A 53,456-nucleotide genomic window follows, 5' to 3' on the forward strand; every position below is an offset into this window, starting at 1 on the left:
CACCACGATGATCTTGTCCACCGAGTTGAGCACCGCATCCGCGATGAGTCCCTCGTCGAGACGGAGCTTGCCGTGCTCGTCGATGCGGCCGCGCAGGGTGTCGGCGACCGCGGTCGGCTGGTCGTGGATCTCCTTGTCCATGAAGGTCGAGAACCCGCCCTTCTGGGCGGCCTCGGAGTCCCACTCGACGCGATAGGGCTCGCGCTCGACCGGGTTGCCCGCGTAGTCGGTGACCTCGACCCCCTCGGGAGTGATCTCGACGACCTCGTCCTGGCCGAGCTCGAGCGCGGTGCGCGTGTGCTCGATGAACGCGACCACGTCGGAGCCCAGGAAGTTCTCGCCCTCGCCCAGGCCGATCACGAGCGGCGAGTTGCGGCGGGCACCCACGACGACGTGCGGCTCGGTCGAGTCCACCGCGAGCAGCGTGAAGGCGCCCTCGAGCCGGGCCGCGACGAGCCGCATCGCCTCGACGAGGCTGTGCCCGTCGAGCACCTCCTTGGCGAGCAGGTGGCCGACCACCTCGGTGTCGGTGTCCGACAGGAAGCGCACGCCCTCGGTGCGCAGCTCGGCGCGCAGGGGTCCGTAGTTCTCGATGATGCCGTTGTGGATGATCGCGATGCGCCCGTCCGCAGCGATGTGCGGATGCGCGTTCGCGTCGGTGGGCGCGCCGTGGGTCGCCCACCGGGTGTGCCCGATCGCCGCGGTTCCCGGGCGCAGCGGGTGCTCCGCGATCCACTTGCCGAGATTCACGAGCTTGCCGGCCTTCTTCGCCATGTCCACATGGCTCGGATCCTCGGTCACGACGGCAATGCCCGCGGAGTCGTAGCCCCGGTACTCGAGCCGAGCCAGGCCAGCCATCACGACCCCCTCGGGCCGCGCGCTGGGCGCACCGGATCCGACATAGCCCACGATTCCGCACATGCCGTCAGTGTAGGCGGCACCAGGGGGCAGACCCGTATGCGGCCCCGTATGGGCCAGAATGGTGCCGTGGCCAGCACAGAGACGTCCTCGAGCACCCCGTTCGTCACGCTCACCCGTGACGAGTGGGCGGCCCTCGCCGACTCCACACCGCTGCCCCTCACCGAGGAGGACGTGCGACGCGTGCGAGGTGTCGCCGACCCGATCTCGCTCGAGGAGGTCGACACTGTCTACCGGCCGCTGTCGCGCCTCCTTGACCTGTACTCGCAGTCGACGGGCGGCCTGCACCGCGCCACGAGCGAGTTCCTCGGCGAGCGTGCGAGCCGGACACCCTTCGTCATCGGCGTCGCGGGATCCGTCGCGGTCGGCAAGTCCACGACCGCGCGCGTGCTGCGCGAGCTCATGGCGCGCTGGCCCGCCTCGCCGCGCGTCGAGCTCGTCACCACCGATGGCTTCCTGCTGCCCAACGCCGAGCTCGAGAAGCGCGGGCTCATGGCACGCAAGGGCTTCCCCGAGTCGTATGACAGGCGCGCGCTGCGCCGCTTCGTCGCCGACGTGAAGTCGGGCCTGCCCGAGGTGACGGCTCCCGTGTACTCCCACGTGACGTACGACATCGTCCCCGACGAGCGCGTCGTCGTCCGCCAGCCGGACGTGCTGATCGTCGAGGGCCTCAACGTGCTCGCGCCGCCCGTGCTGCGGGAGCCGGGGGCTCCGGCCTTCGCGCTGTCCGACTACTTCGATGCCTCGATCTACGTCGATGCCCGTCCGTCGGACGTGCGCCGGTGGTACATCGACCGCTTCCTCACGCTGCGCAGCACCGCGTTCTCACGCCCCGACTCGTACTTCCACACGTACGCGGGACTGAGCGACGACGAGGCCGTCGAGCGCGCGGGATACATCTGGGACACGATCAACGCCCCCAACCTGGTGCACAACATCGCACCGACCCGCGCACGCGCCACGATCATCCTGCGCAAGGGCGCGGACCACAGCATCGAGTCGGTCCGGCTGCGGAAGCTGTAGGGAGGCGCTGCCAGGGACGATGCGGCAGTCGCCGGGGCGCCCGACGCGCCTCGCGCGCGGTTGCGGTTCAGGCCGGGCGACGCGCCACGATCGTGAAGGTGCACGGCACGATGTCCGCCTCGGCGCCGGGCCATGCGTAGTCACCGTCGGGCAGCTCGATCATGCGCTCCGCGAAGCGCCACGGCAGCGTGCGCCCCTCATGCATCGCCTCGATCGCCAACCCCGCGTCGAGCAGCACCGTGACGATCTCCGAGAGCGGATGCGACCACTCGTAGGTCCGCGTCGCGCTCACCGTGCCCTCTCCCACATAGGTCGCGGCCTCGTCCCACTGGAGTGCACGACCGTCGGAGAAGTAGCGATAGCGGCCCACGAGCTCGTCGCGGGTCTCGTCGAGGGTGCCCAGCATCGGGTGCCCGTCGCGGATGTAGAACACCCCGCCCGGACGCAGCAGCGCGGCGATCTGCCTCGCCCACGCGCCGAGGTCGTCGAGCCACCCGATCGTGCCGATGCTCGTGTAGACGACGTCGAAGTCGCGGTCGGCGCCGAGCGCCTCGTCGACGAGCACCCTGGCCTCGAGGACATCCCCTTCGACCCACTCGGCGTCGAGCCCCAGCACGCTTGCCAGCCGCGCCGCGGCCTCGAGCGCGGGCGCCGAGAAGTCGACGCCCACGACGCGCGCCCCTGCGCGCGCGAGTGACACCGTGTCCGTCCCGATGTGGCACTGCAGGTGGCACACGTCCAGTCCCGCGAGGGTACCTCCGGAGAGGTGGCGCTCCAGCACTGGCAGGTCCGTGCGGACCACACCGGAGAGGTGCTCCGGGTCGTCCACGTACGTGTCCAGTCCATAGGCCTCGACGTGCAGGGGCACACGGTCGTCCCAGTTGGCGAGATTCGCTGCCCGCGCCGCCTCCCAGGAGACGTCGACGCCGTCAACAGGCTCCTGGTCCGGGGCTCCCATCAGTCCTCTGCTTCGTCGTGAGGGTGCGTGCCGTGCCTCTCCGCGCGGCGCTCGCGGATCGTCGGACGCACCTCGATCTGGCCGGTCACGAGGCGCTCCTCGATGTCAGCCGCGAGGTCGGGCAGCTCAGGCTTGGTGAAGCCGAGCAGCGCGAGGATCTTGTCCACGAAGAAGCCGAGGACGACGCCCGCGACGACGCCCGCGACGATCGAGAAGAAGAGGTTGTCCTCGGGGAAGATCGAGCCCGCGACAGTGCCCAGGAGGATGCCCCACCCCGCCCAGATCGTGACGGCGACGGCGTCGACTCCCATGAAGCGGCGGTGCGGGTAGCGCAGCGCGCCCGCCATGAGGTTCACGGCGACGCGCCCCATCGGGATGAACCTCGCGGCGATGATGAAGGTCGTGCCGCGACGCTCGAGCTGATGCTCCGCCCAGTCCAACGCCCGTCGGGGCTTGTCGCGGGTGAGCATCCCCCAGTTGCGGGGGTCGAAGCGCGCGCCGACGAGGTACGCGATCTGATCCCCGCACCAGGCACCGATCGCGCCCGCGAGGAAGATGAGGATGAGGATCGGGGTCCCGGTCTGCGCGGACGCAGTCGACGTCGCGATGATGATCGACTCCGACGGGACGACGGGGAAGATCGCATCGATCAGCGACATCAGGAACGTCAGCGGATAGATCCACAGCGACTCCGCGAAGAGCAGGATCCACTCGTTGAGCCGGTCGCTCGTGTGCAGGATCCAGTCGAGGGTGTCGTTCACCCCGTCAGTCTTCCAGGCTCGAACCGGACCGGCATCGGGTGGTCCCCCCATTCCGCGCTCGGCGGAAGGATGATTCGCGGCGGTTCAGCAGGAGTCTGACGGAGCGAGCACGATGCGCAGCCTCGAGAACACCGTGTGGACGTGACCGCCCGAGCGGTAGGTGATCGCGATCTCGTCGATGCGCGCCTTGCTCGACGCGTCCTCAGGGGTGATCGCGACCAGCAGTGTCCCGAAGGCGCCGGGAGCGACGACGGCGTCCTCGCCGGGCGCCACCGCGTCGGCCATCGCATTCGCGGCGAAGGGCTCGTCGGAGGGCCACTCGAGCGACATGACAGGCTCGGCGTCCTGGACGAGAAGGTCGACTTCCGCAACGTTCCTGGCGCTCGTCGCACGGACCTTGAGGATCACCGCGGCGTCCGCGTTGCCCTGGTTGTCCAGCGACGTGCCGAAGTACTTCACTGCCCCCTCAGTGGTGACGTAGCCACAGATCGCGTTCCCGTCGTCGACCCCGAGCGGCCCGTCACCGAGGACCGCGCAGCCGGACAGCATCGTCGCTACGAGCGCGACGACTGACGCGGCGACGAGCGCGCGTGAGAACGGCCCTGTCATGAATCCCCCTGATGCCCCCACGCACCCATGCGGGCGTGCGGTGATCAGAGCATAGTGGCACCGAGAGGCGCCAGTGCGGGATCTGTGGAACGCGCGCAAGCGCAGGTGCCCCGCCGACGCGCGCCGGGCTCAGAGCGCGAGCCGCTCCTTGACGACGCTCGCGAGCGTGTCGGCGTGGTGACGCGCGTCCTCGGACGTCGCGGCCTCGACCATGACGCGGACGAGCGGCTCCGTGCCGGACGGGCGCAGCAGCACGCGTCCCGAGTCCCCGAGCTCCTCGCGTGCGGTGGCGACGGCCTCCGCGAGCGCGGTGTCGGTGTGGACGCGGCTGCGGTCGACCCCGGCGACGTTGATGAGGACCTGCGGCAGGGTCGCGATCGCGGCGCACTGCTCGCGCAACGGCCCGTCCGAGGCGACACGGGCCCCGAGCATGAGCGCGGTGAGCACCCCGTCGCCTGTGGTCGCGAACTTGGAGAGGATGATGTGGCCCGACTGCTCGCCGCCGAGGACGTAGCCGTTCTCGCGCATCGCCTCGAGCACGTAGCGGTCGCCCACCGCGGTCTCGACGATCTCGATCCCCGCCTCGCGCATCGCGTGGTGCAGGCCGAGGTTGCTCATGACGGTCGCGACCAGGGTGTCGCGGTAGAGGACGCCCAGGCGCTTCGCGGCGATCGCCAGCAGGCCCATGATCCGGTCGCCGTCCACGACCTCGCCGGTGTGATCCACCGCGAGGCAGCGATCGGCGTCGCCGTCGAAGGCGACCCCCATGTCGGCGCCGTGCTCGACGACGGCGGCCTTCAGCGGACCGAGGTGGGTCGAGCCGACGCCGTCGTTGATGTTGAGGCCGTCCGGCTCGGCGTTGATGACGATCACGTCGGCTCCCGCGGCACGCAGCGCCTCGGGACCGACGAGGCTCGCGGCGCCATGCGCGGCGTCCACGACGAGCCTCACCCCGGCAAGCGGGGTCTCGAGCCCGGTGAACTGACGCACCGCGCCGACCACGTGGTCGACGTACTCGGACGCGAGATCCTGCGCGCGCACGAGGCGGCCGACGGCGGCACCGAGGGGCCGCTCCCAGTCCTCTCCCAGACGCGCCTCGATGGCCTCCTCGACGGCGTCGTCGAGCTTGTGGCCTCCGCGCGCGAAGAACTTGATGCCGTTGTCCGGCATGGCGTTGTGGGAGGCGGACACCACGACGCCCAGGTCCGCCCCCGTGGACGCGGTGAGGAAGGCGACCGCGGGAGTCGGCACGACGTCCACGTTCAGGACGTCCACCCCCGCGGAAGCAAGACCGGCCGCGACCGCCGCGCTCAGGAACTCGCCTGAGGCGCGGGGGTCGCGGCCGATGACGGCACGGGGACGGTGTCCGGAGAACTCGCCCCGCTCGGCCAGCACGTGGGCTGCGGCGACCGCGAGGTCCACCGCCAACTCCGCCGTGAGGTCGCGGTTGGCAAGTCCACGGACACCGTCCGTGCCGAAGAGTCGAGGCATATGCCCGACTGTATCGTTTAGCGCTTCGAGTACTGCGGGGCGCGACGGGCCTTCTTGAGGCCGGCCTTCTTGCGCTCCACCGCACGGGCGTCACGGGTCAGGAAGCCCGCCTTCTTGAGCGCCGGGCGGTTGGTCTCGATGTCGATCTCGTTGAGGGCACGGGCCACGCCGAGGCGCAGCGCACCGGCCTGACCCGAGGGGCCGCCACCGTGGATACGGGCGTGCACGTCGAACTTGCCCTCGATGTCGAGGAGCGCGAACGGCTCGTTGACGAGCTGCTGGTGCACCTTGTTCGGGAAGTAGTTCTCGAGGTCGCGGCCGTTGAGGACCCACTTGCCGGTGCCGGGCACCAGGCGAACGCGGGCGACGGCCTCCTTGCGGCGGCCGAGGCCGGCGCCGGGGGCGATCTCCGAGGTGCCCTTGCCGCGCTCGACGGCGGTCTCGGTCGTGTACTCGGTGGGGGTCTCGTTATCGACGTCGGTCGTCACATCTGCCATGATTCTTCGTTCCTTCAGGACTACTGCGCGACCTGCGCGATGGTGAACGGCTTGGGCTGCTGCGCGGCGTGGGGGTGCTCGGCACCCGCGTACACCTTGAGCTTGGAGATCTGGTCACGGCCCAGCTTGTTGTGGGGGAGCATGCCCTTGACGGCGTTCTCGATCACGCGCTCGGGCTGCTGCTCGAGGAGCTCGCCGATCGCCTTGGTCTTGAGGCCGCCCGGGTAACCGGAGTGACGGTAGACCATCTTGTCGGTGAGCTTCTTGCCGGTGAGGGCAACCTTCTCAGCGTTGATGACGATCACGAAGTCGCCGGAGTCGACGTGGGGGGCAAAGGTCGCCTTGTGCTTGCCGCGAAGCAGCTGAGCAGCCTGCGAGGCAAGACGACCGAGAACCACGTCCGTCGCGTCGATGACGTACCAGTCCTTGGTGACGTCACCCGCCTTGGGAGAATACGTACGCACTGTGAAGCCTTAACTTTCGGAGTTCTGAGCGCGGGCAAGTTGCCCGCAAAGGGTTCGGTCGGCGTACCTGCGAAGGGCGAGTGGGAGGCACCATCCACGGGGAGCGCACAACGACGACCAAGTTTACCGGCGTGTCGGTACCTCGGTCAAACCGTAGGGCGTGGCAAGGGGAACGAGACGCCCACGGACACCCTCAGCGTACCTCTCCGGGGTCACGCCGACCCCTGGTCTGGGACGCGCGCGCGGCCATCGCATCGTCCGCGGGATAGTCCACATGCTCGAGCGTGAGGCCGTGCGCGGGGGCGACCGCGATGGCCTGGGAGCGCTCCGGGTGTGCGGCGACGTCGCCGAGCCACGCGAGGTCGCGGCGCCCCTCCCCCACCGCAAGGACGGCGCCCACGAGGCCACGGACCATCGAGTGGCAGAAAGCGTCCGCGCGCACGGTCGCGACCACGAGACCCTCGTCAGGGCCATCCGCGGGACGCGCCCACGAGAACTCGACGAGCTCCCTGATGGTCGTCGCGCCCTCCCTGGCCTTGCAGAAGGCGGCGAAGTCGCGCAGCCCGGTCAGGGTGGACGATGCGGAGTCGAGGGCCGCGACGTCGAGCGCACGGGGGTGGTGGACGACGTGGGCGCGACGGAGAGGGTCGCGGCGCGCGGGGTCGTCGCACAGCCGGTACGCGTAGCGACGCTCCAGGGCGGAGAACCGCGCGTCGAAGCCCTCCGGGGCGACCGAGACCTCCCGGACGACGATGTCGTGCGGCAGAACGCCCGTGAGGCGCGCCCTGAGGGCATCGTGCGGGGCGCGGTCCGAGCGCCCCGGCAGCCGCTCCCACGCGTCCGCGGGGAGGTCGACGTGAGCGACCTGCCCCCGCGAGTGCACTCCCGCGTCGGTGCGGCCGGCCACCGTGAGCCGCAGCGGGGCCGCCGCCGAGCCGTCGCCGCGGCGGACGACGCGCATGAGCGCGCTCTCGAGCTCGTCCTGGACCGTCCTCAGACCGGGCTGCGCGGCCCAGCCGTGGAAGTCGGTGCCGTCGTAGGAGAAATCGAGACGGGCCCGCACGACGTCACTGCTGAGCAGCTCGGTCATGCGGGCCCGTCCCGGTGTTCATCCACCCCCGAGGGGGTGAGAGTCGACTTACTTGTCGTCGCCCTCGGCGGGAGCGTCGGCGGCCTCGGGGGCCTCCTCGACGGTCTCCTCGGTCTCGACGGTCTCCTCGGCGGGAGCCTCCTCGACCTTCTCAGCCTTCGGCGCAGCCTTCTTGGTGGCCTTCTCCGCCTCGGCCTTGACCGCCTTCTTGGCCGGCGCGCCGAACTCGACGAGCTCGATCACGGCCATGGGGGCGTTGTCACCCTTGCGGTTGCCGACCTTGGTGATGCGGGTGTAGCCGCCGTCGCGCTCCGCGAAGCCCGGGCCGATCTCGGTGAACAGGGTGTGCACGACGCCCTTGTCCGAGATGATGCCGAGCACGCGACGACGCGAGGCGAGGTCGCCGCGCTTCGCGAAGGTGATGAGGCGCTCGGCGTAGGGACGCAGGCGCTTCGCCTTGGTGACGGTGGTGGTGATGCGACCGTTCTCGAAGAGGCTCTGGGCCAGGTTCGCCAGGATCTGGCGCTCGTGGGCCGGGCCGCCGCCGAGGCGGGCTCCCTTGGTGGGGGTAGGCATAGGGGTTGTTCCTTACTCGTCGTTGCCGGAGAAGTAGACGCCGGCGGCCGCGCCACCGTCGTACTCGATGCCGGAGTCCTTGAGGGAGAAGCCGAGCTCCTGCAGCTTCTCCTTGACCTCGGTGATCGACTTCTGGCCGAAGTTGCGAATGTCCATCAGGTCCGTCTCGCTGCGCGCCGTGAGCTCACCCACGGTGTGGATGCCCTCGCGCTTGAGGCAGTTGTACGAACGCTGCGTGAGGTTCAGCTCCTCGATGGGCTGGTTGTAGTCCTCCTCGAGCGCCTCGTCGGTGTCCGACGGGCCGATCTCGATGCCCTCAGCGTCCTCGTTCAGCGCCTTCGCGAGCGAGAACAGCTCGACGAGGGTCGAGCCCGCCGAGGCGAGCGCGTCACGCGGGGAGATGGACGACTTGGTCTCGACATCGATGACGAGCTCGTCGAAGTCGGTGCGCTGGGCGACACGGGTCGCGTCGACCTTGTAGGTCACCTTGAGCACCGGCGAGTAGATCGAGTCGACGGGGATCTGGCCGATCTCCGCGTCGTAGACCTTGTTGAGCGAGGCGGGCACGTAGCCGCGGCCGCGCTCGACGGTCAGCTCGACCTCGAACTTCGCCTTCGAGTTGAGCGTCGCGATGTGGAGGTCCGGGTTGTGGATCTCGACACCGGCCGGCGGGGCGATGTCGGCACCGGTGACGGCGCCGGCGCCCGACTTGCGCAGGTACATCACGACGGGCTCGTCGTGCTCCGACGAGACCACGAGGTTCTTGAGGTTCAGGAGGATCTCGGTGACATCCTCCTTGACGCCCTCGATCGTGGTGAACTCGTGCAGGACGCCCTCGAAGCGGACCGACGTGATCGCGGCGCCCGGGATGGACGACAGCAGGGTGCGGCGCATGGAGTTGCCCAGCGTGTAGCCGAAGCCCGGCTCCAGCGGCTTGAGCGAGAACTGCGAACGGTTCTCCGAGATGACCTTCTCGGTGAGGGTGGGACGCTGTGCGATGAGCACGGTTGTTTCCTTTCCGAGCACCCGCTATTTGATGCTCGCAAACCTGAGGCCCGTCTGAGGCCTCAGGGTCAGCGTAGGGAAGTGAGAGTGACGGCGCGCGGCGACCGCCGGGACCCGTGGGGTCCCGGCGGTGACGCTGCTAGCCGCGGCGGCGCTTCGGCGGGCGGCAGCCGTTGTGCGCCTGCGGGGTGACGTCCTTGATGGAGGTCACCTCGAGGCCGGCGGCGGTCAGCGAGCGGACGGCCGTGTCGCGACCGGAGCCCGGGCCCTTGACGAAGACGTCAACCTTGCTCATGCCGGCGTCCTGGGCACGGCGCGCGGCGGCCTCGGCGGCCATCTGCGCGGCGTAGGGGGTCGACTTGCGCGAACCCTTGAAGCCCACCTGGCCCGACGACGACCACGACACCACGGCGCCCGAGGGGTCCGTGATGGAGATGATCGTGTTGTTGAAGGTCGACTTGATGTGAGCCTGACCGTGCGCGACGGTCTTCTTGATCTTCTTGCGCGGCTTGCGTGCGGGAGCTGCCATGGCTTACTTCTTCTTTCCGGCGACGGTCTTCTTGCGGCCCTTGCGGGTACGCGCGTTGGTCTTGGTGCGCTGTCCGCGGACAGGCATGCCTCGACGGTGACGCAGACCCTGGTAGTTGCCGATCTCCACCTTGCGGCGGATGTCGGCCTGCACCTCGCGGCGCAGGTCGCCCTCGACGGTGAAGTTGGCCTCGATGTACTCACGGATCGCGACGAGGGTGGCCTCGTCGGCGTCCTTGACGCGAACGTCGCCGCTCACACCGGTGGCGGCGAGGATCTCGAGAGCGCGGGTGCGCCCGATTCCATAGATGTAGGTGAGTGCGATCTCCATGCGCTTCTCGCGCGGGAGGTCCACTCCGACAATGCGTGCCATGTAACTGCTACTCCATCAGTAGTCGGAGGTCTGACGCTCGGGCTTCCCGCGGTGGTCTTGTGCGGGCCTCGGCCTCCGAGCCGAGGGTTCCGGTCTCCCGGTGCCTGAACGAGGTATGACTTCTTGTCTAGCCCTGACGCTGCTTGTGGCGCAGGTTGTCGCAGATGACCATCACGCGGCCACCCCGTCGAATAACCTTGCACTTGTCGCAGATCGGCTTGACGCTGGGCTTAACCTTCATGGTTCTTTCCTTCGCCGAAGGCCCCCACCGGGACCGGCGGCGACGTTCACTTGTAGCGGTAGACGATCCGGCCGCGGGACAGGTCATACGGGCTCAGCTCCACCACCACACGGTCCTCGGGGAGGATTCGGATGTAGTGCTGGCGCATCTTGCCTGAGATGTGGGCGAGGACGAGGTGACCGTTCGTCAGTTCCACACGGAACGACGCGTTGGGCAATGCCTCGACCACGGTGCCTTCGACCTCGATGACGCCGTCTTTCTTAGCCATGGACTCCGCTAACTTTGGTGGACAGGATATGTTCGGGCGCACAGAAATGGCCCGACGGACGAGTATAGTCCCGCGACGGCCGGCGCACAAGCCGGCGGATGCTACCGGAACTCGTTGCGCAGCCGCTGGACCGCCAGATCGGCGATTCGCGGGTCGCGGTGGTCCGCGAGGAAGCGGACGGTCGACGCGGGCACGCGCACGTTCCTGAGCAGCGCGGCGAGGACGTCGGTGGAGTGGTCACGGCTGAGGAAGATCACGACCGTGGCCGGAAGGTCGGGGCGTGCGGCGACGGCGGCCCTGACCGAGGCCTTGCGATGCGTCGCGAGAGCCATCAGCTCCTGCCCCGCGGTGGCCGGGTCCGCAGCCTTGGCGAGCTCGTCACCCTTCTCAGCGGTCTTCTCCGCGGTGGCCTGGCTCGTCGGTGTGGGCGCCGAGGCGGCCGACGCGATCGTGCGGGGGCGGATGATCTCGCCACCGTGCAGCAGGACCGGCTCGTCGAGCACGATCGCGCTGACGTCGATGGTCTCCGGGGCGGGGCGCGTGTCCACGGGAGCGTCGGGCTGCTGCGGAGCCGCGGCCTCAGCCTCGGCGACCTGCTGGTCCGTTGCGCCGCTCTCCCCCGAGGCGGCCGGCGCCTCCTCGGTGGGGCCCGGCTGCTGCGGCGCCGCCGGCGGGGTGGTCTTGGCGGTGACCGCCGCAAAGGCTTCGAATCCCTCGGCGAAGGCCGAGACACCGTGGTCAGCGGAGGCGCCGCCGAGGCGCGAAGCGCGGGCACGGCGCGAAGCAGGGCGAGCCGTGGGGGTGTCCTCGGGCGCGGCGGACGGAGCGCTGCTCTCGGCCCCCTCAGGATCGGCGGATCCCGATGCAGCGGATTCGGGCGCGTGGGAGTCGCGCGGAGCCTCGCCTTCGTCCTGCGCCTCGAGCTGCGGCTCCACCTCCTCGACCGGCCCGGTCGGCGCCTGGACCGGCGCGGCGTCGACAGGCTTCTGGTCGGTGGGATCGATGGTCGCAACCGCGGGAGACGTCGTGGACTCTGCGGCCTGCTGAGCGATGGCTCCCGTGGAGGGAACGTCATCGTGCGACGAACCGCTGTTGTCGAGGGAGGCGCTCGCCGCGTCGTCCGAGGAGCCGTCGTGGGGCGTGGCCGTGCTGGGGGCCGACGCCTTGTCGTGGGCGGGCTGCTCAGCGGGGACCTGCGTGGTCGCAACGGGCTCCGCGGAGGAGAGCGCCGTTGCGGAGGCGGCCTGCGGGGCAGCGGCGGGAGCATTCGGGCCCACGGCCGTGGAGCTGAGAGCTGACGGCGCATGACCGCTCGCGGGCGCCGGGGCGCTGAGTGCGGACGGTGCCGAGGCTCCACCGCGCATCGGCGAAGGAACGTCGAGCGCGGGGACGTCGATCACGGGCCGAGGCGCAGCAGGAACCTCCGGCGGCTCGGCGACCGAGACGTCCATCGGGGTGTCGGCCGCCGCGATCGAGGACGCGGCCCTGGCCGAGACCTGGGGGAGCTCGCTCGTGGGAGCGGAGGCCGCCGACTTCCCCGCGCGCGCCTCGCGGACGGCAGCGACGTCCAGGAGCGCGACGCCCCGGTCCGAGCGCGTTGCCGCAGGCTGTCGCGAGAAGCCCCTGAACGGCTCTCTCAACTGCGTCATCTCACGCCCCCAAAGCAGGTCTCGCGGCCCACGGACAGGCCCGATGCGCCTCATCGTACTGACCCCCGGCCATTCGTGGCCAGGTTTGTGAAGAATGCGACATCCGACCCTCGATGCCGCTTCTGCCTGGTCACATGCGGTCACCGGCGCTGCGGCGTGCTCGGAGGGGTCAGCTCCGCGCCTGGAAGACGTATCCCCACTCGGGCTGTGCGGGAGAGCCTGGCGCAAGGGGCTGCGGCTGATACGCCTGCGAAGGCACCGCGCCTTGGCCCTGCGGGGGTAGCGGCGCGGCGACCTGCTGCGGGTGAGCCTCGGCGACGGGACCGGAGGACACGGGAGGGGACGGCCGGGAGGGGACCGCGGGACGCGGCGCATGGAAGCGCTGCTCACTGTGGGCATGGGAGGGGCTCGTCCTCGCCTCCGCGGGCCTCCATCTGTCACGCAGCTCGGGCGGCACGGCGGCATCCGCCGCGGCTCTCGCGGGGAACGCCACGACTGCCTCAGACCCGTCCTGGTCGCGAGACTCGCGCGCGTCAAGCGCCTTGCGCGCCAGTCGCTTGACCTCGGAGCGGCGGTGCCCCGCGAGCGTGCGCAACGTCGCCCCGTCGGTCGCGGCGTTGCGCGCGAGGGTCTTGAGGACCTCCTGATCGCGGTCCGTCGCGAGCTCCGCGGCGATGGCGCTCGCGATCCTCGGGCTCGCCGCAACAGCGCGCCGAACGCCGCGGTCGCCGTCGAAGGCCAGCGTCGCGAGCACTCCCATCGGACAGTCGGGCCTCAGCGCGATGGTCTCCCTGATCCGCGCGTCGCGATGGGACGCGAACTCCATGAGTCGCGATCGCGCGAGTTCTGCCGAGCCTGCCTCGAGCCAGTCCTGGCTCGGCCCTGAAGCACGGTCGTCGTGATCGAGCGCGACGCCGGTGCTGACGACCAGCGCACGCGACCAGGCCCTCTCCTCCTGGGACACGGTTGCTCACTTCCCCTCAGCGGTCCCGCCGGCAGAGACGGGATCCTGCGAGGGACGCTAGTGAGCGGCGGTGAACTCGAGGTGACGAGAAGGTGAAGGATCGATGGGGTGTGACCTAGGTCACACCGTCCCGAGGCGTCTGCGCGCCTCCGACCGGATGGCTCCGCGACGGGAATCGGCGAGCATCTGGAGCACGGTCTCGCTCGCCGACGCATTGTGGACGAGCGCCTCGAGAACGCCACCGTCTTTGTCCTGGGCCAGCACGAGCATCGTGGCCATCGGGCAGTCCGCGCGTGACGCGACCGCGACCCGGACCGCATCGCTCTTGTGCATCGCGAGCGTCACCAGGTCCGCGGGGACGGTGCTCGGGTCCTGAGCGCGCGCGAGGTCCTCGCCCTTGGAACGGGCGAACGAGATTGCCATGGGTGTCGGGTCCTTCTTCGAGGCGGCGTCCGGGTTCCGGGCGCCGGGGTGAGTATGTGGTCAGCCGCGCGTCAGGGCGACGGCTCGGGAACTGTCATCGACGGTACATCGCCTTGCGCGGCCGTCGGAACACTGGGTGACGGCGCGGCGGATCCTGAGAGGGCGGGGCCGCCGCCACGCGACTCCCCTGCGCGGATCGCGTCCTCGGCAGCGCTGCGCACGTCAGACCGTCGGTGCTGCGAGAGCCGCTCGAGCAGCGCCGCCGGCACGCGGGGGTTGCCGGCGAGCGCGATCAGCACTGCACGCTGCTTGTCGGCGGCGAGCTCCTCAAGGATCGCCTCCGACACGGACGCGTTGCCGGCAAGCGCGAGGCGCACATCGGTCACCGAGTCGTGCACGAGGGTCACGGCCACCCCGAGGGGAAGGTCAGCGCGCTCCGCGAGGCGCTCCCGCACCACGGGGTTGCGCGACGATGCGAACTCGACGATCTGCTCCCTGTCGAGATCCGCCTCCTGCACGCGCGTCGCGTCCGCACTCGATCCGGCTGCGTAGTTGAAACCCCTGGCCATCGGTGTCCCTCCCGAACGGGGCCGCACTCCGCCACAGGCCACCTCGCGCGGCGGGGTCCGGCACGTAGTGGACAACCGTACGGCTGTGAGACGCCGACGACAAGAGGCTGCGCCACAGGCGTGCGAGCGCAGCGGCTCACAGTCAATGGGCACGAGGGGTGAGGCGGGGAGCGAGAGGTCCGTCACGGACGGACCGGGATGATCCCGAAAGGCGCGAGGTCTGCCGCACCACCGTCGCTCGAGGTGAGCACCCAGATGCCATCCTCGTGGACCGCGATGGAGTGCTCCCAGTGCGCGGCGCGCGAGCCGTCGGCGGAGACGACCGTCCAGTCGTCCTCGAGCACGGCGCTGTCGGGCGTGCCGATCACGAACATCGGCTCGATCGCCACGCACATGCCGGGCTTGACCTTGGGATGGCGGCCACGCGTGCGGTAGTTGAGCACATCGGGCGCCTGGTGCATGGCGGTGCCGATGCCATGGCCGACGTACCCCTCGATCGGGTGCACTCCGGCGTCGATGGCAACGTCCTCGATCGCGGCGGAGACCTCATCCAGGCGCGTGGCGGTAGCGAGCGCGGCGATCCCCGCCCACAGCGCCTTGCGCGTCGCGGCGATCAGGGCCGCATCCTGGTCGGCCGCGGGCTTCCCCACCGAGAAGCTCAGCGCCGAATCGCCGTGCCAGCCATCGATGATCGCGCCGCAGTCGATCGAGACCAGATCGCCCTCCTCGAGCACCCGGTCCCCCGGGATGCCGTGGACCACCTCGTCGTTGACGGACACGCAGCTCGACGCGGGGAACCCGTAGTAGCCCAGGAAGTTCGACGTCGCACCGCCCGCCGCGATCGCGGCAGCGGCGGCGGCGTCGACGTCACGGGTGCGAGCACCCGGCACGGCCGCGGCCTTCGCCGCGGCAAGGGCCGACTCGACCACGAGACCCGCACGCGCCATGACGCGCATCTGCTCGCGCGTCTTGTACTCGATCTTGTCGGCCATGCGTGCAGGTGGGACTCGGGCGGCTCAGTGAGCCTCGACGGCGCCCACGATGCGCGAGGTCACCTCGGCGACCTCGCCGATACCGTCCACCTGCACGAGCAGGCCGCGGCCCGCGTAGAACGCGGTCAGCGGAGCGGTCGACGTCGCGTAGACCTCGAGGCGCTTGCGGATGACGGGCTCGGTATCGTCGGCGCGGCCCTCGATCTCGGCACGCTTCAGCAGGCGCTCGATCACGAGCTCCGCGTCGGCGGTGATCTCGATCGCGGAGTCGAGCTCCACCCCGAGGTCGGACAGCATCGAGTCGAGCTCGACCGCCTGATCGGGGTTGCGAGGGTAGCCGTCGAGCAGGAAGCCGTTCGCCACGTCGTCCTGCGCGAGGCGGTCCCTCACCATCGCGTTGGTGATCTCGTCGGGGACGAGCGCACCGGCGTTCATGTACTCCTGCGCCTTGCGGCCGAGCTCGGTCTGACCCTTCACGTTCGCACGGAAGATGTCGCCGGTGGAGATCGCGGGGATCTGCCACTGCTCGGCCAGGCGCGCCGCCTGGGTGCCCTTGCCTGCTCCGGGAGGACCGAGAAGCACTGCACGCATCACTTGAGGAACCCTTCGTAGTGTCGCTGCTCCAGCTGGGACTCGATGCGCTTGACGGTGTCGAGTCCGACGCCGACGAGGATCAGCACCGAGGTGCCGCCCAGCGGGATGCTCTGGCTGAGTCCGAGGACCGCGAACATCACGGTCGGCACCAGCGCCACGATCGCGAGGTACAGCGAGCCCGCGGCGGTGATGCGCGAGAGGACGTAGTCGAGGAAGTCGGCGGTCGGCTTGCCGGGGCGGATGCCGGGGATGAAGCCGCCGTACTTCTTCATGTTGTCCGCGACCTCCTCGGGGTTGAACGTGATCGCCGTGTAGAAGTACGCGAAGAACACGATCATGAGGATGTACAGCGCGATGTGCCACGGCGACGTCGCGTCCGCGAGGTTGTTCTGCATCCAGACGATCCACTCGGCCGGATCGTCGCCCGCGAACTGCGTGATGACGGTCGGGAGCGCCAGCAGGGATGCCGCGAAGATCACGGGGATCACGCCCGCCATGTTGATCTTCAGCGGGATGTAGGTCGACGAGCCGCCGAGAGTGCGGCGACCGACGACGCGCTTCGCGTACTGGACCGGGATGCGGCGCTGCGACTGCTCGACGTAGACGACACCCGCGATCACCGCGAGGGTCACGAGCATGAACACGAACAGCGTGCCCCAGCCCGCCGCGTACACCGTGGTGGCGACCGTCGGGAAGCCCGCGGCGATCGAGGTGAAGATCAGCAGCGACATGCCGTTGCCGACGCCGCGCTCGGTGATGCGCTCGCCGAGCCACATGATGAACACGGTGCCCGCGGTCATCGTGAGGATCATCATCGTGATCATGACCCACGAGTCGTCCGGGATGATGTCGTAGGCGCAGTTCGGGTAGAACTGGCCGGTGCGTGCCAGCGTCACGTACGACGCGGACTGCAGGACGGCGAAGCCGATCGTGATGTAGCGCGTGTACTGCGTGAGCTTCGCCTGCCCCTCCGCGCCTTCGCGGTACAGGGTCTCGAAGCGCGGGATCAGCACCCGCAGCAGCTGCACGATGATCGACGCGGTGATGTAGGGCATGATGCCCAGCGCGAAGATCGAAAGATTCTGGAGCGCGCCGCCCGTGAACAGGTTGAGGATCGCGAAGGCACCCTCGGTGCCTCCGGTGTCCGCGATGCACTGCTGGACGTTGCCGTAGTCCACGCCAGGGGTCGGCACGGCGACGCCGAGCCGGTAGACGGCGATCATGCCGAGAGTGAAGAGCAGCTTCTTGCGCAGGTCTGGCGTGCGGAACGCACTCATGAAGCCGGACAGCATTTGTCCTCCGTTGGGTGACGTCAGATGCAAGGGGTCAGGGCACGGCGCGGGCCCGCTTCACGTGGAGCGGGCCCGCGCACGAGTCTAGCCCTGGGCGACCGAGCCGCCGGCGGCCTCGATCTTGGCCTTCGCGGACTCGGAGACCTTGTCCGCGTCCACCAGCGTCACCTTGACGGCGATGTCGCCGTTGCCCAGCACCTTGACGGGCTGGTTCTTGCGGACTGCACCCTTGGCGACGAGGTCAGCCTTGCTGACGTCTCCACCCTTGGGGAACAGCTCCGCGATCTGCGACACGTTCACGACCTGGTAGGTGATCTTGAACGGGCTCTTGAAGCCACGCAGCTTCGGGATGCGCATGTGGAGCGGGGTCTGGCCGCCCTCGAACGCCTCGGGAACCTGGTAACGGGCACCCGTTCCCTTGGTTCCACGACCCGCGGTCTTACCCTTGGACGCCTCACCACGACCCACACGGGTCTTCTTGGTGTGCGAGCCCTCAGCGGGACGCAGGTGGTGCATCTTCAGCGTCGAGACCTTCTCGGTCTTCTCAGCCTTGGGAGCCTCAGCCTTGGCCGCGGTCGCCTTCTTGGCGGCAGGCTTCTTGGCAGCCGTCGCCTTGGCGGTCGTGGACTTGGCCGCGGTCGCCTTCTCGGCAGCAGGCTTCTTCGCAGCCGGCTTCTTGGCGGCAGGCTTCTTGGCGGGAGCCTTCTTAGGCTCCGACGTCTCGTCAGCCATCACTCAACCTCCTCGACGGCGACCAGGTGGTCGACCGCCTTGACCATCCCGCGGATCTCGGGACGGTCCTCCTTCACGACGATGTCGCCGATGCGCTTGAGACCGAGCGAACGCATGGTCTCGCGGTGCTGCGGCTTGACACCGATCGTGGACTTCTTCTGAACGACCTTCAGGCGTGCCATCAGTGCGCCACCCCCGCTGCCTGAGCGCGGAGCATCGCGGCCGGGGCCACGTCCTCCACGGACTTGCCGCGACGAGCCGCGACGGCCTCGGGGCGCTCGAGGCGCTTGAGGGCGTCGACGGTCGCGTGGACGATGTTGATGGCGTTCGACGAGCCGAGCGACTTGCTCAGGACGTCGTGGATGCCAGCGCACTCGAGGACGGCGCGCACCGGACCACCGGCGATCACACCGGTACCCGGCGAGGCGGGACGAAGGAACACCACGCCCGCGGCGGCCTCACCCTGCACGACGTGCGGGATGGTGCCCTGGATGCGGGGGACGCGGAAGAAGTTGCGCTTGGCCTCCTCGACACCCTTCGAGATCGCGGCCGGCACCTCCTTCGCCTTGCCGTAGCCGATGCCGACGTTGCCCTCGCCGTCACCCACGACGACGAGCGCCGTGAAGCTGAAGCGACGGCCGCCCTTGACGACCTTGGACACGCGGTTGATCGTGACGACGCGCTCGAGGAACTTGTTGTCCGGCTCGCTGTCGCGGCGGTTGCTGCGACGGCCGTTGTTGTTCTCAGCCATATCTCTTTCCTAACCGGTCCGGCCCTAGAGGGCCAGGCCGCCCTCTCGGGCGCCGTCGGCCACCGCTGCGACGCGGCCGTGGTACTTGTTGCCGCCACGGTCGAACACGACAGCCTCGATGCCGGCAGCCTTGGCGCGCTCGGCCACGAGCTCGCCGACCTTCGACGCCTTGGCGGTCTTGTCGCCGTCCAGCTTGCGGACGTCGGCCTCCATGGTCGAGGCGGACGCGAGCGTCTTGCCGACGGTGTCGTCCACGACCTGCGCGAACATGTGACGCGACGAGCGGGTCACGACCAGGCGCGGACGCGCCGTGGTGCCCGAGATCTTCTTGCGCAGGCGGAAGTGACGACGCTTGCGCGCGATCGCCTTGCCCTTGCCCTGAACAGTGATACCCATGGCTTACTTACCCGTCTTTCCGGCCTTGCGACGGACCTGCTCGCCCGCGTAGCGCACACCCTTGCCCTTGTAGGGCTCCGGCTTGCGGATCTTGCGGATGTTCGCGGCGACCTCGCCGACCTGCTGCTTGCTGATGCCCGCGACCGAGAACTTGGTCGGGGACTCCACGGCGAACGTGATGCCCTCAGGCGGGTTCACGACGACGGGGTGCGAGAAGCCGAGGGCGAACTCGAGGTCCTTGCCCTTGAGCGCGACGCGGTAACCCGTGCCGACGATCTCGAGCTTCTTCTCGTAGCCCTCGGTCACGCCCTGAACCATGTTGGCGATGAGCGTGCGGGTCAGGCCGTGCAGCGACTTCGAGACACGCTCGTCGTCGGGACGGCTGACCTCGATGCCGTCAGCGCCCTGCGCGACGGTGATGGGTGCAGCGACGTTCAGGTCGAGCGTGCCCTTGGGGCCCTTGACCGTGACAGCGGCGCCGTCGATGGTGATGTCCACTCCGGCGGGAACCGGAACGGGGTACTTGCCGATACGCGACATAGCTTCAGCTCTCCTTTCCGGTTACCAGACGTAGGCGACGACCTCGCCGCCGACGCCCTTCTTCTCGGCCTCGCGGTCGGTCAGCAGACCGGAGGAGGTGGACAGGATCGCGACGCCGAGCCCGCCGAGGACCTTCGGCAGGTTGGTGGACTTCGCGTACACGCGGAGGCCCGGCTTCGAGATGCGGCGCACGCCGGCGAGTGCACGCTCGCGGCCGTTGCCGTACTTGAGGGTCAGGGTCAGCGTCTTGCCGACCTCGGCGTCCTCGACGGCGGAGCCGGCGATGTAGCCCTCGGCCTCGAGGATCTTGGCGATGTTCGCCTTGAGCTTCGAGTGCGGCATCGACACGGTGTCGTGGTACGCCGTGTTCGCGTTGCGCAGACGCGTCAGCATGTCTGCGATGGGGTCAGTCATAGTCATGAGTGAATCACTCTTCCTCGCCGTGGTTTCCGTGGTTTCCACGGACCTGCGACGTAGTAGTTACCAGCTGCTCTTGGTGATACCCGGCAGCTCGCCCGCGTGCGCCATCTCACGGAAGCACACGCGGCACAGGCCGAACTTGCGGTACACCGAGTGCGGACGACCGCACTTCTGGCACCGGGTGTAGGCGCGGACGGCGAACTTCTGCTTGCCGGCCGCCTTGTTCTTCAGCGCGGTCTTAGCCATGCTTACTTCTCCTTGAACGGGAAGCCCAGCTGCTTCAGCAGCGAGCGGCCCTCGGCGTCGGTCGACGCGGTGGTCACCACAGTGATGTCCATGCCGCGCACGCGGTCGATCTTGTCCTGGTCGATCTCGTGGAACATCGACTGCTCCGTGAGACCGAAGGTGTAGTTGCCGTTGCCGTCGAACTGCTTCGGGCTCAGGCCACGGAAGTCGCGGATACGGGGAAGCGCGATCGAGATGAGGCGGTCGAGGAACTCCCACATGCGGTCGCCGCGCAGCGTGACGTGCGCGCCGATCTCCTGGCCCTCACGCAGCTTGAACTGCGCGATGGACTTGCGGGCCTTGGTGACCTGCGGCTTCTGGCCGGTGATCGCGGTGAGATCCGCGATCGCGCCGGCGATGAGCTTCGAGTCCTTCGCGGCCTCGCCCACACCCATGTTCACGACGACCTTGGTGAGGCCGGGAACCTGGTTGATGTTCTCGTAGCCGAACTCCTCGCGGAGGGCCGCGATGATGTCACCGCGGTACTTCTCCTTGAGACGCGGCAGCGTGGTGGTCGACTCGGCCATCAGACGTCCTTCCCCGAACGCTTGGCGACGCGCACACGAACCTCACGCGTCACGCCGTCACGCTCGACCTCTTCCGTGCGGAAGCCCACACGAGTGCCCTGCTTGGTCTCCGGGTCCACGAGCATCACGTTCGAGATGTGGATCGGAGCCTCGACGGTCACGAGACCGCCCTGCTGGTTGTCGCGACGGGTGCCCGGCTTGATGTGCTTGGTGACACGCTGGACGCCCTCGACGACCACGCGGTCGGTCTCGGTGTGGACCTCGAGCACGCGGCCCTGCTGGCCACGGTCGCGTCCGGCGATGACGACCACGAGGTCGCCCTTCTTGATCTTCGCCATCAGATGACCTCCGGTGCCAGCGAGATGATCTTCATGAACTTCTTGTCGCGCAGCTCGCGACCGACGGGCCCGAAGATACGGGTACCGCGCGGGTCGGTGCTGTCGCTGCCCTTGAGGATCACTGCAGCGTTCTCATCGAACTTGATGTACGAGCCGTCCGGGCGACGGCGCTCCTTGGCGGTGCGCACGACGACCGCCTTCACGACGTCGCCCTTCTTGACGTTGCCGCCAGGGATCGCGTCCTTGACGGTGGCGACGATGACGTCGCCAATGCCGGCGTAGCGACGCTGGGAGCCACCGAGCACGCGGATGCAGAGGACTTCCTTCGCACCCGTGTTGTCGGCGACGCGCAGTCGCGACTCCTGCTGAATCATGTCTGTCTCCTGTCGTCTGGTTCTCGCGGCGATTCAGGCCACGAGCCTGGTCGAACCTTCGTTACTTGGCCTTCTCGACGATCTCGACCAGGCGCCACCGCTTGGAAGCGGACAGCGGACGGGTCTCCATCACGACGACGAGGTCGCCGACACCGGCGGTGTTGGCCTCGTCGTGGGCCTTGATCTTGCTGGTACGACGCATCACCTTGCCGTAGAGGGGGTGCTTGACGCGGTCCTCCACCTCGACGGTGATCGTCTTGTTCATCTTGTCCGACACCACGTAGCCGCGGCGCGTCTTGCGGTCGGCACGCTCAGCGGCAGTGGCCGTCGTCTCATTCTTGCTAGACATGGTCTTCTACCTTCGCCTTACTGCTTCGCCGTAGGGGCGGTGCGGATGCCGAGCTCGCGCTCGCGCAGGATGGTGTAGATGCGGGCGATGTCGCGCTTCACTGCCTTGAGGCGGCCGTGGTTCTCCAGCTGGCCGGTGGCCGACTGGAAACGCAGGTTGAAGAGCTCAGCCTTGGCCTTCTTGAGCTCCTCCACGAGGCGCTCGTCCTCCATGGCGTCCAGCTCGGCGGGCAGCAGGCCCTTGGTACCGATAGCCATCAGATGTCACCACCCTCACGGGAAACGAAACGGGTCTTCATCGGCAGCTTGTGCTGCGCACGACGCATGGCCTCACGGGCCAGCTCCTCCGGAACACCGGCGAGCTCGAACAGGACGCGGCCGGGCTTCACGTTGGAGACCCACCACTCGGGCGAGCCCTTACCGGAGCCCATGCGGACCTCGGCAGGCTTCTTGGTCAGCGGACGGTCGGGGTAGATGTTGATCCACACCTTTCCACCACGCTTGATGTGACGCGTCATCGCGATACGGGCCGCCTCGATCTGGCGGTTGGTGACGTAGGCGGGCTCGAGAGCCTGGATGCCGTAGTCGCCGAACGACACCTCGGTGCCGCCCGTCGCAGCGCCCGAGCGACCCGGGTGGTGCTGCTTGCGGTACTTGACTCGACGGGGAATAAGCATTCTTAGCCCTCCTTGCCAGCGTCGGCCGCGGGGGCCTCAGCGGCGGGTGCGTCGGCCTTCGGGGCGTCCGAACGAGGGGCCGAGTCGCGGCGCGGGCCGCGGCCACCGCGGTCACCACGACCGCGCTGGGGACGAGGGGCCTTGGCCTGCTCGGCCGCCCACTCCTTCTCGGTCATGTCGCCCTTGTAGATCCACACCTTGACGCCGATCTGGCCGAACGTGGTGCGGGCCTCGAAGAAGCCGTAGTCGATGTTGGCGCGGAGAGTGTGCAGCGGCACACGGCCCTCGCGGTAGAACTCCGAGCGCGACATCTCGGCGCCGCCGAGGCGGCCCGAGCACTGCACGCGGACGCCCTTGGCGCCGGCGCGGAGCGCCGACTGGATGCCCTTGCGCATGGCGCGACGGAACGAGACGCGGGACGCGAGCTGCTCGGCGATGCCCTGGGCGACGAGCTGAGCGTCGACCTCGGCGTTCTTCACCTCGAGGATGTTCAGCTGGACCTGCTTGCCGGTCAGCTTCTCGAGGTTGGCGCGCAGCTTGTCGGCCTCCGCACCGCGGCGGCCGATCACGATGCCCGGACGAGCGGTGTGGAGGTCCACGCGGACGCGGCCACCAGTGCGCTCGATCTCGACCTTGGACACACCCGCGCGCTCAAGGCCCTGAGACATGAGCTTGCGGATCTTGACGTCCTCGTTCACGTAGTCGCGGTAGCGCTCGCCCGGCTTGGTCGAGTCCGCGAACCAGCGCGACCGGTGGTCGGTGGTGATGCCCAGGCGGTAGCCGTGGGGGTTGACCTTCTGGCCCATAGGGTTACACCCCTTCCTTGACGGCGACCGGGGTCGCGACGGTGACGGTGATGTGGCACGAGCGCTTCAGGATGCGACCAGCGCGGCCCTGGGCACGCGGCTGGATGCGCTTCATCGTCGGACCCTCGTCCACCATGATCTCGGTGATCACGAGCTCGTTCTCATCGAACCGCTCGCCGGCCTGGTCGGCCTTGACTCGAGCGTTCGCGATCGCGGACTCGATCAGCTTGCGCACGTCGACGGCGACCGCCTGCGGCTGGAACTTCAGCGAGGCTGCTGCCTCGACGGCGTTCTGACCACGGACGAGGTTCACGACGCGGCGAGCCTTCTGGGCGGTCACGCGGAGGTACCGCGTCTGCGCCTTGGCTTCCATCTCTAACTCCTCTTACCTTGCTCAGGCGCCTTAGCGGCGGCCCTTGCGGTCGTCCTTGACGTGGCCCTTGAACGTGCGCGTCGGGGCGAACTCGCCCAGCTTGTGGCCGACCATCGACTCGGTGACGAACACCGGGACGTGCTTGCGGCCGTCGTGCACGGCAAAGGTGTGACCCAGGAAGTCCGGCGTGATGACGCTACGGCGCGACCAGGTCTTGATGACGTTCTTCGTACCCGCCTCGTTCTGGGCGTCCACCTTCTTGGCGAGGTGGTCGTCGACGAACGGGCCCTTCTTCAGGCTGCGAGGCATCTGTGCGACTCCTTCTTAGCGCTTCTTGCCCGTGCGACGACGGCGCACAATGAGCTTGTCGGATTCCTTGTTCGGCTTGCGGGTGCGGCCCTCAGGCTTACCCCAAGGCGAGACCGGGTGGCGACCACCGGAAGTCTTGCCCTCACCACCACCGTGGGGGTGGTCCACCGGGTTCATGACGACACCACGCACGGTCGGGCGCTTGCCCTTCCAGCGCATGCGGCCGGCCTTGCCCCAGTTGATGTTCGACTGCTCGGCGTTGCCGACCTCGCCGATCGTGGCGCGGCAGCGCGCGTCGACGTTGCGGATCTCACCGGACGGCATACGCAGCTGGGCGTAGGGACCGTCCTTGGCGACGAGCTGCACCGACGCACCGGCCGAGCGGGCGATCTTCGCGCCGCCACCGGGCTTGAGCTCGATGGCGTGGATGACCGTACCGGTCGGGATGTTGCGCAGCGGCAGGTTGTTGCCGGGCTTGATGTCGGCACCGGCGCCGGCCTCGATCGGGTCGCCCTGCTGCAGCTTGTTCGGCGCGATGATGTAGCGCTTCTCGCCGTCCGCGTAGTGCAGGAGCGCGATGCGCGCCGTGCGGTTGGGGTCGTACTCGATGTGCGCGACGGTCGCGGGCACGCCGTCCTTGTCGTGACGACGGAAGTCGATCACGCGGTAGGCGCGCTTGTGACCGCCACCCTGGTGACGGGTGGTGATGCGACCGGTGTTGTTGCGGCCGCCCTTCTTGTGAAGGGGGCGAACGAGCGACTTCTCGGGCTCCGAACGGGTCACCTCGACGAAGTCGGCGACGGACGAGCCACGGCGGCCCGGAGTCGTCGGCTTGTACTTGCGAATAGCCATAGGTCCTGTTCCTTGCCTTGCTTAGCCGACCCGGCCGCTGAAGATGTCGAGCGCCTCGCCGCCACCGACGGTGACGATCGCGCGCTTGACGTCCTTGCGCTTGCCGAGGCCGAAGCGCGTGCGACGCGCCTTGCCCTTGCGGTTGATGGTGTTCACCGAGGTGACCTTCACACCGAAGACCTGCTCGACGGCGATCTTGATCTCCGTCTTGTTGGCCGACGGTGCAACCTCGAACGTGTACTTGCCCTCGTCCATCAGGCCGTAGCTCTTCTCCGACACGATGGGACGGATCAGGATGTCACGGGGGTCCTTGTTGAGTGCGGTCATGCTTACTTCTCCTCCGCCTCGGACTCGGTGGCGACGGCCGTGACCGACTTGCCGGTCGGGGGACCGGCGAGGAACGCCTCGAGAGCACCCGAGGTGAACACCGTGTCGTCGTTCACGAGCACGTCGTACGTGTTGAGCTGGTCGACCGCGATGACGTGGACGTCGGCAGCGTTGCGCAGCGACTTCCAGGCGATGCTGTCGGTGCGCTCGAGGACCACGAGGGCCGAGCGACCGGCGGCCGCGGTGTTGATGGCCGCAAGCGCAGCCTTCGTCGAGGGGACGTCGCCCGAGACGATGGAGGCGAGCACGTGGACGCGGCCGGCGCGGGCGCGGTCCGAGAGCGCACCGCGGAGCGCGGCAGCCTTCATCTTCTTGGGGGTGCGCTGCGAGTAGTCGCGCGGCTGCGGGCCGTGGACGGTGCCACCACCGGCGAACTGCGGCGCACGGGTCGAACCCTGGCGGGCGCGGCCGGTGCCCTTCTGCTTGTAGGGCTTGCGGCCACCACCGCGGACCTCGCCGCGGGTCTTGGTGGCGTGCGTGCCCTGGCGGGCGGCGGCGCGCTGGGCGACGACGACCTGGTGGATCAGCGGGACGTTGGTGACGGCGTCGAAGATCTCGGCGGGAAGCTCGGCGGTGCCGGACTTCTTGCCCTTCGCGTCGACCACGTCGACAGTCAGCGTGTCAGCCATGTGGTTCACGCACCCTTCACGGCGGTGCGGATGAGCACCACGCCGCCCTTGTTGCCGGGCACGGCGCCCTTGAGGAGCACCAGGCCCTTCTCGGCGTCGACCGAGTGGATGGTCAGGTTCTGCACGGTCTTGCGCGCGTTGCCCATACGGCCGGCCATCTTGATGCCGCGGAAGACGCGGGCCGGGTAGGACGCGCCACCGATCGAGCCGGGCTTGCGGTGGTTGCGGTGAGCACCGTGCGAGGCGCCCACGCCCTTGAAGCCGTGGCGCTTCATGACACCAGCGGTGCCCTTGCCCTTCGTCGTGCCCGTGACGTCGACCTTCTGGCCGGCCTCGAACACCTCGACGGTGAGCTCCTGGCCGAGCTCGAACTCGGAGGCGTTGCCGGTGCGGACCTCGGCGACGTGGCGGCGCGGGGTCACGCCGGCCTTCTCGAAGTGGCCCTTGAGCGGGTCGGTCACGCGACGGGGGTCGACGGTGCCGAACGCGAGCTGCACGGCCTCGTAGCCGTCGGCGTCAGCGGTTCGCACCTGGGTCACGACGTTGGTGTCAGCCTGGACGACGGTGACGGGAACAACCCGGCCCTCGTCGTCCCACACCTGCGTCATGCCCAGCTTCGTACCAAGCAGCGCGGTGACATTGCGCTGGGCATTGGAAGTCGTAGTCATGATGGTGAAAGTCCTTAAGGAAGCGTTAGAGCTTGATCTCGATGTTCACGACCGCGGGGAGGTCGAGACGCATGAGCGAGTCGACTGCCTTGGGCGTGGGGTCCACGATGTCGATGAGGCGCTTGTGGGTGCGCATCTCGAAGTGCTCGCGGGAGTCCTTGTACTTGTGGGGCGAACGGATCACACAGAACACGTTCTTCTCGGTGGGCAGCGGGACGGGTCCCACCACCGACGCACCAGCGCGCGTGACCGTCTCGACGATCTTGCGAGCCGAAGAGTCGATGACCTCGTGGTCGTAGCTCTTCAGCCGGATGCGGATCTTCTGTCCCGCCATGGCGTGGTCTGCCTTTTCTCTCGTACAACTATGGTCTCTCCCCCGACCCCCGCGCTCGGGCGTGTCGCCCATTCAGGACGCACGTCCGACCGGCCGATTTCTCGGATGGTCGTGGGAAGCGTGTGGCTGCCCGCAATGGGCAACCTGAATAGTGTGCCAGATCGACGGCTCTCTCGCAACACGGAGACCGTTCTGGCAACCGACGTCAAGGGTATCGTGGACACGCACGGCGCGCACGCCGGAGGCCCGCCCTCGGGCGGCCCTCTCCGTCCGACTTCAAGGAGCCCGCATGACGACCACGACGCCCGCCGTCGCGCCCGGCCCCGCGCGGCCCTTCGACGTCCTGCGCGCGTGGAGCCGTCCCGTCGCAGCCCTCGTGGTCGTTGCCGTGCCGGCTGGCCTTCTGTGGTGGCTCCACCCCGCCGCGTCGCTCGTCGTCCTGGTCCCGGCGGCGTTCGTAGCCTGGCGCCTGCGGGGCTCAGGTCTCGAGCCGTGGCTCCCCCAGCCGGTCGACAGGTTCCCCGACTCCGTCACCGACCCGCGCAGGCGCGCCTACGCACGCGACCTGAGGTGGCGCTGGGAGCACGCCATGGTCGTGGGCGGGCTGGGCTCGTACGGCCCCGACGGCGCCTACAGCGGGCCCACGCTGACCGCGGTCTCGCAGCATGGGACCAGCGTCGTCGCACACGCCACGATGCTGCCCGGTCAGTCCGTGCGCGACGTGGACGCCTGCCACGCCGCGCTCGCGGCGGGCCTCGAGGCCGCCGAGACGAGCCTGCTGGGCGGCACCCAGGACACCTTCGCGCTGCTCATCACCGAGCGCGACGCCGGCGAGGGCTGGACCTGACGCGGAGCCGTCAGGGGCGCCCGCAGGCGTCCCACCAGCGCTGCAGCGCAGCCCTGTCGACCGTGCCGTCCCCGGGGAAGGCCTCGGCCAGCCCCACGGCCTCGAGCACGCGTGCCGCCGACGCGTGCTGCTCCGCCGAGATCCGCTTCATCCAGGCGCGCGGGTCCTTGCCCGCATGCGCGTTCGAGCTCTTCGCGTGCGTCATCTTCGAGGGCTTCTCAAGATCGGTGAGCGCGGCGGGAGCGATGCCGAACCGCTCGGCACCGGCGGCGAGCTCGGAGCGGTCCTCGAGCGCGACGTCGTAGGACACGAGCGCGGTCCTCTCGCCGCCGTAGGTGCGCGCCGCCGTGACGTTCTCGATCGCCCACCGCGTCACAAGGGCGGTGTCGTCGTCCGCCACGGCGAGCTCCCGCAGCGGCAGGTCGCCCAGGAGCCCGTCGACGAGCTCGGGCTGGGCCATCATGTAATCCATCCGCTCGGGCGACCAGCCGAGCACGCTCTGGCTGCTGAGCGTCGCAAGCGGATGCCTGATCACATGGACGATGCGCACGTCGGGATGGTGCGCGGCTACCCAGCCGGCCCACATGGGGAAGCGGATCTCCTTGATGAGGCGGCCGCGATACCGATGCAGGGGGTTGAGCGACGCCTCCTGGTCCGCCCACGGGTGCCGGTAGCGGCCCGTGAGCACGTCCTCGACGGCCTCCTGCGAGGGCAGCGTGAGCGCGTCGACGGGAACGTAGCGTCCGGGCCTGAGGTCGCTGAAGCGCGCATCCAGGTCGGGCCGGAAAGGCTCGAAGATCGGACGCAGCCGCCCGGCGCGCGCGTAGGCCTCCATGAGCCAGGTGGTGCCCGAGCGGCCGCTGCCGCTCAGGAGGAAGGCATGGGCGGTGTCGCGATGGGGATCCCACACGGAGACGGAGCGCGCAAGCCTCTCGGCGCGGGTCAGAACGGCAGCCACGCGCCCACGCTAACAGTCGCGCCGTCCCGAGGGTGCCCGGGCACGACGAAGGCCCCCGGCGGATGCCGGGGGCCTTCGTACGATGCGTAGGAACTACGCGAGCGTCAGTTACTTGACGATCTTGGTGACGGTGCCCGAACCCACGGTGCGGCCACCCTCGCGGATCGCGAAGCCCTGGCCCTCCTCGAGGGCGATGGGCTGGATCAGCTCGACCGACATGTCGGTGGTGTCACCGGGCATGACCATCTCGGTGCCCTCAGGCAGCGTGATGACGCCGGTCACGTCCGTCGTGCGGATGTAGAACTGCGGGCGGTAGTTCGTGTAGAACGGGTTGTGGCGGCCACCCTCGTCCTTGTTGAGGATGTAGCAGCGACCCTCGAAGTTGGTGTGCGGGGTGGTGGTGCCGGGGGTGACCACGACCTGGCCACGCTCGACGTCCTCGCGCTTCGTGCCGCGGAGCAGCAGACCACAGTTCTCGCCGGCCCACGCCTCGTCCATCGACTTGTGGAACATCTCGATGCCGGTGACGGTGGTCTTCTGCGGCTCACGGATACCGAGGATCTCGACCTCGGAGTTGATCTTGAGCTTGCCGCGCTCGACCTTACCGGTGACGACGGTGCCACGACCGGTGATCGTGAAGACGTCCTCGACGGGCATCAGGAACGCCTTGTCCATGTCGCGGACGGGCTCCGGCACGTTCTCGTCGACGGCCTCCATGAGGTCCTGGACCGACTTGACCCACTTCTCGTCGCCCTCGAGCGCCTTGAGCGCCGAGACCTGGATGACGGGAGCGTTGTCGCCGTCGAAGCCCTGCGAGGACAGGAGGTCGCGGACCTCGACCTCGACGAGCTCGAGGATCTCCTCGTCGTCGACCATGTCGGACTTGTTCAGCGCGACGAGCAGGTAGGGAACGCCGACCTGCTTGGCGAGCAGCACGTGCTCACGCGTCTGGGCCATCGGACCGTCGGTCGCGGCGACCACGAGGATCGCGCCGTCCATCTGGGCGGCACCGGTGATCATGTTCTTGATGTAGTCAGCGTGACCCGGGGCGTCGACGTGCGCGTAGTGGCGCTTCGCGGTCTCGTACTCGATGTGCGCGATGTTGATCGTGATACCGCGCTCGCGCTCCTCGGGAGCCTTGTCGATGTCCTCGAACGGGGTGAACGGGTTCAGGTCCGGGTACTGGTCGTGCAGGACCTTCGAGATCGCAGCGGTCAGCGTGGTCTTGCCGTGGTCGACGTGACCGATGGTACCGATGTTGACGTGCGGCTTGGTCCGCTCGAACTTGGCCTTAGCCATGAGGTGTTCCTCCTGATTGATGAGACTCGGGTAAGAATGCTAGTCCGAACGATGGCGCATCGCCATCGAGGGCGTCATCCCTACTGGTCGCTATTGTTTCTTATTCTTCCGACCGGTGGGGACTACTCGCCCCGGGTCTTGGCGATGATCTCGTCGGCCACAGCCTTCGGGACCTCTGCGTAGCTGTCGAACACCATCGAGTAGACGGCGCGTCCGGACGTCTTCGACCGAAGGTCGCCGACGTAGCCGAACATCTCCGACAGCGGCACAAGCGCGTCGACCAGCTTGACGCCGGACACGTCCGACATCTGGCGGATCTGACCGCGACGCGAGTTGATGTCGCCGATGACGTCGCCCATGTACTCCTCGGGCGTACGGACCTCGACGGCCATCATCGGCTCGAGCAGCACGGGCTTCGCCTGACGCGCGGCCTCCTTGAAGGCCATCGAGCCGGCGATCTTGAACGCCATCTCCGAGGAGTCGACGTCGTGGTAGGCACCGTCGAGCAGCGTGGCCTTGACGCCCACGACCGGGTAGCCGGCCTGGATGCCGAGCTCCATCGCGCTCTGCATACCCGCGTCGACCGACGGGATGTACTCGCGAGGCACGCGACCACCGGTCACGGCGTTCTCGAACTCGTACAGCACCTCGGAGTCCGCGGGGAGCGGCTCGAGGCGGATCTGCACCTTCGCGAACTGGCCGGAGCCACCGGTCTGCTTCTTGTGCGTGTAGTCGTACTTCTCGACCGTCTTGCGGATGGTCTCGCGGTACGCGACCTGCGGCTTGCCGACGTTCGCGTCGACCTTGAACTCGCGACGCATGCGGTCCACGAGGATGTCGAGGTGGAGCTCGCCCATGCCGCCGATGACGGTCTGGCCGGTCTCCTCGTCCAGGCGCACGCGGAAGGTCGGGTCCTCCTCGGCGAGCTTCTGGATCGCGATCGACAGCTTCTCCTGGTCGCCCTTGGTCTTGGGCTCGATCGCCACGTCGATGACGGGCTCGGGGAAGGTCATGGACTCGAGGACGACCTGGCTGTTCGGGTCGCACAGCGTGTCACCCGTGGTGGTGTCCTTGAGGCCGATCACCGCGTAGATGTGGCCGGCAGTGATCGACTCGACCGGGTTCTCCTTGTTGGCGTGCATCTGGAAGAGCTTCCCGATGCGCTCCTTCTTGCCCTTGGTCGAGTTGACGACCTGGGCGCCGGTCTCGAGGTGCCCCGAGTAGACGCGCACGTAGGTGAGGCGGCCGAAGAAGGGGTGCGAGACGACCTTGAACGCGAGGGCCGAGAACGGCTCGTCCGCGTCCGCGTGACGCTCGATCTCGATCTCCTCGTCCTTGGCGTCGTGACCCTTGATGGCGGGGACGTCGGCCGGACCCGGCAGGTAGTCGATGACCGCGTCGAGCATCGGCTGCACGCCGCGGTTCTTGAACGCGGATCCGCAGAGCACGGGGTACATCTCGGAGGCGACCGTGAGCTTGCGGATGCCCGCCTTGATCTCCGCGGTCGTCAGCTCCTCGCCGCCGAGGTACTTCTCGAGCAGGTCGTCGTCGGCCTCGGCGACGGACTCCACGAGGGCCGCGCGGTACTCCTCGGCCTTGTCCTTGAGGTCGGCGGGGATCTCGGTCGTCTCGTACTCGGCGCCCATGGTCACGTCACCCTTGGCGTCGCCGGGCCACACCTTGGCGTTCATCTCGACCAGGTCGACGATGCCGACGAAGTCGTTCTCGGCGCCGATCGGCAGCTGGATGACCAGCGGCTTGGCACCGAGGCGGTTCACGATGGTGTCGACCGTGAAGTAGAAGTCCGCGCCCAGCTTGTCCATCTTGTTGACGAAGCAGATGCGGGGGACGTCGTACTTGTCGGCCTGGCGCCACACGTTCTCCGACTGGGGCTCGACGCCCTCCTTGCCGTCGAACACGGCGACCGCGCCGTCGAGCACTCGCAGCGAACGCTCCACCTCGACCGTGAAGTCCACGTGACCGGGGGTGTCGATGATGTTGATCTGGTTGTTGTCCCAGAAGCAGGTCACCGCGGCGGAGGTGATGGTGATGCCGCGCTCCTGCTCCTGCTCCATCCAGTCCGTCGTCGACGCGCCGTCGTGGGTCTCACCGATCTTGTAGTTCACACCCGTGTAGAACAGGATGCGCTCGGTGGTGGTGGTCTTGCCGGCATCGATGTGGGCCATGATGCCGATGTTGCGGACCTTCGTGAGGTCCGTGAGCACGTCCTGTGCCACGAGTGGTTCTCCTTGGGGATTCCGTAGAGGGGTGAGCGACTACTACCAGCGGTAGTGCGCGAAGGCCTTGTTGGACTCGGCCATCTTGTGCATGTCCTCGCGGCGCTTCACCGCGGCGCCGAGGCCGTTCGAAGCGTCGAGGATCTCGTTCATGAGGCGCTCGGTCATGGTGTGCTCACGGCGCTGACGCGCGAAGTCCACCAGCCAGCGGAGCGCGAGGGTGGTCGCACGCACCGGACGGACGTCGACCGGCACCTGGTAGGTCGCACCACCGACGCGGCGCGAGCGGACCTCGAGCGCGGGGCGGATGTTGTCGAGCGCACGCTTGAGCACGACGACGGGGTCCTGGCCGGACTTCTCACGGACACCCTCGAGGGCGTCGTAGACGATGGCCTCGGCGACGGACTTCTTGCCGTCCAGCAGGATCTTGTTGATCAGCTGGGTGACGACGGTCGCGCCGTAGACGGGGTCGTTGATGATGGGGCGCTTCGGCGCCGGTCCCTTGCGAGGCACTACTTCTTCTCCTTCTTCGCGCCGTAACGGCTGCGGGCCTGCTGACGGCCCTTGACACCCTGGGTGTCGAGCGAGCCACGGACGATGCGGTAGCGGACACCGGGGAGGTCCTTCACACGACCACCGCGGACGAGGACGATCGAGTGCTCCTGCAGGTTGTGACCCTCGCCGGGGATGTACGCGGTGACCTCGATACCGGAGGACAGACGAACACGCGCGACCTTGCGCAGCGCCGAGTTCGGCTTCTTGGGGGTCGTGGTGTACACGCGGGTGCACACGCCACGACGCTGGGGGCTCGCCTTGAGAGCCGGGGTCTTGGTCTTGGAGGCCTTGGGGTGGCGACCCTTCCTGACCAGCTGCTGAATCGTAGGCACTACATCTCCGAACTTCGGTGAATCGAATGTGAAACTCTGCGGGCGGCGTCCGACCCCCGCGCCCGGGCGTGTCGAACCTGGTTGGTTGCGCCCGGAAGGGCGCGCGTGAGGGCCCGATGACGCGGGCACGAACGTCAACTGTACCTGCAGGCGCGGCCGTCGTCAAAAGTGAGGCGGCGAGGCGCGCGGGCACAGCAACCGCACGTAGAACCCTGACAATGCTACCCTGTCGCGCTCGCTCGTGGGAGGCGGCGCCTGAGGCCCACCCGGGCGCAACGCTCCGACGGGGTCGCAGGCCGGGACCGCGGCCCGTCGAGGGCCCGCTGCCAGCCTCACCGCGCAAGCACGGGATAGTCGGTGTAACCCGCCTCGCCACCGCCGTAGAACGTCGCGCGGTCCGGAGCGTTGAACGGTCCTCCCGCACGCAGCCGATCCGGCAGATCCGGGTTCGCGAGGAACAGCGAGGCGAAGGACACGAGATCCGCTCCCCCCGTCTCGACGAGCGCGAGGCCCGCGCGCGCGGCATCGTCGCCGGCGCCGAGCGCACGGTTCACGAGGAGCGTGCGCGGCCATGCCTCGCGGAGGGCGCGGGTGAGCTCGGGCCCCCCGGACTCGACCAGATGGAGCGCGGCGATGCCCGTGCGGGCGAGCTCCTCCGCGAGCGGCACGTAGGTCTCGGCGAGCGCGTCAGGGTCCTCGCGGCTCCCGCTCGAGCGCCCGCCTCCCGGCGAGAGACGCATGCTCACGCGCTCCGGCCCGATCTCCGCGGCGACCGCCTCGGCCACCCCCACCGCGAAGCGGAGGCGTCCCTCGACGCCGCTCCCCCAGCCGTCCGTACGACGGTTGGCGGTCGGATCCAGGAATTGATGGATGAGGTAGCCGTTCGCGCCATGGAGCTCTACTGCGTCGAAGCCCGCGTCGACCGCGCGCCTGGCGGCGGCCGCGAAATCGTCGAACGTCGCGGCGATCCCGGCCTCGTCGAGCGCGCGGGGCTCGATCATGTCCTTCATGCCGGTCGGGGTGAAGACCTTCCCCTCGGCCCTGACCGCCGAGGGCGCGACGGGCACGGCGCCGTCGGCATGGAGGCTCGGGTGGGAGACGCGGCCCGCATGCATGAGCTGGGCAGCGATGAGACCGCCCCGCGCGTGCACCGCGTCCGTGACCTGGCGCCACGACTCCCGCTGGGCGTCGGAGTGCAGCCCTGGCGTCCACGGATAGCCCTGGCCGATCGCGGACGGCTGCACGCCCTCCGTGATGATGAGCCCCGCATCCGCACGCTGCGCGTAGTACTCGGCCATGAGCGCCGTGGCCGTGCCGCCGTCGCCCGCGCGACAGCGGGTCATCGGCGCCATGACGATGCGGTTGGAGAGCGGCAGTCCCGCGAGGTCGTAGGGCGCGAAGGGATCGGTCATTCTCGAGGATCCTTCCCCGCGGCGGGGCCGCCCGGCCCCGCCGCCGAGGGGCTAGAGCAGGGTGCCCTGGAGCTCGAGCGCCTTGCGTGACTCCTCGTGGAGCGTCTCGATGAGCTGCTCCTCGATCGCCGCGAACTCGGGCGACGTGATGACGGAGAGCTCCCGAGGACGGGGCAGGTCGATCTCGACGTTGAGGCGCACGCTCGTGGGCCTCGCGCTGAGGACGATGACCCGGTCGGCCAGGTAGATCGCCTCGCGGATGTCGTGGGTGATCATCACCGCGGTCCACTCGTGCTTCGCCCACACGCCCTGGAGCCAGTTCTGCATCTCGATGCGCGTGAGCGAGTCGAGGGCGCCGAACGGCTCGTCGAGCAGCAGGATGTCGCGTCCCTGGACGACGGTGCGCAGCAGCGCGGCGCGCTGCCGCATGCCGCCCGACAGCTCGAACGGGTGCGAGTCCTCGAAGCCGGAGAGCCCGAACGTCGGGAACAGCTCGCGGGCCCTCTTGCGGGCCTCGAGCTTCCACATGCCCTGGACCTCGAGCCCGAGCGCACAGTTCTCGGCGATGGTGCGCCACGGGAACAGCAGGTCCTTCTGGGGCATGTAGGCGACGTTCTCGCGAACGCCGATCGCGTCCTTGCCATCGACCTTGAGCTCTCCGGAGGTCGGCTCCTCAAGCCCGGCCATGATGTTGAACATCGTGGACTTGCCGCAGCCCGAGGGGCCGATCACGGCGACGAACTCGCCCTTGTTGACCTCGAACGAGACGCCGTCGACCACCTTGCGCTCGCCGCCGGGGACGGAGAACTGCTTGTGGAGGTCGATCAGCTCGATCTTGGGGGACTTGGACTCAGTGGCCACGGCGGGCCCTCCTCTCCTTGGAGGCCCACGGGATGACGAGCCGCTCGACCAGGAAGGTGGACAGGTACAGGGTGATGCTGACGACCGCGGTCACGGCGACCGCCGCGAGCACCAGGTCGGTGCGGAAGGCGTTCTTCTGCATGGACATGTAGATGCCGAGGCCGCTCTGCGCGCCCACGTACTCCGAGAAGATCGCTCCGGTCACGGCGTAGACGATCGAGATGCGCAACGCTGTGAAGAAGGACGGCAGGGCGGAGGGGAGTCGCGCGTAGCGGAACAGCTTCCACCTTCCCGCGCCCATCGAGCTGAGCAGCGCGCCGGCCTCGCGGTCCGTCTTCGCGAAGCCCTCGATGAGGCCCACTGTCACCGGGAAGAAGGTCACGAGCGCGACGACGATGACCTTGGGCAGCAGACCGAAGCCGAACCAGATGATCATGAGCGGCGCGATCGCGATGATCGGGATGGTCTGCGACGCGACGAGCAGCGGCATGATGCCTCGTCGCAGCCACGGCGAGAAGTCCACCGCGACCGCGATCGCCCACGCGACGACAAGGGCTGCGGAGAAGCCGACGAACGTGACCTGAAGAGTCGCCCAGGCGTGGCCGGAGATGACGTCGGCCTGATCGAGGCCGGAGGACACGATTCGCGACGGCGACGGGAGGATCTGCGGTCGGATGTCGAGCACCGCGGTCAGGGCCTCCCAGAGCGCGATCACACCGACGGCGATCAGCACCGGAGGGACGATGGTGCCGACCCAGGCCGGCGGCCGTCGCCTCGGACGACCTTCCTGCGTCAGGGTCTGGTGCGACGGCGAGGTGCTGTCCTCGGCAGTGGCAGCGGTCATCATGCAGCCTCCAAGCTGGCGGGCCTCTGGTTCCAGAACTCGATCTCGTGTGCGAGACCGCGTGCGAGCACGGCCTCGGCCCGCTCGGCGTCGATGTCGGATCGATCGATCATGGTGCAGTGGCGCGTGATCATGTCCATGTAGTCGCCGCTCGAGTAGACGCCGACCCACTCGGCGTACGCGCTGTCGGGATCGTTCACCTCCACGAGAGAGAGGGCGACGGTGTAGCCGTAGAGGCAGGGCAGCATCGCCACGAGGGTGGCGGCCCGGTCCTCGGCGAGAGAGTCGTAGAAGTCGAGATAGGCCTGCGTCTCGGGAGACGGCTCGGCGGTCGCGAACTCGCATCCGAAGGGACCCGAGTTCTCGATGTGGCGGTCGAGCTCGACCGCGAAGATCCCGTGGGCGAGACGCACCGAGTGCTCCAGGTCGGCATCGGGTCCCGACGCCGCGAGACGGGCGAACAGGCGCGCGTAGTAGCGCAGGTACAGATAGTCCTGCTCGAGGTAGTGGCGGAACACCGCGGGGTCGAGCGTCCCGTCGGCCACCCCGGTCAGGAGCGGCAGCGAGGGCCAACGAGAGGCCTCCTCGGTGACTCGCTCCATGAGCTGTGCGGAGAGAGTGTCCGTGGGCGTCATGCGGATTCTCCTGCGTGATCGTGGGTGCGGGGCCCGCTGCGTGAGCAGCGGGCCCCGCACCGTCGCGGTGATGGTCAGTCGATCAGGTCGGTCGTGTAGAACGACGTCCAGTCGGGCTCCTCGGTGAGGACGTTGCCGTCCGCGTCGGCGAGCAGTCCGGCGTCGTAGTAGAAGGAGCCGAGGTCGGCCCACATCTCCTCGGTCTGGGTTCCGACCGCGCCGCTGTCGTCGAGCAGGTAGTCGGCCGACAGCATCTCCTGGCTAAGCGTCACGAGCTCCTCCTCGGTGAGGACGTCGGGGTTCTCGTCCATGAGGATCTGCGCAGCCTCGTCGGGGTTGGCCGCCGCGTACTCGTAGCCCTCCTGGAGTGCCTGGACGAAGGCCGCGGCCGCGTCGGGGTTCTCCTCGATCCAGGACTCGTTGCCGATCACGATGACGTTGTACTGGTCCGGGAAGCCGTAGTCGGTCGCGTAGAAGTACTTCATCGGCTCGCCGCGCAGCTCCGCCTCGATGCCCTCCCAGGCGACGAACGGGACGGTGAAGTCGACGTCGCCCGAGTAGAGGGCCTCGTACGCGCTCGTACCGAGCACCACGGACTCGAACTCACCGGTGCCACCCGCGCCCTGGATGATGGCCTGCATCGTCGGCTCCTCGTCCACGGCGCCGAAGCCGCCGTAGGTGAGGCCGTCGAGGTCGGCGGGGCTCTGGATGTCGTCGTTGTCGGCGCGGACGCCGATCGCGGTGGACGTGTGCTGGAGCACGGACATGACGGAGACGATGCCGGCGCCTGCGGACTTCGAGAAGAGCATCGACGACTCGAACGAGATGCCGAAGTCCGCCGTGCCCGCGTCGACCAGGGTGTCTGGCGAGCTGGAGTTGTACGGGAGGACCTCGACATCGAGTCCTGCGTCCTCGAAGTAGCCCTCGGCGAGAGCGACATACAGGCCGGTGTGGTTGGTGTTGGGCGTCCAGTCGAGCGCGAAGCTGACGGCGGTCGGCTCCGTCGTCTCGGTGCTTGCGGAGGAGTCGGTCGAGGCGTCGGTCTCGGAGGCGTCGGTGGACGAGCAGCCGGCGAGGACGAGCAGCGAGCTCGCGGCGAGACCGACCGTCGCGTAGGTGCGGCGGGGATGCATCATGAGGGACATACCTTTCTAGGGGAGTGGAGCGCTGGCGGGCTGGGCTAGTGCTCGCGCCGGACCACCGTCATGCGGTCGATGGTGCGGCGGAAGGCTGCGTTGGCCTCGTGGACCACGCGGCCCTCGTCGACGGTGAGGAGCTGACGCCCACGCATCAGCACCTTCCCGTCCACGATGGTGGTGTCGACGGCGGACCCGTTGGCGGCGAAGACCAGGTGGCTCATCGGGTGGGTCGCACTGTCGCGGAGCATCGGGGTGAACTCGACGCTGTTGGTGTCAAGAAGGATGATGTCGGCCTTGGCGCCGACCTCGAGGCTGCCGGCGTTGACGCCGAGCGCCTTCGCGCCGTTGTTGGTGGCCATGCGGAGCACCTGCTCGGCCTGCATGAGCGAGGAGTCGATGCGGTTGGCACGGTGCATGAGGGAGGCGTACTTGAGCACCTCGAACATGTCGCCGCTGTTGTTGCACTCCACTGCGTCGTGGCCCAGGCCGACGTTGATGCCGGCGGCGAGGTACTCGGGCACGCGGGCGATGCCGTTGCCGAGCTTCGCGTTCGAGCTGGGGTTGTGCGAGATGTGGGTGCCCGTCTCGGCCATCATGCGGATCTCGTCGTCGCTCAGGTGCACGCAGTGCGCGGCCACCAGATCCGGCCCCAGGAGCCCGGCCTCATAGGCCATCTCCGTGGGACGCTTGCCGAAGCGCTGGATGCTGTTCTCGACCTCCGAGAGCGACTCGTTGAGGTGCGCGTGGATGCCGATGCCGAGCTCGTCCGCGAGGCCGCGCATGTCGCGCAGCAGCTCGGGCGAGGCGAGCGGCAGCCACTCGAGACCGAAGCGGACCTGGATGCGGTCGTTCGCACGGCCGTGGTCGCGGTGGAAGGCGTCGACGTTGTCCTGGAGCGTGTCGAGGTCGAACTCGTCGTCGGCGACGTCGTTGGACAGGATCGCGCGGATGCCGATCTCGTCGGCAGCGTCCGCGAGCGCGTCGAGCCTGCGGTACATGTCGTTGACGGTCGTGACGCCGTTCTTGATCGCCTCGGTGTAGGAGGCCTGCGCGGCCCAGTAGGCGGCTTCATGGTCGAGCGCGCGGATCATGGGGTACCAGCACTCGTCCAGGTACTCCCAGAGCGGCATGTGGTCGTTGTAGCCCTTGCCGAGCGCGGTGTGGAAGTGCAGGTCGATGAGCCCCGGCATCACGATCATGTCGGTCGCGTCGATGCTGGTCTCCCCGATCGCCGGGGCGACGTCGCCCGCGACGATCTCCACGATCCTGTCGTCCTCGAGCACCACGGTGCCCTGCTCGTGATAGGTGCCGGCCGCGTCGAGCGTCAGCACCATGCCGTTGCGGATGAGTGTCCTGGCCATGAGGGGATGTCCTCTCTTCTACCGGCGACGATGAACCGTATAGAAAATTTGAGATCTTATATTTCAGAAACCCTAGAGGTGTCGACAGGTGCCGACAAGGGCTGTCGCGAGATGTTTACAAGCCGTAACGTGGGCGAAACGCGGCCCTCAGATACCGAGGTCCTCGCGCACGATCCCGCCGCCGATCCAGCCGATCGCCATGGTGACGAGGTTGGGCCCGCCGTCCGGGATGCGAGGCATCACCGAGGCGTCGATGATCTTCAGCCCCTCGACGCCGATCACATTGAGGCGGCGGTCGACGGTGCGCCCGATGCCGCACGACGCGACCGGGTGGTTGTACGTCTCGACGCGCTCGCGCAGGGCGGCCTTGAGGTCGCCCTGCTTCCACCAGGCGTCCGCGGGAACGGTCACGATCCCCGTCTCGGCCATCGCGTCGATGATGCCGGCGGTGCGCTCGACGGCGATCGCCATCCGATCAAGGTCGGACTCGTCCTTGAGGTGAGCGAGGCTGATCCGGGTCGCCCCCGCATCGTCCCTGTACACGCGCCCCCTGCTCTCGGGCTGCATGAGCGCGACCGAGACGGAGTAGCTGTTCTTGGGCGCGGTGCGGTCGTAGAGCCACGTCGAGAACGGGAAGACCTGGAACTCGTCCGACGGCTCGTCGGCGACGCCCGCGCGCAGCAGCGAGCCGCTCACGGGTCGCGCCATGACGTCGTCCTCGTCGCGCGCGATCACGTTCATCATCACCCAGGGGTGGTCCTGGAGGCCCTCGCCGATCTCGGGAGCCTCGATGCCCGAGCGCCACAGCACCTCGGGGCTGCCATAGGCTCCGGCAGAGAGGATCACGAGGTCGGCGGGGATGATCTCCTCTCCCCCGTTCACCTCGACGCCCACGGCGCGACCGCCCTCCACGACGATGCGGTCGACCATGGTCGACGGACGCAGGGTCACGCGGTCGCGGACGAGCGGCGCGACCGCCGCGAGCGCGCCCCAGCGACCTCCGTCCACGCGGTTGGTCGGCCACGGGCCGTAGCCCTGCGTGCCGGGAGCGTTGTGATCCGGGCACTCGGGGTGACCCGCCGCCTTGGAGGCCTCGTAGAAGGCGAGATCGAGGGGCCCCGGCTCGAGGCGGGTGATCCTGATCGGCCCAGCATCACCGTGGTACGGCTCGGCCCCGAACTGCTCGTCGGTCTCGAGCGCGCGCATCGCCGGCTGGAGGTCGCCCCACTGCCAGCCCTCACCCCAGGCCTCGTAGCCCGCGGGCTGACCGCGCGAGCCCGCGGCCGCGTTGACGCTCGACCCGCCGCCGAGGACGCGGCCGCGCACCAGGTGATGGCCCGAGTCCTCGTTCGTGTAGTCCCAGTCATGCTCGGGGAACGCGTGCTCGTGAAGGAACTCGTGCGGGACGGGGTCGCCGGGGTCCACGCCCGCCTCGAGGATCGTGACGTCCGCGACGTCGGCGAGCCGATGCGCCGACAGCAGGCCGCCGTTGCCTCCTCCGATGATGACGATGCGGGGCGTGGTCATGCGTCCTCCTTCAGGCCCACGAGGCGCGCGAAGTTGTCGCCCATGACGCCGTCGATCTTGTGCTGGGGAATCTCGGGAAGGCCGAGCGGAGCAGCCTCCTCGTTGACCGTGAGCAGCTTCTCGCGAAGCACCACGGGGTCGTACAGGAAGCCGGGGAAGTCCGTGCCGAACATGATCTTCTCGAGCGGCACGAAGAACGGCTCGGCGCGGTGCAGGAACTGGAACAGGTCCCTTCGCGTCACCGTGGCGATGTGATAGCTGATCTCGGTGTAGAAGTTCGGGTGCTTCGTGAGCATGAACATCGCCTCGTCGATCCACGGGATGCCGCAGTGCGCGAGGATCACCTTGAGATCGCGGAACTCGCGGCCGACGTCGTCGAGCATCGCGGGACGCGCGTACTCGAGCTTCGCGTCGATACGCGTCGACCCCGCCTGGTGGACCATGACCGGGATCCCGAGGTCGCGCGCGGCCTCGAACACCGGGAACGCGATCTCACGGTCCGCGGGAGACCAGTGCTGATACATCGGGTAGAGCTTGACCCCCTTGAGCCCGAGGGTCTCGACCGCGTAGCCGAGCTCCTCGACGGCGGCCTTGGGCCCGCGCAGCTTGGGGTTGACCGACGCGAAGCCGATCAGCTTGCCGGGCTGCATCGCGACGCAGCCGGCGATGTACTCGTTGCATCGCTCGGGCGACGGGTCGCCCCCGAGGCCGGTGACGTCGAACACGTCGACCGTGCCCATCAGGCGGCCGTCCAGGTACTGAGGGCTCACCGCGAGGATCACGGACTTGTCGAAGCCCGGATGAGCGGCGACGATCTCGTCGGGCCCGACGACGCCGAAGCCGTCCTTGCCGTCGGCCGCCTCGATCTCCTCCCACTCCCCCGTCGTCGGCATGCGGTGCGTCGGGAGCTTGTCCTGCGCCCGGTAGATGCACAGCGACCCCTCGCGGCCGTACCCGAGCGTGAACTCGGCGTCGGTGCCCATCGAGAGGATGTGGTTGTGCGCGTCGATCTGCATGGGTCTCGTCGTGCCCTTCCCCGCCGGCTCAGCCGGCGACGTCGTCCCAGTGCTGCATGGCGAGCCCCTGGCCCCAGAAGCTCTTCTCGAGCCGGCACCCCATGAGGAAGATGTCGGCGAGGCGGGCGCGGCCCGCATCGTCCTGCTCCGCGAGCTCCGCGTCGAACGCGGCGCGCTGCCTGTCCACCACGGCCCGATAGTCGGCGGAGGCGAAGAAGCCGAGCCACTCGGTGTACACCGGGTGGTCGGCGGCGTCGCGCACGAGCCCCTCGGCGATGTCGCCGTAGCTCCACGCGCACGGCAGGATGGCCGCCGCGATGTCGAGGGTCGACCCCGTGGCGGCGATCGACAGGAGCCACGAGGTGTACGCGACGGTGGCCGGGGCCTTGACGTCCTCGCCCGGGGTCGGCTCGGGCGCGATCGCGGAGATCGCCTCGAGCAGACGGCGGTTCTGAGGGATCTCGGTCGACACGATGTTGACGAGCGACTCGGTGTGCTCGCCGAGCCCGGCGCCGTCAGCGCTCCGTGCCGCCGCGAAGGCGATCACGCGCGCGTACTCCGGGAGGTAGAGGAGGTTCTGCGCCACGTAGAAGCGGAAGCTCTCCTCGGGCAGCGTCGCCGCCGCGAGGCGGACGGGGAACTCATGCGTGAGCAGCGCATCCCAGGCCGGGCCGGCGTGCTCGCGCAGGGCCGCGGAAGACTCGAGCGCCACGCTCATGCGCCCCTCTGTGCCAGGTGGCCGCGCAGCGTCGTCCCGTCGTAGTCGGTGCGGAACAGGCCGCGCGCCTGGAGCTCGGGAACCACGCGATCGACGAAGTCCTCGATGCCCTCGGGCATGGTCGAGGCGTTGACGTTGAAGCCGTCGGCCGCCTCGTTCGTGAACCACTCCTCAAGCTGGTCCGCGACCCGCGCGGCCGTGCCCACCGCGGTGAAGTGGCCTCCGCCCGCGGAGATCTTGGAGAGCATCTCCCCGACAGTGACGAGCTCGCCGTCCGCGCCTCGCGAGAGCGTCTGCATCATGACGTAGCGGCCCTTCGGCCCCTCGAACTCCTCGATCGGAGGCAGCGCGGGCATGGCGTCGTCGCGAGAGAGGCCCGAGACGTCCATGCCGATGTAGGAGCCGAGCGTGTCGAGCTGCTTCGAGAGCTCCTTGAGCGAGTCGAGGTAGGCCTTCTTGTCCTGCGCCTCTGCCTCCGTGTCGCCGACGACCGTGACGACGCCGGGCAGCACCGCGATCGCGTCAGCGTCACGGCCGTGGCCCACGGTCCGACGCTTGATGTCGCGGTAGTACTCCTGCGCGTCGTCGAGCGTCGACCCGATTCCGTAGATGACCTCGGCGTACCGGGCGGCGAGATCGCGGCCCGCGGGAGAGGCGCCGGCCTGCACGAGTACCGGGCGGCCCTGCGCGGACTCGGGCACGGACAGCGTACCCCTGACCTTGTAGAAGTCGCCCTCGTGGTCGACGGGACGGAACTCCGACTCGTCGAAGAACATGCCCGCCTCCTTGTCCATCACGACGGCGTCGCGCGGATAGGAGTCCCACAGGCCGAACAGCACCTCGGCGAACTCCTTGGCTCGCGCGTAGCGCTTCTCCGGGTCAGGCAGCGCATCCATGCCGTGGAGCAGCGCCTCGGGATCGCTCTGCGAGGTCACGAGGTTCATCCCCACGCGGCCGCCGGAGATGAGGTTCGCGCTCGCGACGAGGCGCGCGGCGTTGGCGGGGTCGTTGAGCGTGCTCGAGACAGTGCCGATGAAGCCGATCCGGTCGGTCTTCGCGGCCATGTACGAGATGAGCGACATGGGCTCGAACACGGACCCCATGGAGATGTCGGCCCTGCCCCACATCGGCATCTGGGTGTCGGCGAGGAAGACCGCGTCGAACAGGCCGCGCTCGCACACCTTCGCGAGGTTCACGAAGTACTCGGGGTCGAAGGCGTCCTTCCTGTCGGTGGACGGGCGGCGCCAGGCCGACGGGTGGTGGCCGTACATCCTCATGAAGAGGTTGAGGTGCATCAGGCGGGGGTGTGAGTCGGTCACGGGGATGTCCTTCTCGTGGGGGATCTCGAGTATGAGCGGCACCTGTTGCACAGGTGTGTAGATGAGGTTGCGCAGGCGTTTCCACCTGCTCTGGTTTCGCTGAGAGGCGCTCGTCAGCCCGCCAGGCGGCGGAACTGCTTCGCGTGGTAGATGAGCGGGTCCTCGTCGGGCAGCACGCTGAGCGCATCCACCTGGAGCACGACGAGCGTGTGGTCCCCGGCAGGCGTCTGCGTCACGATCGAGCACTCGAGCCATACGGGCGCGCCCGCGATGAACAAGGAGCCGTGCTCCGTCGGGATCGCAGTGAGGTTCGCGAACTTGTCCTCGCCCTTGCGCGCGAGCTCCATGCAGACGCTCTCGTGCCCGGCACCGAGGACCGAGACCCCGATGCGCGCAGCCTCGCGCAGGTGGGGCCACGTGGTCGACGTGTTCTGGACGGAGCAGAGCACGAGCGGAGGCTCGAAGGACACCCCGACGGTGAACGAGGTCGCGGCGAGACCGCGCTTCACCCCGTCGACCTCGGCGCACAGCGCGGCGACCCCCGAGGGGAACGCACCGAAGGCGGACTTCAGCGTGTCGGGCGTGGGGCCCCCGAGCCAGGACGATGCGTCGACTCCGGGAAGCGGCAGCCCGTCCTCCCCGAGGAGCGCGTCGATCGACATCTCGAGGGGCGCCTGCTGGCTGTCGTCGCTCACGATCCTCACCGTCACCCGAGGTCGACCCATACGGTCTTGGTCTGGAGATAGGGCTCGAGCGCCTCGCGTCCCAGCTCCTTGCCATAGCCGGACGCCTTGAAGCCGCCGTAGGGGATGGCCACGTCGAACATGCCGTAGGTGTTGATCCACACCACACCGGCGTGGATCTGCGCGGCGACGCGGTGCGCGCGCTTGACGTCGCTCGTCCACACGCCGGACGCGAGGCCGAACTGCGTGTCGTTCGCGAGCGCAAGGGCCTCCTCCTCTGTGTCGAAGACGCCGACCATGCCGACGGGGCCGAAGATCTCCTTGCGCATGATCTCCATGTCCGTCGTGATGTCGGTGAAGAGCGTCGGCTGGACGAAGTAGCCGTCGGCGAGCTCGGCCGACTGCACCGTGCCGCCACCGACGACGGGCTTCGCTCCCTGCGCGACGCCCGAGGCGATGAGCGAGTTGACGCGGTCGCGCTGCTCGGCGCTGACGACGGGCCCCATGGTGGTGCCGTCCGCGAGGCCGTTGCCCAGCTGGATCGCCGAGACCTTCGCCGCGAGCCCCTCGACGAAGCGCTCGTACACCGATCGCTGCACGAACACGCGCGCGCCGGCGATGCAGCACTGCCCCTGGTTGAAGTACACGGCGCCGAAGGTGCCCTCGATCGCGGCGTCAAGGTCGGCGTCCTCGAAGACGAGGCTCGGAGACTTGCCGCCGAGCTCGAGGGAGAGGCGCTTCATGTTGCCCTTGGAGGCCTCGAGGATCTTCTGGCCCGTCGCGTTCTCGCCCGTGAACGTGATCTTGTCCACGTCCATGTGCGCGGAAAGCGGGGCGCCGGCACCCGGACCGTCACCCGTGACGACGTTGACGACCCCCGCAGGGAAGCCGATCTCGTCCATGAGCTCGACGAGGCGGAGCGCCGACAGCGGCGTCTGCTCGGCGGGCTTGAGGACGATCGTGCAGCCGGCGGCGAGGGACGGGCCGAGCTTGTAGCCGCACATCAGGAGCGGGAAGTTCCACGGGATGATCGCGCCGACGACCCCGACGGGCTCGCGACGCGTGTACACATGCATGTCCATGCCGCTCGAGGGCACCATGGACTCGCCCTCGATCTTGGTGATCCAGCCGGCGTAGTACTTGAAGAGCTGCGCGCACAGCGGGACGTCCAGCCCGCCCGCCTCGCCCGTCGGCTTGCCGTTGTCGAGCGTCTCGAGCTGACCGAACTCGTCCGCGCGCCGCTCGAGCTCGTCGCCGAGCCTCCACATGAGGTCCGCGCGCGCCGAGGGGGCCATCGCGTTCCACACCGGAAGCGCGGCCCTGGCGGCGGCGACCGCATCGTCCACGTCCGAGGCCGTGCCGGCCGCGACGTTCGTGAGCAGCGCGCCGGTGGCCGGGTTGTGCACCGGGAAGGTGGCCCCGTCCGAGGACGCGACGCTGCGGCCGTTGATGAACAGTCCGTGCTCCTTGGCGAGGAAGGCCTCGACCTCGGGGAGCAGAGGGGGGGTTGCGATGACGGTCACGATGCCTCCCGGCTCAAGATGAGATCTCATATGCAATACACCGCACCCTAAGCCGACGACTTGCCGGGTCATAGCAATATCGCGAACTCGTTACATGGATTTAACGAAGCCCTGAGGGCCGTCGAAACCGGTCGCAGGAAAAGTGGTATCCCATATTCCATCAATCAGGAGTAGCGTGCCCCCAGGGGGAGACCCCTCGACCCGACCCCTCACCAACCAGGGAGGAAACTCACGTGAGCACGATCATCGACGCGGTGGAGCCACTGCAGGTCAAGGAGATCGTCTACCGGAAGCTGCGCGACGCACTCGTCGAGCACGAGTTCCCTCCCGGCTCCTCGCTGCGCGAGGTCACGCTGTCGGCACGCTACGGCGTGAGCAAGACGCCCATCCGCGAGGCGCTCGTGCGACTCGAGCACGACGGACTCGTCGAGGTCGCCCCCTACAAGGGGGCGCGCGCACGCGTGTACTCGATCGACGACGCCCGCGAGCTGTTCGCGGCTCGCGCGATCCTTGAGCGCGAATGCGTCCGCCTGGTCGCCTCGTCGGGCAACGGCCACCTGGATCGGCTCCGGGCCAACATCGACGCGACGCGAGACGCCCTCGAGGCCGGAGACCTCTCCGCGGCCGCGACCGGGCTCGACGAGTTCGACGACATCATGTTCGCGGTGCTCGACAACCGCATGCTCGGCGAGCTCGTCGAGCGACTGTCGCTCCACCTGCGCCGCCTCGGCAAGATGGGTGCGGGACAGCGGCGATTCGAGGACTCGCTCGCCCAGCACGTCGCGATCGTCGAGGCGATCGAGTCCGGCAGGGCGGACACCGCGATCGAGGTGCTCGACGCCCACCTCGACAGCGTCCTCGAGGCGCAGATCGCGGAGCTGTCCGCGGCGAACGCCGAGGGCTGACGCCCCTCACCCCGGCGGCCGCGCATCGCCAGTCGCGCGTTACACAGAGTTAACAGCGCGGACCCCTGAATCGTCTTGACGCCACCCGTTCGGTATATAAGATCTTATGTACTAGATCGAAGTCCGAGAGGATGGAACATGACCACCGAGATCCCCGCAGGCCTCGCCGCCCGCGTCGCCGAGCACATCGACGAGGAGCGCCTTGTGCGCCTCGTGCAGGAGGTGTGCCGGATCCCCAGCATCCTCGGCGAGGAGGGCCCGCTCGCGAACTACCTCGCGAACGTGATGCGCGAGTCCGGCTTCGCGGGCGTCAACCTGCAGCCCGTGCTCGGCGACCGCCCCAACGCGATCGGCCATCTCGACTTCGGCACCGGCGAGGGACCCAACGTCGTCCTCACCGGGCACATGGACACCAAGCCCGTCTCCCACGGCTGGGAGGTCAGCGAGCCCTTCTCCGGCGACCTGATCGACGGCAGCATCTACGGCCACGGCATCATGGACATGAAGGCCGCGCTCGTGTGCCAGATCATCGCCATGGAGGCGCTGCGCGCCTCGGGGATCGAGCTCAACGGCCGCGTCTCCTTCGCCGCCGTCTCCGACCACATGGGCGACCAGACCGGCGCGATCGAGTACTTCAAGGAGCACCCCGGCGACCTCTGCGTGCTCGGCGAGCTGTCCGACAACGAGATCTTCCTCGGACACCGCGGGCGCTACTACTACGACATCATCGTCCGCGGAATCTCCGCGCACACCTGCCACAAGCCGCTCGCGGTCAACGCCAACATGCTCGCGGCGCATGCGATCATCGAGCTGGACCAGTCGAAGCTCGAGCCGCAGCTGGAGGAGTGGGTGACCGACCTGTTCGGACCGGAGACCTACATGGCTCCCGGACGCGTCTACGGCGGCCTGCCCCCGGGCGGCCCGTCGATGATCCCCGACGAGTGCGTCATCCGCGTCGACTGCCGCCCGCAGCCCGGCGTCTCGCTCGAGGAGGTCCGCGAGGAGATCGACCGCTGCCTCGCGAGGGCCAAGGAGCGCGAGCCGCGCTTCGAGGCCGAGGTCGTGCTGGCGGACGTCAAGTCCGGCTACCTTGCCGAGCCCGAGGCGAGGGTCACCTCGCTCATGATCGAGGCCGTCCGCGACGTGCGCGGCGAGGAGCCCGAGCTCCAGGTCGCCGGCTGGCTCGGCGACACCGCGAGCTTCGGCGGCGACATCCCGACCATCATCTTCGGCCCCGGCGGCGAGCCCGTGTACTGCCCCGACGAGCACCTCTCGATCGAGGACATCGTCGAGGCCACCAAGGTCTACGCCGCATTCGCCGCGCTCGCACTGAGCCCGGAGGACTGATGCGGTCAGGAGTCGCCCTCCAGCCGGTCTACCCGTCCGCACAGTTCGGGGACCTCGTCGAGCGCATCGAGACGCTCGGCTTCGACGAGTTCTGGCTCACCGACTCGTCGCTGCACTCGCGGTACAGCTACATGTACCTCACGATCGCGGCGATGAGGACGAGCCGGATGACGCTGGGAACGGCCGTGACCAACCCGGTCACGCGCCACCCGGCGCTCGCCGCGGTCGCCGCGACGACGCTCGACGAGATCTCCGGTGGGCGAGCCATCATGGGCATCGGGGCGGGCGACCGCCCCCTGCTCGCGCTCGGGCACAAGCCCGCGCGCCTGCGCCAGCTCGAGGACTCGATCCACGCGATGCGCGCCCTGTGGACGGGCGACCACGTCACGTATCAGGGCCTGGGATTCGAGCTCGTCGACGCGCACATGCGCTTCGACGTGCCCGCCGACATCCCCGTCTACGTCTCCGCCTCGGGGCCCAAGACGCTCGAGATGGCGGGTCGCGTGGCCGACGGCGTGGTCCTGCTCGCGGGCCTCGACACCGTGGGCCTCACCTACGCGCTCGAGCACATCGACCGCGGGGTCGAGAAGGCGGGCCGCAGCGAGCGCCCCAAGATCTCGGTGTTCGCCTACGGGGAGATCAACGAGGACGAGGACGCCGCACTGGAGTCCGCACGCACCATCGCCGCGTGGTTCCCCCAGACCGCACCGATGTACTGCGAGCTCGCGGGCCTCGACAAGGAGCTCATCTCCCGGGTCCAGCAGGAGTACAGCGGCGGCGAGTTCCAGGAGGCCGCCAAGGTCGCGCGGCTGCTGCCGGATGACTTCGTCCGCCGCATGGCGCTCGCCGGCAATCGCGCCTCGGTGCTCGAGAAGATGGCCACGCTCGACGCGCTCGGCGTCGACTCGATGACCCTCTTCCCGATCGGCGGAGACATCCACACCCGCACCGCCACGATCGAGGCGTTCGCGGAGTGCGTCGACGCCTACAGGGCGGGGTGAGCGGAGTGAGCACGCTTCTCGACGCCCCGCTTCCCGAGCGCACGGTGTCCCGCGTGCTCGACACGTGCCTCGGCATCTGCAAGGACGAGCGCGTCGTGCTCCTGTCGGACCCGGGCAGCGACCTCGCCGTGGTCGCGGGCCTGGCCGAGGGCCTCAGAGAGCGCGGCGCGATCCCTCTCATCCGCACGCTGACAGAGATCCCCATGCCCGGAGCGGAGCCGCCCGCGAGGATCGCGGAGGAGCTCGCGAACGCCGCGGCCGGGATCGAGCTCACCTCCGCGTTCATCGGCTCGAGCAAGGCCAGGCAGGAGGCGTGCCGCCAGGGCACGCGCTACCTGAGCATGCCCGCGGTGATCGCCGACACCTTCCGCCTCGGCGGCCCCTACGACGTCGACTTCGACGAGATCGCGACCACCGTGATGGCACTCGCGCGCGCGTGGGAGGAGGCGGACACCTACCGCATCACCACGCCGGCGGGCACCGACCTGTTCGGCTCGGTGCGCGGGCGCAAGGGCCGCGCCCTCACCGGCGTCGCTCGCGAGCCCGGTGCGTACATGGCTCCGCCCGACATCGAGTCGGGCACTGCGCCGGTCGAGCTCTCGAGCGAGGGGACCGTCGTGATCGACGGAGACTTCCTCTTCATGGGCCCCGGGCCCGTCGCCTCCCCCGTCACTCTCGACATCCGCGAGGGCGCTCTCCGCGCGACCGAGGGCGACGAGGCGGCCCGCCTGCTCGAGATGATCGCGCGCTGCGACGATCCGCGCATGGGCAATCTCGCGGAGGTTTCCGTGGGCCTCAACCCGCAGGGTTCCGTCTGCGCGGTCCCCATGGAGACGGAGTCCACCAAGGGCAGCGCCCACATCGCCTTCGGCAACTCGATCGCCTACGGCGGCACCGTGAACGCGGTCGCGCATCTCGACTGCGTCATGCAGGACGCGACCGTGCACCTCGATGGCGTGCCCCGCATCGTCGGCGGCGAGCTCGTCGAGCCCTGAGCCACAGCGCTCCCCCCTCACCCTCTCGCTTCGCTCCCGCTCAAGAATCGGAGTCCCCTATGTCCTCACCCTCGTTCGAAGACCTCCTGAACCGCCCGACGCTGGCGTGGATGGGGCAGAACACCACCCACCTCGAGCCGCCCGCGGCAGTCGTCGACGCGATGACCGCGAGCGTCGCCTCGCGCGAGTTCCAGCTGTACGCACCCCCGCTCGGCTTCACGCGGCTGCGCGAGCTGATCCTCGAGGACCTGGGCCTGCCCGACGCCGATGCCTGGGTCACCGACGGCGCCGTCGGCGGCCTCTACCACCTGTGCACCGTGCTCGCCCCGGAGATCTCGCGGCTGATCACGTCGGACCCGGGCTGGCCGTGGCCCGCGCGCTTCGTCGGCCTCGGCGACAAGCCCGTCACGGTGCTCGACGTGTACGAGCAGCCGGGCGCGAAGCTGTCGGCCGCGCAGATCGCAGAGGTCATCGAGCCGCGCAGCCTCATCTACCTGATCGACCCGCTCAACCCGCTCGGGAGCCTGTACTCGCGCGGGGAGCTCGAGGCGATCGTCGCCCTCGCACGCGAGACCGAGTCGTACATCGTCCACGACTGCACGTACCGACACTTCGCTGAGGGCCACAGCCTGGTCGCCGAGCTGTACCCCGAGCGGACGTTCACCACCTACAGCTTCTCCAAGTGGCTCGGGCTCGCAGGCCTGCGGCTCGGCGCGGTGATCGCCGCACCCGAGCTGCTCGCACGCCTCACCGCGGTGCCGTCGAACCCGCTGGGCGCGCCGATCCAGGCGCAGCGCGCCGCCATCGCGGGACTCGAGGGCCGTGGGGAGTGGCTCGAGATGCTGCGCGGTGTCAATCGCCGCAACATCCAAGCCGTCGAGGACGTCGTGGCACGCACGGGCTTCGGGTCCGTCGTGGTCTCTCCGTCCCAGGCGAACTTCCTCGCCGTCGATGTCTCGACCACCGGCCTGCACTCGGAGGACGTGTGCGCGCGCATGCTCGAGCATGACGTGTTCATCCGTCCCGGCACGTATCAGTCGCCGCACTTCGGCGAGCGCTTCGTGAAGATCTCCACGTCCGTTCCCGAGGAGTGGGTGGACCGGTTCTGCGAGGCGTGGACCGCGATCGCGGGCGGGGTCGAGCGATGAGCGCGTACCGCGAGCTCGGCCTGGCCGAGTATCAGTCCCTCACCGGCGTCGAGATGGGCCGCCTCGTGGCGAGCGGCGAGGTCTCCCCCGTGCACCTCGCCGAGTGCGCGCTCGAGCTCGCCGCGCGGGACGACGGCGACCTCAACGCCTACGTGGACCTGCGCAGGGAGAACGCGCTCGCGGAGGCCGCGACCCTCGAGGCCGAGGCGCGTGACGGGAAGTCGCGCAGTGCACTCCACGGCGTGCCGATCGCCTCGAAGGACAACATGCCGATCGTCGGCGAGCAGTGCTTCAAGGGTTCGCGGACCTCGTCGGCCGCGCTCGCGACGTATGCGTCGCCGATGGTCGAGCGGCTCCAGGACGCGGGCACCGTCATCATCGGCCGCACCACGACGCCCGAGTTCGGATGGAAGGGCACGGGCATCTCGCCCCTCACCGGCGTCACGCGCAACCCGTGGGATCCGTCGCGCAACTCAGGCGGCTCGTCCGCCGGGTCGGGCTCCACTGTGGGCGCGGGCGCGGTGCCGATCGCGACCGGCTCCGACGCGGGCGGATCGATCCGCATCCCCGCGGCCTTCTGCGGCGCATTCGGAATCAAGCCCACTCTCAGCGCGATCCCGGTGTGGCCGGGCACCGCGAACGAGTCGCTGTCCCACGCGGGGCCGATCACGCGCTCGGTCGCGGACGCGCGCGCGGTCCTCGACATCACTGCGGGCCCTGACCCGCGCGACCCTCAGTCCTTCTTCGCGACCCCGGCCGCACGTACCGCGTCCGGCCCGCTTCGCATCGGCGTGGTGCGAGTGCCGTTTGGCATCGCGCCGTCCGACGAGGTCGCGACGCGCCTCGAGCCGCTGCTCGCGGGCCTGGACGCGTGGGCCTCGGACGGCGTCGTCGTCGAGAACGCCGACCTCGCCACCGCGGTGCCGCGCGAGGTGTTCGAGCGGCTCTGGGTGTCGGGGCGCGGACTCACGTTCGCGAGCCTGATCGAGTCGCAGGGCGACGTGATGGACCCGGGCCTCGCGCGCCTGCTGCCGCTCGCGCGCGAGTACGACGTCGCGGACTACCTCGAGGGCCTCCAGCTGCGCCGCGCGTTCAACTCCGAGATGTTCGCCCTCCTCGAGCGCTACGACGTGCTGATCATGCCGACGATGCCGCTCGTGGCGTTCGAGGCGGACCAGGAGGTCCCCGAGGGCGGCGAGGCCGACGCCAAGCTGCCGTGGATCACCTGGACGCCCTACACGTACCCGTTCAACATCACGGGCCAGCCGGCGGCGACGGTCCCCGTCGACCTCGGCCCCGGCCGCCTCCCCGTGGGGCTGCAGGTCGTCGGCGGGTGGGCGCGCGACGCGCTCGTGCTCGACGTGGCCGAGCGTCTTGAGGCGCTCGCAGCGCCGACTATCGAGTCGCGGGTCGCGCGGCCCGCCTGACCCGACCGGTCGGGACCGCGCCACGAGTCCCGAAGACCGACGACGAGGCCCCCGCGGGAGATCCCGCGGGGGCCTCGTGGCGTTCGGCCTGGCTCAGCCGAACGCGCGGGAGAAGGCCGCCCCCATGGACGTGCCGAGGTTGGCCTTGATCTCTTCGGCATCGACGCGCGTGAACTCGCCGTTCAGCATCACGAACTCGCCCGCGACCATCGTGGAGGCGACGTCGTTGCCGTTCGCGTGGTTGGTGACGAACTCGGTCACCGAGCCCGCATCCGTGCGATCCATCATCGCGAACTTCATCTGGTCGGCGTCGAGCAGGACGAGGTCGGCGAGCTT

General features: G+C 68.8%; 68 protein-coding genes (2 of these 68 cut by a window edge). 8 read left to right on the forward strand and 60 right to left on the reverse strand.

Annotation, left to right across the window (positions count from 1 at the left end; genetic code table 11):
• On the reverse strand, nucleotides 1-921 hold the 5' end (the start) of the coding sequence (glmS, locus tag B7K23_RS01285) for a glutamine--fructose-6-phosphate transaminase (isomerizing) (RefSeq protein WP_084124436.1). It extends 945 nt beyond the left edge of the window; only the first 921 of its 1,866 coding nucleotides appear in the window; its start codon is at nucleotides 919-921; the stop codon falls past the left edge of the window.
• A gap of 36 nt (nucleotides 922-957) precedes the next feature.
• Between glmS and coaA the strand changes: the two genes are divergently transcribed.
• Complete coding sequence (gene coaA / locus B7K23_RS01290; protein ID WP_200809752.1) at nucleotides 958-1,941, forward strand: type I pantothenate kinase; 984 nt, start codon at nucleotides 958-960, stop codon at nucleotides 1,939-1,941.
• Between the two features lie 67 nt (nucleotides 1,942-2,008).
• Here coaA and B7K23_RS01295 read toward each other — a convergent pair whose 3' ends face one another.
• From B7K23_RS01295 to rpsJ, 41 genes are all read right to left on the reverse strand, one after another.
• Nucleotides 2,009-2,899 carry a bifunctional 2-polyprenyl-6-hydroxyphenol methylase/3-demethylubiquinol 3-O-methyltransferase UbiG gene (locus B7K23_RS01295; RefSeq protein WP_084124439.1) on the reverse strand — a complete coding sequence of 297 codons (891 nt, stop codon included), beginning with the start codon at nucleotides 2,897-2,899 and terminating at the stop codon, nucleotides 2,009-2,011.
• Nucleotides 2,899-3,660: a DedA family protein gene (locus tag B7K23_RS01300; protein WP_159451262.1), complete on the reverse strand. Its 762-nt coding sequence runs from the start codon at nucleotides 3,658-3,660 to the stop codon at nucleotides 2,899-2,901. Before B7K23_RS01300 ends, B7K23_RS01295 begins: the two co-directional genes overlap by 1 nt.
• Nucleotides 3,661-3,744: 84 nt before the next feature.
• Nucleotides 3,745-4,269: a hypothetical protein gene (locus tag B7K23_RS01305; RefSeq protein ID WP_084124443.1), complete on the reverse strand. Its 525-nt coding sequence runs from the start codon at nucleotides 4,267-4,269 to the stop codon at nucleotides 3,745-3,747.
• Between the two features lie 129 nt (nucleotides 4,270-4,398).
• Nucleotides 4,399-5,760, reverse strand: coding sequence for a phosphoglucosamine mutase (gene glmM, locus B7K23_RS01310; protein WP_084124445.1), 1,362 nt, complete (start codon nucleotides 5,758-5,760; stop codon nucleotides 4,399-4,401).
• A 17-nt stretch (nucleotides 5,761-5,777) separates the two neighbouring features.
• Nucleotides 5,778-6,257 carry a 30S ribosomal protein S9 gene (gene rpsI, locus B7K23_RS01315; protein ID WP_084124447.1) on the reverse strand — a complete coding sequence of 160 codons (480 nt, stop codon included), beginning with the start codon at nucleotides 6,255-6,257 and terminating at the stop codon, nucleotides 5,778-5,780.
• Nucleotides 6,258-6,277: 20 nt separating this feature from the next.
• Complete coding sequence (gene rplM, locus B7K23_RS01320; RefSeq protein ID WP_084124449.1) at nucleotides 6,278-6,721, reverse strand: 50S ribosomal protein L13; 444 nt, start codon at nucleotides 6,719-6,721, stop codon at nucleotides 6,278-6,280.
• A 193-nt stretch (nucleotides 6,722-6,914) separates the two neighbouring features.
• Nucleotides 6,915-7,811 (reverse strand): tRNA pseudouridine(38-40) synthase TruA, encoded by an 897-nt coding sequence (truA, locus tag B7K23_RS01325; RefSeq protein ID WP_084124451.1) that lies wholly within the window; start codon nucleotides 7,809-7,811, stop codon nucleotides 6,915-6,917.
• 48 nt (nucleotides 7,812-7,859) lie between these two features.
• Nucleotides 7,860-8,387 (reverse strand): 50S ribosomal protein L17, encoded by a 528-nt coding sequence (gene rplQ, locus B7K23_RS01330; protein ID WP_084124453.1) that lies wholly within the window; start codon nucleotides 8,385-8,387, stop codon nucleotides 7,860-7,862.
• A gap of 12 nt (nucleotides 8,388-8,399) precedes the next feature.
• Entirely contained in the window at nucleotides 8,400-9,392 is a 993-nt protein-coding gene (locus B7K23_RS01335; protein WP_062200778.1) for a DNA-directed RNA polymerase subunit alpha, read from the reverse strand.
• A 139-nt stretch (nucleotides 9,393-9,531) separates the two neighbouring features.
• Nucleotides 9,532-9,921 (reverse strand): 30S ribosomal protein S11, encoded by a 390-nt coding sequence (gene rpsK, locus B7K23_RS15355; protein ID WP_062200777.1) that lies wholly within the window; start codon nucleotides 9,919-9,921, stop codon nucleotides 9,532-9,534.
• A gap of 3 nt (nucleotides 9,922-9,924) precedes the next feature.
• Complete coding sequence (rpsM, locus tag B7K23_RS15360) at nucleotides 9,925-10,293, reverse strand: 30S ribosomal protein S13 (protein ID WP_062200776.1); 369 nt, start codon at nucleotides 10,291-10,293, stop codon at nucleotides 9,925-9,927.
• A 127-nt stretch (nucleotides 10,294-10,420) separates the two neighbouring features.
• On the reverse strand, nucleotides 10,421-10,534 hold the full coding sequence (gene rpmJ, locus B7K23_RS01345) for a 50S ribosomal protein L36 (protein ID WP_084124455.1): 114 nt from the start codon (nucleotides 10,532-10,534) through the stop codon (nucleotides 10,421-10,423).
• 46 nt (nucleotides 10,535-10,580) lie between these two features.
• Nucleotides 10,581-10,802: a translation initiation factor IF-1 gene (gene infA, locus B7K23_RS01350; RefSeq protein WP_061960952.1), complete on the reverse strand. Its 222-nt coding sequence runs from the start codon at nucleotides 10,800-10,802 to the stop codon at nucleotides 10,581-10,583.
• 101 nt (nucleotides 10,803-10,903) lie between these two features.
• Nucleotides 10,904-12,451 (reverse strand): hypothetical protein, encoded by a 1,548-nt coding sequence (locus B7K23_RS01355; protein ID WP_084124457.1) that lies wholly within the window; start codon nucleotides 12,449-12,451, stop codon nucleotides 10,904-10,906.
• A 169-nt stretch (nucleotides 12,452-12,620) separates the two neighbouring features.
• Complete coding sequence (locus B7K23_RS01360) at nucleotides 12,621-13,415, reverse strand: hypothetical protein (protein ID WP_084124459.1); 795 nt, start codon at nucleotides 13,413-13,415, stop codon at nucleotides 12,621-12,623.
• 120 nt (nucleotides 13,416-13,535) lie between these two features.
• Nucleotides 13,536-13,838, reverse strand: a complete 303-nt coding sequence (locus tag B7K23_RS01365; RefSeq protein ID WP_084124461.1) for a hypothetical protein — start codon at nucleotides 13,836-13,838, stop codon at nucleotides 13,536-13,538.
• Between the two features lie 71 nt (nucleotides 13,839-13,909).
• Complete coding sequence (locus B7K23_RS01370) at nucleotides 13,910-14,407, reverse strand: hypothetical protein (protein ID WP_084124463.1); 498 nt, start codon at nucleotides 14,405-14,407, stop codon at nucleotides 13,910-13,912.
• Nucleotides 14,408-14,589: 182 nt separating this feature from the next.
• A complete protein-coding gene (gene map, locus B7K23_RS01375) occupies nucleotides 14,590-15,399 on the reverse strand; it encodes a type I methionyl aminopeptidase (protein WP_084124465.1) in 810 nt (269 codons plus the stop codon).
• Nucleotides 15,400-15,423: 24 nt separating this feature from the next.
• The gene (locus B7K23_RS01380) at nucleotides 15,424-15,990 is read right to left on the reverse strand and encodes an adenylate kinase (RefSeq protein ID WP_084124467.1); all 567 of its coding nucleotides are present in this window, start codon (nucleotides 15,988-15,990) and stop codon (nucleotides 15,424-15,426) included.
• The gene (secY, locus tag B7K23_RS01385) at nucleotides 15,990-17,285 is read right to left on the reverse strand and encodes a preprotein translocase subunit SecY (RefSeq protein WP_084124469.1); all 1,296 of its coding nucleotides are present in this window, start codon (nucleotides 17,283-17,285) and stop codon (nucleotides 15,990-15,992) included. Before secY ends, B7K23_RS01380 begins: the two co-directional genes overlap by 1 nt.
• 84 nt (nucleotides 17,286-17,369) lie before the next feature.
• On the reverse strand, nucleotides 17,370-18,017 hold the full coding sequence (gene rplO, locus B7K23_RS01390; RefSeq protein WP_084124471.1) for a 50S ribosomal protein L15: 648 nt from the start codon (nucleotides 18,015-18,017) through the stop codon (nucleotides 17,370-17,372).
• Nucleotides 18,017-18,199 carry a 50S ribosomal protein L30 gene (gene rpmD / locus B7K23_RS01395; RefSeq protein ID WP_084124473.1) on the reverse strand — a complete coding sequence of 61 codons (183 nt, stop codon included), beginning with the start codon at nucleotides 18,197-18,199 and terminating at the stop codon, nucleotides 18,017-18,019. The genes rplO and rpmD overlap by 1 nt, the downstream gene beginning before the upstream one ends.
• Entirely contained in the window at nucleotides 18,199-18,768 is a 570-nt protein-coding gene (rpsE, locus tag B7K23_RS01400; RefSeq protein WP_084124475.1) for a 30S ribosomal protein S5, read from the reverse strand. The genes rpmD and rpsE overlap by 1 nt, the downstream gene beginning before the upstream one ends.
• Nucleotides 18,769-18,792: 24 nt before the next feature.
• Nucleotides 18,793-19,164 carry a 50S ribosomal protein L18 gene (gene rplR / locus B7K23_RS01405; protein ID WP_084124478.1) on the reverse strand — a complete coding sequence of 124 codons (372 nt, stop codon included), beginning with the start codon at nucleotides 19,162-19,164 and terminating at the stop codon, nucleotides 18,793-18,795.
• Between the two features lie 3 nt (nucleotides 19,165-19,167).
• Nucleotides 19,168-19,704 (reverse strand): 50S ribosomal protein L6, encoded by a 537-nt coding sequence (rplF, locus tag B7K23_RS01410; protein ID WP_084124480.1) that lies wholly within the window; start codon nucleotides 19,702-19,704, stop codon nucleotides 19,168-19,170.
• Nucleotides 19,705-19,725: 21 nt separating this feature from the next.
• Complete coding sequence (rpsH, locus tag B7K23_RS01415; protein WP_084124482.1) at nucleotides 19,726-20,124, reverse strand: 30S ribosomal protein S8; 399 nt, start codon at nucleotides 20,122-20,124, stop codon at nucleotides 19,726-19,728.
• A 60-nt stretch (nucleotides 20,125-20,184) separates the two neighbouring features.
• A complete protein-coding gene (locus B7K23_RS01420; RefSeq protein ID WP_062069937.1) occupies nucleotides 20,185-20,370 on the reverse strand; it encodes a type Z 30S ribosomal protein S14 in 186 nt (61 codons plus the stop codon).
• Nucleotides 20,371-20,372: 2 nt separating this feature from the next.
• Nucleotides 20,373-20,936, reverse strand: coding sequence for a 50S ribosomal protein L5 (rplE, locus tag B7K23_RS01425; RefSeq protein ID WP_084124485.1), 564 nt, complete (start codon nucleotides 20,934-20,936; stop codon nucleotides 20,373-20,375).
• Nucleotides 20,936-21,274, reverse strand: a complete 339-nt coding sequence (gene rplX, locus B7K23_RS01430) for a 50S ribosomal protein L24 (protein ID WP_084124487.1) — start codon at nucleotides 21,272-21,274, stop codon at nucleotides 20,936-20,938. Before rplX ends, rplE begins: the two co-directional genes overlap by 1 nt.
• Nucleotides 21,274-21,648: a 50S ribosomal protein L14 gene (gene rplN, locus B7K23_RS01435; protein ID WP_062200759.1), complete on the reverse strand. Its 375-nt coding sequence runs from the start codon at nucleotides 21,646-21,648 to the stop codon at nucleotides 21,274-21,276. Before rplN ends, rplX begins: the two co-directional genes overlap by 1 nt.
• Before the next feature lie 61 nt (nucleotides 21,649-21,709).
• On the reverse strand, nucleotides 21,710-21,997 hold the full coding sequence (rpsQ, locus tag B7K23_RS01440; RefSeq protein WP_084124489.1) for a 30S ribosomal protein S17: 288 nt from the start codon (nucleotides 21,995-21,997) through the stop codon (nucleotides 21,710-21,712).
• Nucleotides 21,998-22,014: 17 nt separating this feature from the next.
• On the reverse strand, nucleotides 22,015-22,254 hold the full coding sequence (gene rpmC / locus B7K23_RS01445; RefSeq protein ID WP_062200757.1) for a 50S ribosomal protein L29: 240 nt from the start codon (nucleotides 22,252-22,254) through the stop codon (nucleotides 22,015-22,017).
• Nucleotides 22,254-22,673: a 50S ribosomal protein L16 gene (gene rplP / locus B7K23_RS01450; protein ID WP_062200756.1), complete on the reverse strand. Its 420-nt coding sequence runs from the start codon at nucleotides 22,671-22,673 to the stop codon at nucleotides 22,254-22,256. The genes rpmC and rplP overlap by 1 nt, the downstream gene beginning before the upstream one ends.
• A gap of 2 nt (nucleotides 22,674-22,675) precedes the next feature.
• A complete protein-coding gene (gene rpsC, locus B7K23_RS01455; RefSeq protein ID WP_062200755.1) occupies nucleotides 22,676-23,479 on the reverse strand; it encodes a 30S ribosomal protein S3 in 804 nt (267 codons plus the stop codon).
• A gap of 4 nt (nucleotides 23,480-23,483) precedes the next feature.
• Nucleotides 23,484-23,852 carry a 50S ribosomal protein L22 gene (gene rplV / locus B7K23_RS01460; protein WP_084124491.1) on the reverse strand — a complete coding sequence of 123 codons (369 nt, stop codon included), beginning with the start codon at nucleotides 23,850-23,852 and terminating at the stop codon, nucleotides 23,484-23,486.
• A 30-nt stretch (nucleotides 23,853-23,882) separates the two neighbouring features.
• A complete protein-coding gene (gene rpsS / locus B7K23_RS01465; RefSeq protein WP_062200753.1) occupies nucleotides 23,883-24,161 on the reverse strand; it encodes a 30S ribosomal protein S19 in 279 nt (92 codons plus the stop codon).
• A gap of 15 nt (nucleotides 24,162-24,176) precedes the next feature.
• Entirely contained in the window at nucleotides 24,177-25,013 is an 837-nt protein-coding gene (rplB, locus tag B7K23_RS01470; RefSeq protein ID WP_062200752.1) for a 50S ribosomal protein L2, read from the reverse strand.
• A gap of 21 nt (nucleotides 25,014-25,034) precedes the next feature.
• Entirely contained in the window at nucleotides 25,035-25,340 is a 306-nt protein-coding gene (rplW, locus tag B7K23_RS01475; RefSeq protein ID WP_084124493.1) for a 50S ribosomal protein L23, read from the reverse strand.
• Between the two features lie 2 nt (nucleotides 25,341-25,342).
• Nucleotides 25,343-26,029, reverse strand: coding sequence for a 50S ribosomal protein L4 (gene rplD / locus B7K23_RS01480; RefSeq protein WP_084124495.1), 687 nt, complete (start codon nucleotides 26,027-26,029; stop codon nucleotides 25,343-25,345).
• Between the two features lie 5 nt (nucleotides 26,030-26,034).
• Nucleotides 26,035-26,697 (reverse strand): 50S ribosomal protein L3, encoded by a 663-nt coding sequence (gene rplC, locus B7K23_RS01485; protein WP_084124497.1) that lies wholly within the window; start codon nucleotides 26,695-26,697, stop codon nucleotides 26,035-26,037.
• Nucleotides 26,698-26,722: 25 nt separating this feature from the next.
• A complete protein-coding gene (gene rpsJ, locus B7K23_RS01490) occupies nucleotides 26,723-27,031 on the reverse strand; it encodes a 30S ribosomal protein S10 (RefSeq protein WP_062200749.1) in 309 nt (102 codons plus the stop codon).
• A gap of 289 nt (nucleotides 27,032-27,320) precedes the next feature.
• Between rpsJ and B7K23_RS01495 the strand changes: the two genes are divergently transcribed.
• The gene (locus B7K23_RS01495) at nucleotides 27,321-27,878 is read left to right on the forward strand and encodes a hypothetical protein (protein WP_084124499.1); all 558 of its coding nucleotides are present in this window, start codon (nucleotides 27,321-27,323) and stop codon (nucleotides 27,876-27,878) included.
• Between the two features lie 10 nt (nucleotides 27,879-27,888).
• Here the strand turns inward: B7K23_RS01495 and B7K23_RS01500 are convergent, their stop codons facing one another.
• From B7K23_RS01500 to B7K23_RS01580, 17 genes are all read right to left on the reverse strand, one after another.
• Nucleotides 27,889-28,836, reverse strand: a complete 948-nt coding sequence (locus B7K23_RS01500) for a hypothetical protein (protein ID WP_084124501.1) — start codon at nucleotides 28,834-28,836, stop codon at nucleotides 27,889-27,891.
• 108 nt (nucleotides 28,837-28,944) lie between these two features.
• A complete protein-coding gene (tuf, locus tag B7K23_RS01505; RefSeq protein WP_084124503.1) occupies nucleotides 28,945-30,135 on the reverse strand; it encodes an elongation factor Tu in 1,191 nt (396 codons plus the stop codon).
• A 122-nt stretch (nucleotides 30,136-30,257) separates the two neighbouring features.
• Entirely contained in the window at nucleotides 30,258-32,372 is a 2,115-nt protein-coding gene (gene fusA / locus B7K23_RS01510; protein ID WP_084124505.1) for an elongation factor G, read from the reverse strand.
• 42 nt (nucleotides 32,373-32,414) lie between these two features.
• Nucleotides 32,415-32,885, reverse strand: coding sequence for a 30S ribosomal protein S7 (gene rpsG / locus B7K23_RS01515; RefSeq protein ID WP_062200745.1), 471 nt, complete (start codon nucleotides 32,883-32,885; stop codon nucleotides 32,415-32,417).
• Nucleotides 32,885-33,259 (reverse strand): 30S ribosomal protein S12, encoded by a 375-nt coding sequence (rpsL, locus tag B7K23_RS01520; RefSeq protein ID WP_062200744.1) that lies wholly within the window; start codon nucleotides 33,257-33,259, stop codon nucleotides 32,885-32,887. Before rpsL ends, rpsG begins: the two co-directional genes overlap by 1 nt.
• Nucleotides 33,260-33,591: 332 nt before the next feature.
• On the reverse strand, nucleotides 33,592-34,671 hold the full coding sequence (locus B7K23_RS01525; protein ID WP_084124508.1) for an alkene reductase: 1,080 nt from the start codon (nucleotides 34,669-34,671) through the stop codon (nucleotides 33,592-33,594).
• A gap of 51 nt (nucleotides 34,672-34,722) precedes the next feature.
• On the reverse strand, nucleotides 34,723-35,532 hold the full coding sequence (locus tag B7K23_RS01530) for an ABC transporter ATP-binding protein (RefSeq protein ID WP_084124509.1): 810 nt from the start codon (nucleotides 35,530-35,532) through the stop codon (nucleotides 34,723-34,725).
• A complete protein-coding gene (locus B7K23_RS01535; RefSeq protein WP_234996358.1) occupies nucleotides 35,522-36,379 on the reverse strand; it encodes an ABC transporter permease in 858 nt (285 codons plus the stop codon). The genes B7K23_RS01530 and B7K23_RS01535 overlap by 11 nt, the downstream gene beginning before the upstream one ends.
• Nucleotides 36,376-37,011: a TenA family protein gene (locus B7K23_RS01540; protein ID WP_084124511.1), complete on the reverse strand. Its 636-nt coding sequence runs from the start codon at nucleotides 37,009-37,011 to the stop codon at nucleotides 36,376-36,378. The genes B7K23_RS01535 and B7K23_RS01540 overlap by 4 nt, the downstream gene beginning before the upstream one ends.
• 74 nt (nucleotides 37,012-37,085) lie before the next feature.
• On the reverse strand, nucleotides 37,086-38,147 hold the full coding sequence (locus B7K23_RS01545) for an ABC transporter substrate-binding protein (protein ID WP_234996359.1): 1,062 nt from the start codon (nucleotides 38,145-38,147) through the stop codon (nucleotides 37,086-37,088).
• Nucleotides 38,148-38,191: 44 nt separating this feature from the next.
• On the reverse strand, nucleotides 38,192-39,511 hold the full coding sequence (locus tag B7K23_RS01550) for an amidohydrolase family protein (RefSeq protein ID WP_084124515.1): 1,320 nt from the start codon (nucleotides 39,509-39,511) through the stop codon (nucleotides 38,192-38,194).
• A gap of 147 nt (nucleotides 39,512-39,658) precedes the next feature.
• A complete protein-coding gene (locus tag B7K23_RS01555; protein ID WP_084124517.1) occupies nucleotides 39,659-41,038 on the reverse strand; it encodes a GMC family oxidoreductase in 1,380 nt (459 codons plus the stop codon).
• Nucleotides 41,035-42,054 carry an amidohydrolase family protein gene (locus B7K23_RS01560; protein WP_159451263.1) on the reverse strand — a complete coding sequence of 340 codons (1,020 nt, stop codon included), beginning with the start codon at nucleotides 42,052-42,054 and terminating at the stop codon, nucleotides 41,035-41,037. Before B7K23_RS01560 ends, B7K23_RS01555 begins: the two co-directional genes overlap by 4 nt.
• Before the next feature lie 28 nt (nucleotides 42,055-42,082).
• A complete protein-coding gene (gene tenA / locus B7K23_RS01565) occupies nucleotides 42,083-42,772 on the reverse strand; it encodes a thiaminase II (protein ID WP_084124521.1) in 690 nt (229 codons plus the stop codon).
• Nucleotides 42,769-44,091, reverse strand: coding sequence for an LLM class flavin-dependent oxidoreductase (locus tag B7K23_RS01570; protein WP_234996361.1), 1,323 nt, complete (start codon nucleotides 44,089-44,091; stop codon nucleotides 42,769-42,771). The genes tenA and B7K23_RS01570 overlap by 4 nt, the downstream gene beginning before the upstream one ends.
• 113 nt (nucleotides 44,092-44,204) lie before the next feature.
• Nucleotides 44,205-44,786 carry a flavin reductase family protein gene (locus B7K23_RS01575; protein ID WP_234996362.1) on the reverse strand — a complete coding sequence of 194 codons (582 nt, stop codon included), beginning with the start codon at nucleotides 44,784-44,786 and terminating at the stop codon, nucleotides 44,205-44,207.
• 11 nt (nucleotides 44,787-44,797) lie between these two features.
• Nucleotides 44,798-46,327: an aldehyde dehydrogenase gene (locus B7K23_RS01580; protein WP_200809753.1), complete on the reverse strand. Its 1,530-nt coding sequence runs from the start codon at nucleotides 46,325-46,327 to the stop codon at nucleotides 44,798-44,800.
• Nucleotides 46,328-46,530: 203 nt separating this feature from the next.
• Between B7K23_RS01580 and B7K23_RS01585 the strand changes: the two genes are divergently transcribed.
• The 6 genes from B7K23_RS01585 (at nucleotide 46,531) to B7K23_RS01610 (ending at nucleotide 53,120) form a co-directional block, all read left to right on the forward strand.
• A complete protein-coding gene (locus B7K23_RS01585; RefSeq protein WP_084124525.1) occupies nucleotides 46,531-47,202 on the forward strand; it encodes a GntR family transcriptional regulator in 672 nt (223 codons plus the stop codon).
• Nucleotides 47,203-47,340: 138 nt separating this feature from the next.
• Nucleotides 47,341-48,549 carry a M20 family metallopeptidase gene (locus tag B7K23_RS01590; RefSeq protein ID WP_084124527.1) on the forward strand — a complete coding sequence of 403 codons (1,209 nt, stop codon included), beginning with the start codon at nucleotides 47,341-47,343 and terminating at the stop codon, nucleotides 48,547-48,549.
• Nucleotides 48,549-49,550, forward strand: coding sequence for an LLM class flavin-dependent oxidoreductase (locus B7K23_RS01595; protein ID WP_084124529.1), 1,002 nt, complete (start codon nucleotides 48,549-48,551; stop codon nucleotides 49,548-49,550). Before B7K23_RS01590 ends, B7K23_RS01595 begins: the two co-directional genes overlap by 1 nt.
• A gap of 5 nt (nucleotides 49,551-49,555) precedes the next feature.
• Nucleotides 49,556-50,545 (forward strand): hypothetical protein, encoded by a 990-nt coding sequence (locus B7K23_RS01600; protein ID WP_084124530.1) that lies wholly within the window; start codon nucleotides 49,556-49,558, stop codon nucleotides 50,543-50,545.
• A 59-nt stretch (nucleotides 50,546-50,604) separates the two neighbouring features.
• Entirely contained in the window at nucleotides 50,605-51,693 is a 1,089-nt protein-coding gene (locus B7K23_RS01605) for a pyridoxal phosphate-dependent aminotransferase (protein WP_084124531.1), read from the forward strand.
• Nucleotides 51,690-53,120, forward strand: coding sequence for an amidase (locus B7K23_RS01610; RefSeq protein WP_143338037.1), 1,431 nt, complete (start codon nucleotides 51,690-51,692; stop codon nucleotides 53,118-53,120). The genes B7K23_RS01605 and B7K23_RS01610 overlap by 4 nt, the downstream gene beginning before the upstream one ends.
• 93 nt (nucleotides 53,121-53,213) lie before the next feature.
• Here the strand turns inward: B7K23_RS01610 and B7K23_RS01615 are convergent, their stop codons facing one another.
• Nucleotides 53,214-53,456: the end of an amidohydrolase family protein gene (locus B7K23_RS01615; protein WP_084124533.1), read on the reverse strand. 1,068 nt of this gene lie beyond the right edge of the window; only the last 243 of its 1,311 coding nucleotides appear in the window; its start codon lies off the right edge, out of view; it ends in the stop codon at nucleotides 53,214-53,216.

The sequence above is a fragment of the Demequina sp. NBRC 110054 genome, assembly GCF_002090115.1.
Classification (GTDB): Bacteria; Actinomycetota; Actinomycetes; order Actinomycetales; family Demequinaceae; genus Demequina.

Coding starts and splice junctions, on each gene's coding strand:
- coaA (WP_200809752.1), top strand. CDS start 958: ATGCGGCCCCGTATGGGCCAGAATGGTGCCGTGGCCAGCACAGAGACG.
- B7K23_RS01295 (WP_084124439.1), bottom strand. CDS start 2,899: ATGGGAGCCCCGGACCAGGAGCCTGTTGACGGCGTCGACGTCTCCTGG.
- B7K23_RS01305 (WP_084124443.1), bottom strand. CDS start 4,269: ATGACAGGGCCGTTCTCACGCGCGCTCGTCGCCGCGTCAGTCGTCGCG.
- glmM (WP_084124445.1), bottom strand. CDS start 5,760: ATGCCTCGACTCTTCGGCACGGACGGTGTCCGTGGACTTGCCAACCGC.
- rpsI (WP_084124447.1), bottom strand. CDS start 6,257: ATGGCAGATGTGACGACCGACGTCGATAACGAGACCCCCACCGAGTAC.
- truA (WP_084124451.1), bottom strand. CDS start 7,811: ATGACCGAGCTGCTCAGCAGTGACGTCGTGCGGGCCCGTCTCGATTTC.
- rplQ (WP_084124453.1), bottom strand. CDS start 8,387: ATGCCTACCCCCACCAAGGGAGCCCGCCTCGGCGGCGGCCCGGCCCAC.
- rpsK (WP_062200777.1), bottom strand. CDS start 9,921: ATGGCAGCTCCCGCACGCAAGCCGCGCAAGAAGATCAAGAAGACCGTC.
- rpsM (WP_062200776.1), bottom strand. CDS start 10,293: ATGGCACGCATTGTCGGAGTGGACCTCCCGCGCGAGAAGCGCATGGAG.
- rpmJ (WP_084124455.1), bottom strand. CDS start 10,534: ATGAAGGTTAAGCCCAGCGTCAAGCCGATCTGCGACAAGTGCAAGGTT.
- infA (WP_061960952.1), bottom strand. CDS start 10,802: ATGGCTAAGAAAGACGGCGTCATCGAGGTCGAAGGCACCGTGGTCGAG.
- B7K23_RS01355 (WP_084124457.1), bottom strand. CDS start 12,451: ATGACGCAGTTGAGAGAGCCGTTCAGGGGCTTCTCGCGACAGCCTGCG.
- B7K23_RS01365 (WP_084124461.1), bottom strand. CDS start 13,838: ATGGCAATCTCGTTCGCCCGTTCCAAGGGCGAGGACCTCGCGCGCGCT.
- B7K23_RS01370 (WP_084124463.1), bottom strand. CDS start 14,407: ATGGCCAGGGGTTTCAACTACGCAGCCGGATCGAGTGCGGACGCGACG.
- map (WP_084124465.1), bottom strand. CDS start 15,399: ATGGCCGACAAGATCGAGTACAAGACGCGCGAGCAGATGCGCGTCATG.
- B7K23_RS01380 (WP_084124467.1), bottom strand. CDS start 15,990: ATGCGTGCAGTGCTTCTCGGTCCTCCCGGAGCAGGCAAGGGCACCCAG.
- secY (WP_084124469.1), bottom strand. CDS start 17,285: ATGCTGTCCGGCTTCATGAGTGCGTTCCGCACGCCAGACCTGCGCAAG.
- rplO (WP_084124471.1), bottom strand. CDS start 18,017: ATGGCTGACGAGACGTCGGAGCCTAAGAAGGCTCCCGCCAAGAAGCCT.
- rpmD (WP_084124473.1), bottom strand. CDS start 18,199: ATGGCACGCCTGAAGGTCGTTCAGAAGAAGTCCACGATCGGTGTCAAG.
- rpsE (WP_084124475.1), bottom strand. CDS start 18,768: ATGGCTGAGAACAACAACGGCCGTCGCAGCAACCGCCGCGACAGCGAG.
- rplR (WP_084124478.1), bottom strand. CDS start 19,164: ATGGGTATCACTGTTCAGGGCAAGGGCAAGGCGATCGCGCGCAAGCGT.
- rplF (WP_084124480.1), bottom strand. CDS start 19,704: ATGTCGCGTATCGGCAAGTACCCCGTTCCGGTTCCCGCCGGAGTGGAC.
- rpsH (WP_084124482.1), bottom strand. CDS start 20,124: ATGACTATGACTGACCCCATCGCAGACATGCTGACGCGTCTGCGCAAC.
- B7K23_RS01420 (WP_062069937.1), bottom strand. CDS start 20,370: ATGGCTAAGACCGCGCTGAAGAACAAGGCGGCCGGCAAGCAGAAGTTC.
- rplE (WP_084124485.1), bottom strand. CDS start 20,936: ATGGCCGAGTCGACCACCACGCTGCCGCGTCTCAAGGAGAAGTACCGC.
- rplX (WP_084124487.1), bottom strand. CDS start 21,274: ATGGCGAAGATCAAGAAGGGCGACCTCGTGGTCGTCATCGCCGGACGC.
- rplN (WP_062200759.1), bottom strand. CDS start 21,648: ATGATTCAGCAGGAGTCGCGACTGCGCGTCGCCGACAACACGGGTGCG.
- rpsQ (WP_084124489.1), bottom strand. CDS start 21,997: ATGTCTAGCAAGAATGAGACGACGGCCACTGCCGCTGAGCGTGCCGAC.
- rpmC (WP_062200757.1), bottom strand. CDS start 22,254: ATGGCTATCGGTACCAAGGGCCTGCTGCCCGCCGAGCTGGACGCCATG.
- rplP (WP_062200756.1), bottom strand. CDS start 22,673: ATGCTTATTCCCCGTCGAGTCAAGTACCGCAAGCAGCACCACCCGGGT.
- rpsC (WP_062200755.1), bottom strand. CDS start 23,479: ATGGGCCAGAAGGTCAACCCCCACGGCTACCGCCTGGGCATCACCACC.
- rplV (WP_084124491.1), bottom strand. CDS start 23,852: ATGGAAGCCAAGGCGCAGACGCGGTACCTCCGCGTGACCGCCCAGAAG.
- rpsS (WP_062200753.1), bottom strand. CDS start 24,161: ATGCCTCGCAGCCTGAAGAAGGGCCCGTTCGTCGACGACCACCTCGCC.
- rplB (WP_062200752.1), bottom strand. CDS start 25,013: ATGGCTATTCGCAAGTACAAGCCGACGACTCCGGGCCGCCGTGGCTCG.
- rplW (WP_084124493.1), bottom strand. CDS start 25,340: ATGACCGCACTCAACAAGGACCCCCGTGACATCCTGATCCGTCCCATC.
- rplD (WP_084124495.1), bottom strand. CDS start 26,029: ATGGCTGACACGCTGACTGTCGACGTGGTCGACGCGAAGGGCAAGAAG.
- rplC (WP_084124497.1), bottom strand. CDS start 26,697: ATGACTACGACTTCCAATGCCCAGCGCAATGTCACCGCGCTGCTTGGT.
- rpsJ (WP_062200749.1), bottom strand. CDS start 27,031: ATGGCGGGACAGAAGATCCGCATCCGGCTGAAGAGCTACGACCACGAG.
- B7K23_RS01495 (WP_084124499.1), top strand. CDS start 27,321: ATGACGACCACGACGCCCGCCGTCGCGCCCGGCCCCGCGCGGCCCTTC.
- tuf (WP_084124503.1), bottom strand. CDS start 30,135: ATGGCTAAGGCCAAGTTCGAGCGGACCAAGCCGCACGTCAACATCGGT.
- B7K23_RS01525 (WP_084124508.1), bottom strand. CDS start 34,671: ATGACCGATCCCTTCGCGCCCTACGACCTCGCGGGACTGCCGCTCTCC.
- B7K23_RS01535 (WP_234996358.1), bottom strand. CDS start 36,379: ATGATGACCGCTGCCACTGCCGAGGACAGCACCTCGCCGTCGCACCAG.
- B7K23_RS01540 (WP_084124511.1), bottom strand. CDS start 37,011: ATGACGCCCACGGACACTCTCTCCGCACAGCTCATGGAGCGAGTCACC.
- B7K23_RS01545 (WP_234996359.1), bottom strand. CDS start 38,147: ATGATGCATCCCCGCCGCACCTACGCGACGGTCGGTCTCGCCGCGAGC.
- B7K23_RS01550 (WP_084124515.1), bottom strand. CDS start 39,511: ATGGCCAGGACACTCATCCGCAACGGCATGGTGCTGACGCTCGACGCG.
- B7K23_RS01555 (WP_084124517.1), bottom strand. CDS start 41,038: ATGACCACGCCCCGCATCGTCATCATCGGAGGAGGCAACGGCGGCCTG.
- B7K23_RS01560 (WP_159451263.1), bottom strand. CDS start 42,054: ATGCAGATCGACGCGCACAACCACATCCTCTCGATGGGCACCGACGCC.
- tenA (WP_084124521.1), bottom strand. CDS start 42,772: ATGAGCGTGGCGCTCGAGTCTTCCGCGGCCCTGCGCGAGCACGCCGGC.
- B7K23_RS01580 (WP_200809753.1), bottom strand. CDS start 46,327: ATGAGATCTCATCTTGAGCCGGGAGGCATCGTGACCGTCATCGCAACC.
- B7K23_RS01590 (WP_084124527.1), top strand. CDS start 47,341: ATGACCACCGAGATCCCCGCAGGCCTCGCCGCCCGCGTCGCCGAGCAC.
- B7K23_RS01595 (WP_084124529.1), top strand. CDS start 48,549: ATGCGGTCAGGAGTCGCCCTCCAGCCGGTCTACCCGTCCGCACAGTTC.
- B7K23_RS01605 (WP_084124531.1), top strand. CDS start 50,605: ATGTCCTCACCCTCGTTCGAAGACCTCCTGAACCGCCCGACGCTGGCG.
- B7K23_RS01610 (WP_143338037.1), top strand. CDS start 51,690: ATGAGCGCGTACCGCGAGCTCGGCCTGGCCGAGTATCAGTCCCTCACC.